The sequence below is a fragment of the Leminorella grimontii ATCC 33999 = DSM 5078 genome, assembly GCF_000439085.1.
Classification (GTDB): Bacteria; Pseudomonadota; Gammaproteobacteria; order Enterobacterales; family Enterobacteriaceae; genus Leminorella; species Leminorella grimontii.
The window spans coordinates 1-57,131 of the sequence record NZ_AUUA01000004.1; the positions used below are offsets into that span (position 1 = coordinate 1).

Consider the following 57,131-nt stretch of genomic DNA (forward strand, 5'->3'; position numbering starts at 1 on the left):
GGGCTTTATGGGATATCTGAAAGGTAAAAGCAGCCTGATGCTTTATGAGCAGTTTGGAGATCTAAAGTTCAAATATCGCAATCGAGAGTTTTGGTGCCGAGGGTACTATGTAGATACGGTGGGGAAAAATACATCCCGAATACAAGAGTACATAAAGCATCAATTGAAAGAGGATAAAATGGGGGAACAGTTATCGATCCCATATCCAGGCAGCCCGTTTACGGGCCGTAAGTAACCCATAGATGCAAATGTCAGATCGCGATGCGCCTGTTAGGGCGCGGCTGGTAGGAGAGCCTTATAGGCGCATATGAAAAACCTCCGGCTATGCCGGAGGATATTTATTATTATTCTATTTCGTCGTATTGCGCATGCCTGAATAAAAAGCGCGCTACTCTTTTTTCCCGCTATTTAGTAAAATTACCTCAATATACAGCGCGTTTCGCTACCCGACACCTTACGCTTGGTTTCCCATGACGATGATAACGAAAACAAAAGCAAAGACGATTTACTTCGATTTGAAGCATAAGATTTTATCCGGTGAGCTGAAGGCCGACGCCCGTTTGGTTATCCACCAGCTGGCGGGGATGTATGACAGCAGCGATATTCCCGTGAGGGAAGCGCTCAAGGAGCTGGCGGCGGAAGATCTCATCGAGATGAGCCCGCACAAGGGTTCCAGAGTGAAGAAGCTCTCGGTTAAAGACATGCAGGACATGCTGGAAATCCGCAAAACGCTGGAGCCGCTGGCGGCGCGCTTAGCGGCGGAAAACGCCACGCCGGAGCTGGTGGCCGAGTTGGAAGCGGTGTATGAGAAATGCGTAAAAATGGCGGAAGAGCAAAACTACAGCGACTACTCTACCGCTAACCGCGAATTCCATCAGCTTATCGTCGAAGCCAGCGACAACACCTATCTGAAAAAGCTGCTCAGCGAGCTGTTGCGCAACGAGCGGCGCACCAAAACTATCTTTGACCTGTTTCCCGAAGTCGTCAGCGTTTCTCTGGAAGAACACCGTGAGATGATTCGCCTGATTGAGCAAAAGAAGGGAAAAGAGATGGCGGAGCTGATGCTTAAGCACAAGGCCCGTTCTTACGACAAGCTGCACGCCTATTTTTCTAACCTGCTTAAAGAGCAGGAGAACGAGCAGGAAAAGTAAAAGAAAAGGCGGCCAGGCCGCCTTTCTAACCGAACAAACTCAACCTTTCTCTTTCATGATTTCGTCCGCTTTTTCCCTGGCGTTCGCCTTCACGTCGTCATAGCGGCTGTTGCCCTTGCAGTCCATGGTGACGATAAACGGACCGAAGCGCTTGACGTCCATCACCCACATGGCTTCGGGCATGCCGTTTTCCAGCCAGTGCACGGCCTTAACGCGCTTAACGCCTTCGGCTAGCACCACCGCGCAGCCCGGTGCGGCCTGCAAATAGGCCTGCTTGTATTTTTTAAACGCCGCCAGGCTATCGGCCGCCATGCCGCCTTTACCAATGATGAGCTTAACGCCCTGTTGGCCGACAAAGTCGGCGTGCGGCTCCATGCGGATCGAGGTGGTTGGGCCGATGACGCGAAGCTGCCAGCGGCCTTGGTCGTCTTTCACCATCACCGGGCCGGCGTGAAAAATAGCGCCTCCTTGAAGGTTTTCCGGCAGCGGCCGCTGGCTGTCCGCCAGTTCGCGCATGTTAAGGTGGGCCATGTCTCGAGCGGTGCAGACGGTGCCGGTCAGGTAGACCGCGTCGCCGACGCTCAACTGCTCTATCGCCTCATCTGCCAAAGGGAGCGTGAGTTCATAAATAGCCATGATTATTCCTCCACCTGAAAGAGTGATTCACGACGGCCGTCCGGATAAATGCGAACGCCGAAACGCCGGGCGACCCAGCAGTGGAAATTGATGGTGACCGGACAGATAGCGGTGTGAGTTGCCGCATAGGCCATTTTGACCGCCAGCGTCGTGGTTTTTCCTCCGATCCCCGCCGGGCCTACGCCCAGCCTGTTGATATCCTCCAACAGCTCGGTTTCCAGCTGGTCGAGCAGAGGATCGGGATTGTGGTCCAGCCAGTTGCGGGTACTGATGGCTTCGCGGCTCAGCTTGGCGCTGACGTCCATTTGTCCGCCCAGACCGATGCCAATAGCGGACGGAGGGCAGGGGAAGCCGCCTGCGTTAATCACGGTGTCCAATACCAGCCGCTTTAATCCTTCGTAGTTTTTCCCAAGCGTCGCCGGGGTCAGAATTTTTGACACGTTGCCAAGCTCGGCGCCGCATCCTTTCGCGCTCATGATGATTTCTACATATTCCTGATTGGGAACGTGCTGCAGCTCAACGTTAGGGACGCCGAGGCCCGTGCTGTCGCCGGGGTTATGGCGCGTCAGCGGGTGGACGATGCTAGGGCGAATCAATCCCGCTTTAGTGGCTTCGGTCAGCGCTCGGGGGAGATAGCTTAGCAGCGGGTCCATATTAAACGCCTGTCCGAAGCGGATCCAAACGGTAGGAAAACCGGGCGACTGGCAAACCGGCTTATCTTTTTGGGTCGCTTGAGCGACGTTATCGATCATTGTTTCCAGAAAAACCCTGGCTTCCTGATGCGTTTCTTCTCGAGCGGCATTTTTCATCAGGTGGAGCACATCGGGGGAAATCGTCGTACAGGCGCGGTGAAGAAGGTCGTAAACCTCTTCGTAGGTAATGCCCAGTTCTCTCATTTTATTATCCTCTGATTGGCATTGGTTAATCATATATTATATATAATATATAAAATCGCAATGACTTTTCAAACGGGAGAAAGAAGGGGGCAGGTGGTGAAGCCATATGCTTTTTGATTATGAAATATGCCTAACCATTCTTTATTGCCGGACATTCGGATGGATATTCTTACGTAAAACAACCATTCAGGAATCCGTACCGTTATGTTTGACAAGGCAACGTCCGTACCGCTTCTCCCTATACCGCAAGAGCAGCTGACTCAGCTTTCTTCAGCCATCTCGGGCATGACGTCGCAGCAGCTGGCGTGGGTGTCCGGCTATCTTTGGGGAATTGCGGCACAGGGGCAGGAAAGCGCGCAGATTTTACCGTTAACTTCCGCCGTCGGCGCATCGCCACAGGTGACGGTAACCGTGCTTTCCGCTTCGCAGACGGGCAACGCCCGCAGGCTGGCGGCACAGTTGAAAGACGACCTGCAGCAGGCGGGGCTTGCCGTAACGCTGGTTAACGCCGCGGACTACAAGTTTAAGCAGATAGACAAAGAGCGCTTTCTGGTGGTGGTCGCTTCCACTCAGGGGGAGGGGGAACCGCCGGAAGAAGCGATAGCGCTGCACAAGTTTCTGTTCTCTAAAAAAGCGCCGACGCTTGCGAACACCGCGTTCGCCGTTTTTGGCCTGGGCGATCGCAGCTATGAAAACTTTTGCCAGACGGGAAAAGACGTTGACGCGCGCCTTGCCGAACTGGGGGCCGACCGCCTGCTGGAGAGAGTGGACGCCGACGTTGACTATCAGGCGCTGGCGCAGGCGTGGCGCGAAAAGGTGGTTGAACGGCTGAAGCAAGAACTGGGCAACGTTAAATCAACGGCGGCCGTTTCTGCCGTTGCCGCAAGCGGCGTTGAAGAGGCCGAACGCTATAGCCGCGAGCAGCCGCTGGTGGCTTCTCTGAGCGTAAACCAAAAAATCACCGGTCGGGATTCCGAAAAGGACGTCCGCCATATCGAAATTGACCTCGGCGACTCCGGCCTGAGCTACCGCCCCGGCGACGCGCTGGGCGTTTGGTTTCAAAATGACCCTAAGCTGATTGATGCGCTTTTGCAGCCCCTGTCCCTTACCGGAGAAGAGTCTGTTGAGGTCCAGGGGAAAGTGCAGCGGCTTCGGGACGCGCTGACCTATCACTATGAGCTGACGCAAAACGCGCCGTCCGTTGTTGAACGCTATGCCCGACATGCCGACAGCGAGGCGCTCAGCGCCCTGATTAACGATAAGGCGGCGCTTGCGGCCTATGTAGAAACCACGCCGATTGTCGATATGGTAAAGCGAACGCCTGTGCGCATCGCTGCCGCCGATCTGTTGGCGATGCTGCGCCCTCTGACGCCGAGGCTCTATTCCATCGCCTCTTCGCAGGAAGAGGTAGGCAGCGAAGTCCATCTAACGGTCGGCGTAGTGCGCTATCGCGTTGATGATGAAGAGCGCACCGGCGGCGCGTCCGGCTATCTGGCAGACAGGCTGCAGGAAGAGGGCGATATCGCGGTGTTCGTTGAGAAAAACGACAACTTCCGCCTGCCGGACGACCCCAACACGCCGGTGGTAATGATTGGCCCCGGCACCGGCATTGCCCCGTTTCGCGCCTTTATGCAGGAGCGCGAGGCAACCGGCGCCGCGGGCAAAAATTGGCTGCTGTTTGGCAACCCGCACTTTACCTCCGACTTCCTTTATCAGGTGGAGTGGCAGCGCTACGCAAAGAGCGGCCTGCTGACGCGCATTGATCTTGCATGGTCGCGGGACGCCGAGCAAAAGGTTTACGTACAGGACAGGCTGCGCGAGAACGGCGCAGAGCTTTGGCGCTGGCTTCAGGACGGCGCGCACCTTTACGTCTGCGGCGATGCCGGCCGTATGGCGAAGGACGTAGAACAGGCCTTACTGGATATCGCTTCAACCCACGGCAGCCTGACGTCAGAGCAGGCCGACGATTTTTTAACCGAATTGCGCCTTGAGAAGCGCTACCAGCGGGACGTTTACTAATGAGCAATGAACAACGACAGCCCGGCGAGCCTTTGGGGCCGCCATCCGACAACGAACGCCTTAAGCGCGACAGCAACTTGCTGCGCGGCACGATTGCCGAAGATTTAAAGGACGGCCTGACCGGCGGCTTTCGTGGCGACAACTTTCAGCTTATTCGCTTTCACGGCATGTACCAACAGGACGATCGCGACATTCGGGCCGAACGGGCCGAACAGAAGCTTGAGCCGCTGCTAAACGTGATGCTGCGCTGTCGGCTGCCCGGCGGCATCATTACGCCTCAGCAGTGGCTGGGCATCGACCGCTTTGCCGGGGAGGAGACGCTCTACGGCAGTATCCGGCTGACGACGCGGCAAACCTTCCAGTTTCACGGCGTGCTGAAGGGCAAAATTAAGTCCGCGCACCGGATGTTGAGCCAGCTGGGGCTGGACTCTATCGCCACCGCGGGTGACGTAAACCGCAACGTGCTCTGCACCTCTAACCCGGTGCAGTCGGCGCTGCATCAGGAGGCTTACGAGTGGGCGAAGAAAATTTCGGAACACCTGCTGCCGAAAACGCGCGCCTATGCGGAAATCTGGCTGGACGGCGAAAAGCTGGCTACCGAAGAGGAGGAGCCGATACTCGGAGAGACCTACCTGCCGCGCAAGTTTAAAACCAGCGTTGTGATCCCGCCGGATAACGACGTCGACCTGCACGCCAACGATCTCAACTTCGTTGCCGTAGGGGAAAACGGCCGCCTGACAGGGTTTAACGTTCTGGTGGGGGGCGGTCTGGCGATGACCCATGGCGATAAGCAAACTTATCCGCGCAAGGCGTCCGAGTTTGGCTTCATCGCTCTGGAGCATACGTTGGCGATAGCCGAAGCGGTGGTCACTACCCAGCGCGACTGGGGCAATCGCTCCGAACGTAAAAACGCCAAGACCAAATACACCCTTGAGCGCTTCGGCGTTGAGGCGTTTAAGGCCGAAGTGGAGAAGCGTGCGGGCGTGAACTTTGAGCCAACGGTTCCCTACGTCTTCACCCACCGCGGCGATCGCATCGGCTGGATCGAGGGTATCGACGGGCGATGGCATCTGACGCTGTTTATTGAAAACGGCCGCCTGTTGGACTATCCCGGCAAACCGCTAAAAAGCGGCGTAGCCCAAATCGCTAAAGTGCATAAAGGCGACTTCCGCCTGACGGCCAACCAGAACCTGATTGTGGCCGGCGTCGCGCCCGAAGACAAGGCGCTGATTGAAGGAATTGCGCGAGAGCACGGCCTGATTGACGACGGCGTGAGCGAGCAGCGTAAAAACTCCATGGCCTGCGTCGCGTTTCCCACCTGCCCGCTGGCGATGGCGGAGGCGGAGCGCTTTTTGCCGGAGTTTGTTACCCAAATCGAAGCGCTGATGGCAAAGCGCGGGCTTGCCGATGAGCACATCATCCTGCGCGTGACCGGATGCCCCAACGGCTGTGGGCGGGCGATGCTGGCGGAGGTAGGGCTGGTGGGCAAAGCGTTGGATCGCTATAACCTGCATATCGGCGGTAACCGCGAAGGCACGCGCATTCCGCGCATGTACCGCGAGAACCTGACGTCGACGCAGATCCTGGCCGAACTCGACGAGCTGATTGCCCTGTGGGCCAATGGGCGAGAGGCGCAGGAAGGCTTTGGCGACTTTGTCGTTCGCACCGGCGTCGTTAAGCCGGTGATAGATTCTGCTCGCGATTTTTATGACTAAAAGCGTTAGGTGGAGGGCGAAACGATGTTGAATTTAGACTTGGCCTGGTTGAATACCCTCGACCGGGAGCAGCAGCGGGCCGCACTGGCGCAGACTAACCGTCATCTTGAGGGGCTTAGCGCGGAGGCGCGGGTGGCCTGGGCTTTGGAGAATCTTCCCGAGAACAAGGTGCTGTCGTCAAGCTTCGGCATACAGGCGGCGGTCAGCCTGCATCTGGTCACTCGCCTGCGGCCGGATATCCCGGTGATCCTCACCGACACCGGATATCTGTTCCCTGAAACCTATCGCTTTATTGACGAGCTCACTGAACGGCTGGGCCTGAACCTTAAAATCTATCGCGCCGCGACGTCGCCCGCCTGGCAGGAGGAGCGCTACGGCAAGCTGTGGGAGCAGGGCGTTGAGGGCATCGAGCGTTACAACCAGTTAAACAAGGTCGAGCCGATGAACCGGGCGCTGTCCGAGCTGAACGCGTCGGTATGGTTTTCCGGCCTGAGGCGCGAGCAGTCCGGCAGCCGAAGCAGGCTTCCGGTGCTGGCGATTTCCCGCGGCATCTTTAAGCTGCTGCCGATTATTGACTGGGACAATCGGCAGGTTTACCGCTATTTGCAAGAGCACGGCCTGAGCTATCACCCGCTGTGGGAGCAGGGCTATCTGTCGGTCGGCGATACCCACACCAGCCGCAGGTGGGAGCCGGGCATGAGTGAAGAAGAAACGCGCTTTTTCGGCCTGAAGCGGGAGTGCGGGCTGCATGAGGAGTAAGGTCGCTATTTGCCTGTCGGCCTGAGCGTAATGCGTATTTTATCGGGCAGCGAAGGCGCATCTATCGTTACCTGCTGCGATTTAGTAAAAAATTTATAGCTCATATACGCGTCAGGATCGGTGCTGTACAGCGCTCTTTCATAGTCCCGCGCAGAAACAAGCAGCGTGTTGTTTCCCGCATCCGAGCAGGGAGAGATAAACGGGAAAAGTAAAGACAGGTCATATACGGCGGAAAACCTGAATTCGCCCTCTTTGTTCGTTGTGGCCGACGCAGAACAGCTGTTGCTTTCAGTTGAGGTATGTCGGCTAATAACTACGCCGCTAATGGGCCGTTCGGTCACGCTATCTACGACTTTGCCTTCTATTGGGGCTGCGACGTTCGTGAAAAGGCGCCCCGCAAAAATCAGGATGCCAAAAACGGCAAGTAGGTAGAAAAAGCCTTTCTTTTTTATTTTCATCTAGTAGTAATCATCCTCTCGCTGGTGCCGCACGGCCAGAACGGTGACGGCAGCTTCGCTGTCAATCTCAAACAGGGCGACGTAGCCGAATGAGCCAAAGGAAATCAGCTGCTCGCGCAGGAAGGGGGAGCCGTCTGGAGAAACCTTGCGGCAGGTAAAGGGGAAGTCCTGCAATAAGGCTAGCCCTTTGGCTATGGCTTCCTTTGCGCGCTCTGCGGCTTGAGCGTCCCGCTCTGCCAGAAACGCATACAGCCGAAGCAGGTCGTCTCTGGCCTCTTGAGTAAAGCGAACGCGGTAGCTCATTGGCGATGATTATCCCGCGCCTGCTTTAAGATGTCGTCCAGGTCTGTCATGACGGACTCGGCATCGTAGTAAGTTCCGCTGGCCTTAGCGTCGTTTCTAGATGCCATCCCGCGGGCGATAAAGGCGTCCTGCGCTCGCCTTCTGGCGACGTTAAGCTCAATGGACTGTTCGATAAACGCCGACAGGCTTTCGCCTTCGTAAAGTACTTCTTCAACGGCGCGTCGCGCATCGGCGGTGACGCGTACGGGGGGCAAAACGGCGGTTTTGGCGGATGACATAGCGTGCCTCGGCAATGTATTACAAACGTAATGCATTATGTCGCTTTGCTCGATGCTTGTCAAAATGCCGCTGCCGGATTTTAGCTCAAGACGGACGTGCTTTTTGTGTTCATGACGCGGTGCGTATTTGTCCATTTCCCTTGTTCCTGTTCTGCTGGTGTTTAAGCCATAGCGGCGTCAGGCCTGCGCCGTCGCCGTTTTTATGTGGGGAGACGGTAGGGCATAACAAAGGAAAAGTGGACGGGCAGATTTAAAATTTGCGAGACGTCTCCAGAGCGTTTTACCTATGTCGACGTTTTGTTTCATCCCTGTTTTACGTTACGTCGTAGAACGTAAACTTCAGGTTCTCGGTAAAGTCGGTAAATGACAGGAGGCGTTCGTCGGTTTGCCCGTGGGTCCGAATCAGGTTTTCCAACTGACCGATTATTGAAAAGTATTGGGCGTCCTTGTCGTCCATTGCGTCATACGCATGCTGGCTGCATAGCCCTAGCATAAGCGATAAAGCCTGATTGAGGGTGCTGTCGTCGATGCCGTCGCGATAGCCTGGAATATGCTTTGTTGCGTTGGTTAACGCAAAGCCGCAGTAGTTTAGGTCTTCGTCCAGCAGGAAATAGAGGTCGCCTAAAACTTGGGCTTTATAACAACAGCGCGACAAGTCGGTGGCTACGGTCAGCTGATTTGAGTTAAAAGAGAAAAAGGCGCTGTCCTGAAGCTCTACGCTGAACATAAAGTTTTTTATGCTGCGCGAAAGCGCCACGTCGCGCAGGCTGCTAACGTCGATGCATTGGTCTGAAATAGTGATGATGGAAGGGACGGTCAAGCATAGAAAGGCAAGCTTTCCGCTGTCCTTATCGACTAAAAACCAGTCTAACGTATCCAGTTCGCTGAAGTTGGCGCTGCCCGACAGGGTTTGGATGTCTTCTTCCAGTTCGTAGAGAGAGTTGTACTTGCCCCTCATAGAAACATCGAACCCGCTGGGATCCCATAGTGCAGCTTTCATTGGCAAATATCCCGAAACACAACGCGAGCAAGGGTTCCCGCCATCCCCCCTATGCCAATTGAAACGGCGCTAAAGAAAAGGTAGATCCATCCGACAACCTTCAGCCCCTCTACTCCCGAAAAATCGACCGCGACGCCCATTTCTCCCTGAATCAAATGTATTAACGACAGCAGTCCGCTTAGCAGAAGGATATATCCCAGGCTGATTAATAGCGGCGCGTGGGCGCGTCGAAAGTAGGCTAAAAACGACGCGCTGGCCGGGAGGAGCCAAAAAAGGGTTAAGAGTATGTTGCGGCTAATGTGGACTCGGTTATACACATAGTCTTGAAAAAGGGATGAGGACCAAAGCAGGAAGCCGCTTATTACGATTATCGTAACGCCGAAGGCAACGTTTTTTCGCGTTGTCATGGTGACAGTCCTTGTCGCTAATTTGTTTCTTTGGATTCTATCTTACACACCTTCCACATCTCTTTATAAGGAACCAGCGTTACCTTCAGGCGCTTTGCGGGATACTCAACGCCGCCGAGCGTGATGTCGACCTGCGCCTTTTCCGGCGTTTGGTTTATCGGCGCGCTTTTAACGTGCTGCCAGTCGTCAAGCACGTCCTGAGATTTGGTAAAGTAGTTTCCTTCATCGTCGCCCAGATATTGAATGCGGTAGAGCTGATCCCAAAAGTTGGCCGTGACGTAGTTAAGGATGTCCTCGCCGCCCTCCGCCTCTTTTTCGGCGAGCTCCATCGACATATACCAGCGGTAGAATGCTTCGGCCGCTTCCTGCGGCGACTGCTTGACGGTTTTCTCCGGGCGGGTATCGTTTTCCGTACTGCACGGATCTTTAGCGCCAATGAGGGCGACGTCGGAGATTTTCCACCGCTGTTCCTGCTGCCTGAGCGTAACGGCCAGCGTTTCTATTGGGGTAGATACGCCCTGAAAGCCGATCTCCACCGTAAGCAGGGCGCTATCGCCGTCAATTGTTTCTGATTTGACGTCAACCCGGTTCCAGCTGTCGTCCCAGTATCCGACCTTAAGAAAGTAGTCGATATCGGTTGATTGATGAGGCTTATCCAGACTCTTTTGCTGTTGTTCTATCAACGAAGGAGCAAGCAGCCCATCGAGCGTGCTGCGATTCTCCGGCTTAAACACCGTCTCTCCGTCGTAGAGATACCAGCTGTAGAAGTTTTGGACTATCTGCGCAGGCGGTAGCGCGGGGGAACTTTGGGCTGAGGTAGTAAATAACCAGAACGCGCCAGCAAAAAAAAGGCGGGAAATAAAGGCGGAAAAATGAAGTTTCATGGTGTGCTCTTTAGCTATACGGCGTAAGCCTGACGCCATTCTAATAAAATAATGTGACTATTTCCCTCGTTTTGTTGTGTATGATTTCTTCAATTCAAATGATAACGATGACGGAGTTCGTCAATGAATCAGCGGCTGCTTTCTCTTTTCGTTGGCGGCGCCTTTTGGGCGCTTGCCGCGTTTGCTTCGGCCCAACCTACGCTCGCCGAGCTGGAAAAGCAGGCTGCCGAAGGAAGCGTCGAAGCGATGTTTCGCCTCGGGCAAGCCTATGATGAGGGGCAAGGCGTTTTACAGGACTACCCTCGAGCGCTTGACTGGTATTACAAGGCGGCAGACAGAGGAAACGTTGACGCGCTTTATCGGCTAGGCGTTATGTTTGAGAAGGGCCTGGGCGTGCCCCAAAACTATCCGCAGGCGATGATGTGGTACGAACAGGCTGCGAAGCTCGGCAGCGCCGACGCGCAGTTTACGCTCGGCATGATGTACGACTTTGGCCGCGGGCTGCCGAAAAACTACCGTAAGGCGCGGGAGTTCTACCAGCAGGCGGCCGAGCAGGGGCATGCGATGGCGCAGTTCAACCTGGCGTCTATCTACGATAACGCTCAGGGCGTTCCGCAGGATTTTGCCGTCGCCGCAAAGTGGTACCAAAAGGCCGCTGAACAGGGCGTTTGGGAAGCCCAGTTTAACCTGGCCGGGCTCTATTTTTACGGCGAGGGCGTAGCGCAGGATTACGTTCAGTCCTACGCCTGGTACTCGGCAGCGGAAGCGGTTATCGGCTATAGCGAAGCGAAGGTGAAGCAGTTGGAGATAGCGCAAAAGCTGAGCCCGCAGGACGTCGAACGAGCAAAAGCGCGGGCGAGCGACTATGTGGAAAAATATGCAAGGGTGAGAAAGTAGCAATACGCGCGGGGAATTACCCGCGCGTATTCTTCCTCACTTCCAAAATGTCCACGCAAACATCGTAATCACCGCAATACTCACCAAATTTAACCAGAAGCCGACCTTGATCATGTCCATCTGCCGGAAAAAGCCGGAGCCGAACACGATAGCGTTAGGCGGCGTCGCTACCGGCAGCATGAAGGCACAGGATGCGCCAAAGCCAATGATGAGCGTCAGCGCGGCCGGGGGCATACCCAGCGCTTCGGCGACGGTGGCAAATACCGGTACCAGCAGCGCGGCGCTGGCAGTGTTGCTGGTAAACTCGGTCAGAAAGATAATCAGCGTCGCCACGGCCAGCATGATGATAAACCAGTGGCTGGCGCCAAACAGATCGGCAATGCCGTTCGCCATCACCACGCTTGCGCCGGAGTCTTTCAGAATGGCGCTCAGCGTTAGCCCGCCGCCGAACAGAATCAGCACGCCCCATTCCGTATTTTCCTGGATCTGCTTCCAGTTCGCCACGCCGCTGACGCTGATAAGCACCGCAGCGCCAACGGCGATAAGCGAATCGAACTGAGAAACGCCGCCGAGCGCCTTGCTGATTTGGGCGCTGAATATCCAGCATACGACCGTCAGAGCAAAGATCGCCATCGCTAACAGGCGAGGCTGCGTCCATTCGATTTCCTCACGCTTTATTTCAACTTTATGCGACAGGTTGGGGCGAAGGATAAGCCACAGCAGGCCGATCATCACCGGCATCAGTATCAGCATGATGGGAATGCCGTATTTCATCCAGGTGAAGAAGTCCAGGCCGAGCGCCGCAGCCGCTATCGCGTTTGGCGGGCTGCCGACGATGGTGCCGAAGCCGCCGATGCTGGCGCTGTAGGCAATACCCAGCAGGAGGAAAATAAAGGTCCGGCGATCTTTTTCCGGGTCAAGGCTGGTCAGAATGCCCAGCGCCAGCGGCAGCATCATGGCGGCGGTGGCGGTGTTGCTTATCCACATCGACAGCAGTGCAGTGACGCCAAACAGCATCAGCACCGCGACGTTAAGCCTCCCTTTAGCCAGCATCAGTACGCGGTTGGCAATCAGCCGGTCGATGCCCTGAATGTGGAGCGCGGTGGCCAACGCAAAGCCGCCGAAGAAAAGAAAGATGATGGGGTTAGAAAAAGACTTCAGCGCGCCGTCCGCGTTAAGCAGGCCGAAGGCGACCGCCATTAGCGGGATAAGCAGCGCGGTAATGGTGATGTGGATAGCTTCCGTCAGCCACAGCACGCCGATAAAGCACATCAGCGCCAATCCGAGATTGGCCTTTTCGTTAAAGGGAAGGGTATTGAGCAAAATAATCAACAGCACAATATCCACGGCGAGAATCGCCAGGCCGCGGGCAGACGGCGGCGTCGTAATGGCGGGGGTTAGCGGTGTCGTCTCCATAGCGTCCTCCTGTGTATACAAAATGTTTCATTTGTTAACTCCAAGTAAAATTAAGCACGGAAAAGCGTTGGAGGAAATGTTTAAGGTATAAAAGTGAGAGGTGACACCATTCAATAAGTCAGATTTATTGTTTAAATGCTGGTCATGTATCTGTTTTAAATTTTGGAAAAAATTAATTTATTTTGTGTTTATTCCATTTTGATTGTTTTTTGATCTCTTTGCATATTTCAGTTAATGCGTGTGCGCCCCTGTGGGGCTAAAGGCAAAAAGCGCTCTGAGCAAAATTTCTTATCCCCCTTCATTCCATCCCGCTATATCAAATTCCTTTTCATCATTTCATTCCTTTTTCCCCTCTCTCTATAGTCGAGCTATCGCTTTGTTAATGAACGGAAGGTCAACGTGGACTATTTACCCCTGTTTGCCGATTTGCACCACCGCCCCGTGCTGGTGGTGGGCGCAGGCGAGGTGGCGGCGCGCAAGGTCAGCCTGCTGCTTGACGCCGGCGCTGAAGTCGCCGTGGTTGCCCAAAGGCTGGGGAAAGAGATTGCTCAGCGGCTGGATGAAGGGCAGATACGCTGGCTGGCCGTTGAATTTGAGGCCGAGCAGCTTGACGACGTGTTTCTCGTCATCGCGGCGACCGACGACGCGCTTTTAAACGCCCGCGTGTTTCAGGCTGCCAACCAGCGCCGCAGGCTGGTTAACGTGGTGGACGACCCCAACCGCTGCTCGTTTATTTTTCCTTCTATTATCGACCGTTCGCCGCTGGTGGTGGCGGTGTCTTCCGGCGGCAAAGCGCCGGTGCTGGCGCGGCTTCTGCGCGAAAAATTAGAGGCATTGCTTCCGGAAAGCCTGGGGCTTTGCGCTGACATTGCGGGCCGCTGGCGCGATCGGGTGAAAAAACGGCTGTCGTCAGTCTCTGAACGCCGCCGCTTTTGGGAGCGCCTGTTCAACGGGCGTTTTACCTCGCTGGTGGAAGCGCATCGCTTGGAAGAAGCCGAAGCCGAGCTTGCCGACACCCTTGCCGGGCACGTTTCTTCGGGGGGCGAAGTCACGCTGGTCGGCGCCGGGCCGGGCGATGCCGGGCTTTTGACGCTAAACGGCCTGCGGGCGATACAGCAGGCGGACGTCGTACTGTACGACTCGCTGGTGACGGAGGACATCCTCAATTTAATACGCCGTGACGCCGAACGCATCAGCGTCGGCAAGCGTGCTGGTGCGCACAGCGTGGCTCAAGAAGAAACCAATCGGCTGTTGGTGGAATTGGCGAAGAAGGGTAAGCGAGTCGTCAGGTTGAAGGGCGGCGATCCATTTATTTTTGGCCGCGGCGGCGAAGAGCTTGAAACGCTGGTCGAGGCAGGTATTCCCTATCGGGTCGTTCCTGGGGTAACGGCGGCCGCTGGCGCCGCTGCTTATGCCGGGATCCCTCTGACCCATCGAGAGCACGCGCAGAGCGTCACCCTGATTACTGGCCACGCTCAGGCGGGCGCTCAGGGGCTGGACTGGGGACAGCTGGCGCAGGGGAAACAAACCCTGGCGGTGTATATGGGCACGCTGAAGGCGGGAGATATACAGAAGCGGCTGATAGAAAACGGGCGCGAGCCATCGACGCCGGTAGCGGTGATTGGCCGTGGCACGCGCGCCGATCAGCAGGTGCTGAGCGGTAGCCTGGGGGATCTTGAGATGCTGGCGAAGCGCGCCCCGACGCCGGCGCTGCTGGTGATTGGCGAAGTGGCGGCCCTGCACGCGAAGCTTGGCTGGTTTGGCGAACGGTCAGCGGGTGAGGATATTCAACGCCCCGCGCTCGCGGCCGTCGGCAGTAAATAACAGAGGATAGATAAGGTGAACGAAAAACGGTTGACCCACCTGCGCCAGCTTGAGGCGGAGAGTATTCACATCATTCGCGAAGTCGCGGCCGAGTTTTCCAATCCGGTCATGCTTTATTCCATCGGCAAAGACTCTTCGGTGATGCTGCATTTAGCGCGCAAGGCCTTTTATCCCGGTCGGCTGCCGTTTCCTCTGCTGCACGTCGACACCGGCTGGAAGTTTCGGGAGATGTATCGGTTTCGCGATGAAACGGCCAAGAAGTTCGGCTTGGAGCTGCTGGTTCACCGCAACCCGGACGGCGTGGCGATGGGGATTAATCCCTTCGTGCACGGCAGCAGTAAGCATACCGACATCATGAAAACCGAAGGGCTCAAGCAGGCGCTGAATAAATACGGCTTTGACGCCGCGTTCGGCGGGGCCAGGCGTGATGAAGAGGCCTCCCGCGCGAAGGAGCGGATCTATTCGTTTCGCGACGGCCACCACAGGTGGGACCCCAAAAACCAGCGGCCCGAGCTTTGGCGCAACTATAACGGCCAGATAGACAAAGGCGAAAGCATCCGCGTATTTCCCCTTTCCAACTGGACCGAGCTGGACATTTGGCAGTACATCTTTTTAGAAAATATCGACATCGTGCCGCTGTATCTGGCCAAAGAGCGGCCGATTCTGGAGCGAGACGGCATGCTGATGATGGTGGACGACGACCGGATCGACCTTAAGCCGGGCGAGGTGATTGCTCAGCGCAAAGTCCGCTTCAGAACGCTGGGCTGTTGGCCTCTGACCGGCGCCGTGGAGTCCGAGGCGACAACGCTGCCTTCGATCATCGAAGAGATGCTAGTGTCGACCACCAGCGAGCGTCAGGGGCGAGTGATCGACCGCGACAAGGCGGGATCGATGGAGCTGAAAAAACGCCAGGGCTATTTCTAAGGGGAACCCATGAGCACGACAACATCTTCTATTAACGACGCGGTAGCGAAGCAGATTGCCGCGCAGGGCGGCGTGGAAGCCTATCTCTATGCGCAACAGCACAAGGGGCTGCTGCGTTTTTTGACCTGCGGCAGCGTCGACGACGGTAAAAGCACGCTGATTGGCCGACTGCTGCATGATACCCGGCAGATCTATCAAGATCAGCTAAATACGCTGCACAGCGACAGTCGCCGCATCGGTACCGCCGGGGAAAAGCTGGATCTGGCGCTGCTGGTGGACGGCCTGCAGGCCGAGCGCGAGCAGGGCATCACCATTGACGTGGCCTACCGCTATTTTTCCACCGAAAGGCGAAAGTTCATCATCGCCGACACGCCGGGGCACGAGCAGTACACCCGCAATATGGCGACCGGCGCGTCGACCTGCGACGTGGCTATCGTGCTGATTGACGCCCGCAAAGGCGTATTGGATCAGACCCGTCGTCACAGCTTTATCGCTACGCTGTTGGGCATTCGCCACCTGATTGTGGCGGTCAATAAAATGGATCTGGTGGACTACCGGCAGTCGAGGTTTGAGGAAATTTGCAGCCAGTATCTGAGCTTCGCCGAACGCCTGCCGGGTGCGGCGACCTTTAGCTTTGTCCCGATCTCCGCGTTGGACGGCGATAACGTGGTTGAGGCCGGGGAACATATGCCCTGGTATGAGGGCGACACCCTGCTGGCGCAGCTGGAAACCGTAGACGTTGAGCGCGACGGGGCCGACGCGCCGCTGCGCTTTCCCGTGCAGTACGTTAACCGGCCTAACCTGGACTTTCGCGGCTACGCCGGCACTATTGCGTCCGGCACGGTGCAGGTAGGGCAGGCGGTTCGAGCGCTGCCGTCCGGCGTGGTGAGCCGCATCAAGTCTATCGTCACCTTTGACGGCGAGCTGGCGAAAGCCTCCGCCGGGGAGGCGGTGACGCTGGTGCTGGAAGACGAAGTGGACGTGAGCCGAGGCGATCTGCTGGTTGCCGAAGACGACGCTGCCCTACAGGCCGTTTGGGGCGCGGAGGTCGACGTCGTCTGGATGACGGAAGCGCCGCTGACGCCGGGCCATCGTTACGACATCAAGCTGGCCGGTAAAAAAAGCCGGGCGCACGTCGAGCGCATCGCCTATCAGTACGACATCAATACCCTTGAGCAGCGAGACTCGCGGGCTCTGGCGCTAAACGCCATCGGTACCGTCAGCGTCGCGTTTGACGAGCCGCTTTTATTAGACCGCTATGAAACCTGCCGGGAAACCGGAAGCTTTATCTTTATCGATCCGCTGACCAACGTCACCGTCGGCGCGGGGCTGGTGCGCACGCCGGGGATCGCTTCCGCCCCTTCGTTGGTTGAGTCGTCTAACGACCGAGAGTTTGAAAAGGCGCTCAACGCCCTGATCCGTCGCCACTACCCGCACTGGCACGCGCGCGACATCAGCGGGGAAGGGTAGCGAAATGGCCGATAACATCGTCTGGCACGCTTACGCCGTATCTAGGCAGGACCGCGAGGGGCTTAACGGCCACCTCGGCGCGCTGGTCTGGCTGACCGGGCTGTCTGGCTCGGGCAAGTCGACTATTGCCGGGGCGCTTGAACAGGCGCTGCACCAGCTGAGGGTGAGAACCTACCTGCTGGACGGCGACAACCTGCGCCACGGCCTGTGTCGTGATTTAGGGTTTTCCGAGCGGGACCGGCAGGAGAACATTCGCCGCGTCGGCGAAGCTGCAGCACTGATGGTCGACGCCGGGCTGGTGGCGATCGCGGCCTTTATTTCGCCCTACCGTCAGGATCGGGCGGAGATTGCCGAAAGGCTGCCGGAAGGGCGGTTTATTGAAGTGTTTGTCGATACGCCCTTGGAAGAGTGCGAGCGCCGCGACCCGAAGGGCCTCTACCAAAGGGCGCGCCGGGGCGAAATCCCTCAGTTTACCGGCATCGATCTGCCGTACGAACCGCCGCTAGAGCCAGCTGTGCGTCTCGACGGCCAAAGGCCGGTGGAAGAACTGGTGGCGCAGCTGGTGGCTGCGCTGCGGGAGCGGGGGATTGTTGGAGCGAATAGGTAAGAAAGTAGAAAGCAGGCTGACGCGCAGCGGCTTTTGTCAGCATGTTGGCAGTAAGCGGAGAGGATGAACCGCTGCTGTCGGACTGAGTGCCAGCAGTTATCTCACTATTTATTTGATTATTAATGATAAAGATGAAATTTTTCCACCGGAATGTTTGACCCTATGGCTAAAATAAAACCGTTCCGGTAGATTAAGGGAGAACGTTAGGCGTGATATTTTTTTCTATAGTGATTAATGGGTTAGCGTTCTTTAAAAATAGGGATATGCTGGTGGACTTTATTGGTGGATAAAACATTTTTAAAATCAATTGGATAGTTTTAGAGAGTTCCCCGCGCCAGCGGGGATAAACCGTAACGCGATACAGCAGAGATCGAGCCAAACGCGAGTTCCCCGCGCCAGCGGGGATAAACCGTCAGCCACCCAGGCATAAGCATCTTCGCCTGGGAGTTCCCCGCGCCAGCGGGGATAAACCGTAGATCCGGGTTGATAATGCTTCAGTGCTGGAGAGTTCCCCGCGCCAGCGGGGATAAACCGGGATGCAATGGATTGCAGAACGCTACGCCTCTGAGTTCCCCGCGCCAGCGGGGATAAACCGGACTGATAACCACTCTACAGAAGCGTAGAAATGAGTTCCCCGCGCCAGCGGGGATAAACCGAAACCGGGTATACTAAGTTCACGTTCATGCGCGAGTTCCCCGCGCCAGCGGGGATAAACCGTGTTCACATCAGTAACGCTGTGTTTCGCGGTAGAGTTCCCCGCGCCAGCGGGGATAAACCGCTGAACGTCGAAGCCGGCCTCTGTGGCCGCATGAGTTCCCCGCGCCAGCGGGGATAAACCGAATGTATATATATTATTTATAGGCAGAAGTCAGAGTTCCCCGCGCCAGCGGGGATAAACCGCCAGGATCATGCGACAATTCCAGCGCAGTTGCGAGTTCCCCGCGCCAGCGGGGATAAACCGGGCAAAAAGCCGGTGAAGATGTTCCGCCGCCTGAGTTCCCCGCGCCAGCGGGGATAAACCGTCCGTTAACGATCAAGACCCGGTGATGTCAATGAGTTCCCCGCGCCAGCGGGGATAAACCGGTCACGCGGTAGCCGCGATCGGCGGTCCATAAGAGTTCCCCGCGTTAGCGGGGATAAACCGCGGCCTTCCGCTTTCCAATAGGGATATTATACGAGTTCCCCGCGCTAGCGGGGATAAACCGGCAGAACGTCGCGAATTGATGCGTCGGCATGGCGAGTTCCCCGCGTCAGCGGGGATAATAAACCCCAAATTATTTTTCTGACTCAATACCGCGCCGATCCAGCTCTCTGCGTAGTAACCGTTTAATCCAGCCAGCCTTATTGTCATCGCCATCTTCTTTCATGGCGATAGTCAGCCTTTCCGATAAATCAGCATCTAGGCGAAGTTGCACGACGTATCGCTCTTTTTGATGTTCGTTGGTTGACATTGGTTATCACTCATGTATATTTTGTTTGCTGGTTTTAAATGTACATCAATGTATAGCAATCAGTAAAGCAACGCCTCGGAGTGCTGGAACACATCCGAGGCGTCTAACCACAACATTAATAGGAGTAATGCTATGGCTACCGCCAATGGTATCACGCACGCACATCCAAATCTCTACACTTTCCTGAACGTCCGTTCCAACTGCCCGCTCTGTGAAATTCAGCAGCTGATTTCCATATCGGCCACAACGGAGGCCGAAGCTCGTCGCCTGTTGGCCAGTCTCCCTCTGGTGTCCGTCTCCTGTAAACCGCAGGAGGTGCATCATGCTGCCTGAAGCTAACCTGCTTTCTTCTGAGCTGGCGGACGTCATTCGCAAACTGGATCTTTCGCACCTAAGCGCTGAGGACGTTCTACAGCTGGCGGACAGCAGTGAAGAGTGCTGCGCCGGGCTGTGTCACGGCCTGTCTTTTCTGGGGAACGCGCTCGTTTCTTTTGCCGATAAAAACGTGCTGGAGTTTTCGGCACAAAGCCTGTGCCAGCTGGGGCATGGCCTGTCGGCCTCAGCGATGCTGATCCCGGCGCTGTTGCAGCTTCAAAAGAGCGCTGAACTGCAAATGAGCAAGGCGGATTGCGAAGAAGGGTAATCTTTGGGCTTCCCCGCGAGAGTGGGGAATATGTGAGCGAGAATGTTCAGGCCGGAGGGCGTTTACGACGCATCCGGCACTAACCGAATCACATCCGCATCCCGACCGCCAGCCGGTTAAAGCAGTTCATCAGGCCGACAGCGAAAGTTAAATCGCTGATTTCTCGGGCGCTGAAATGCTCGAGCAGCGGCAGGTAAACCTCATCTTCGGCATGCGTTCTGGCAATATCCGTCACCGATTCCGCCCACGCCAGTGCGGCCTGCTCTTGCGCGCTAAAGTGATGGCTAACCCGCCAGCCTGCCAGGGCGTCCAGTTTGCTCTGCTCAACGCCGGATTTACGCAGCGCTTTGCTGTGCATCTCCAGACAAAACGCGCAGCCGTTGATTTGCGAGATGCGCAGAAAAATCAGTTCCATCAGCGTGGTATCCAGGGCGCCATTCTCCAGTGCTTTCTTTGCCTGCCCAAGGGCGCTGTAGACTTCAGGGCTGAGTTCATAATAGGGCTGACGTAACGTAGTCATAGTGTTCCTCCTAATTTGGATGCCCCGCAGTGTAGCGCTATAATGGACTGCAAAAGAGAACCATATTTTGACTAAAAAAGCAGACCATATGCCGCACTATCAGCAAATCGCCCGTCAGCTAAAAACGGCCATTGAACAAGGCGAACTCAAGCCCGGCGCCAGGCTGCCTTCCAGCCGCACCTGGTCGCAGGAGCTGGGCGTCTCGCGCTCGACGGTTGAAAATGCCTACGCCGAGCTGGTGGCGCAAGGCTGGTTGGAACGACGCGGTCAGGCCGGAACCTTTGTCAGCGGGCAACTGCATCCGCAGCAAACGCCAACTATCCCCGTCGCTTTCGCCGGGGAAAGCCAGACGCCGCAGCCGTTCCAGATGGGGCTACCGGCGCTGGATCTCTTCCCGCGCGAGATCTGGGCGCGGGTGATGGGGCGGCGCTTACGCACCCAGACGCGATTCGAACTGGCGCTGGGCGACGTCTGCGGTGAAGCCGCGCTGCGCGAGGCTATTGTGAGCTACCTGCGGGTGTCGCGCAGCATCGAGTGCTTGCCGGAGCAGGTGTTTATTACCTCCGGATACGCTTCTTCAATGATGCTAATCTTACGCTCGCTGGCGCAGGCGGGTGATGGAATGTGGATGGAGGATCCCGGCTTCCCGCTTATCCGGCCCGTTATCGAGCGGGAAGGCATTCACCTGCTGCCGGTGGCGGTTGACAGGGATGGGCTGAACGTCTCCGCTGGAATACGCGATTACTCGGATGCCCGCTTTGCGCTCCTCACGCCAGCGCACCAAAGCCCGCTTGGGACGGCGCTGTCGTTAACCCGACGGCATCAGTTGCTGGAGTGGGCTGATAACGCCAAGGCATGGATTGTCGAAGATGATTACGACAGCGAATTCCGCTATCGAGGCAAGCCGTTGCCGCCGCTGAAAAGCCTGGATGCCCCACAGCGGGTGATTTATGCCGGAACGTTCAGCAAATCACTCTTTCCTGCATTACGTACCGCATGGCTAGTGGTGCCGGTGAATCAGGTTGCTCGTTTTCGAGAGCAGGCCGCGTTGAGCGCCTGTACCGTGCCGGTGCTATGGCAGCTGACGCTGGCTGACTTTATTCGCGACGGCCATTTCTGGCGGCATCTGAAAAAGATGCGTCAGCATTATGCCGAGCGCAGGCAGTGGATTGCGCAGGCGCTAACGGAGCAAGGGTTTCAGGTAGCGCCACAGGACGGCGGCATACAGCTGGTTATTATGGTGGAAGGGGATGATACCGCTATGGTGAGCAAAGCCAATCACGCAGGGCTGGCGGTACAAGCGCTCAGCCGCTGGCGAATGGAGCCAACGGGGCAGGGGGGAATGTTGCTCTCCTTCACTAACATCATTAGTGCAGAGATGGCGCAGCAGGTTGCTCGACGGCTTCGGCAGGCCGTCATATAGGAGCCGCGCGTTTATGGACTTTTCTGGACGCGTTGTTAATACTGAATCAGGTACGAGAAGCCTGCTGTAAAAGATAACGAGGACAGACTATGTATTTACGACCTGACGAGGTGGCGCGCGTTCTTGAAAAAGTGGGATTTACCGTAGATATGGTGACACAGAAAGCCTATGGCTATCGGCGTGGTGAAGACTATGTCTACGTTAATCGCGAAGCGCGCATGGGGCGTACCGCTCTGGTGATCCACCCGACGCTGAAAGAGCGCAGTTTATTGCTGGCAGAACCGTCCTCCGAAATTAAAACCTGCGATCATTATCAACATTTCCCGCGCTGTTTGGCCGGACTGACTCACGAACATTACGGTATTCCGCACGGATTTAGCTCGCGCATGGCGCTTGAGCGTTATTTATACGGACTTTTTGGCGCAGCGTAAGAGGCTATTTGCGATGTCATTAATGTGAGAAAAAGGCTGAAATGAGTTTCAGCCTTTTTGTGTAATAAAAACAGAGCGCCATTTCACCGCTTTGTTACCTGCATCAATATTTTCCGCGCCTTTTTGCCCATAATGCTTCAATCTTATTTTTAGGCCCCAAAAGGAACGTCCATGGCCGACTGGAACCCTTCGCTTTACCTGCAGTTTGAATCCGAAAGAACCCGCCCCGCCGAAGAGCTGCTGGCGCGCATTTTTCATCCGTCCCCTCGCTACATCAGCGACTTAGGCTGCGGGCCGGGCAACAGCACCGAGCTGCTGCACCGCCGCTACCCGACGGCGCAGACCACCGGCGTCGACAGCTCCAAAGCGATGCTGGAAAAAGCGGCAAAGCGCCTGCCCGGCTGTCATTTTGTCGAGGCGGATATCGGCGCCTGGCGGCCCGACGTCCCGCAGGACGTCATCTACGCTAACGCCTCCTTGCAGTGGGTGCCGCACCATGAGGTTTTGATGCCTCATCTGTTGGACCAGCTTGCCGACGGCGGCGTGCTGGCGTTCCAGGTACCGGACAACCTGCTGCAGCCTTCCCACGCGCTGATGTGCAAAGTGGCGCTAGAAGGGGAGTGGAAGGGGAGGTACGGAGAAGACGCGCTGAGCCGCAAAAAGTTGTTAACCACGGAAGAGTACTACGACCTGATGGCCAGCCGCGGCTGCCGAGTGGACGTCTGGCGAACGACGTTCTACCACGTGATGCCTTCGGTTGCGGCCATCGTCGAGTGGGTTAAATCGACCGGCCTAAGGCCTTTCCTTAATCCGCTGAACGAAGAAGAGCAGGCGCTTTTCATTCAGCGCTATTTGGCCGAACTAACTCAAGCCTACGGCGTGCGCAGCGACGGCAGCGTGCTGCTGGCGTTCCCTCGTTTGTTTGTGGTGGCGAGTAAGGTGGCTTAGAAATGGCGGATACGGCGTACTTGCGGTAGTGAGAAGTGGATCGCTGTGAGTGGGGATGAACCGTCCGATAACGTCGAGGCTACGTCGCAAACAGGAATTCCCCGCGCTGGCGGGGATAAACCGCAGTGGAAAGAGCTGGGAGCGATGGCCGGTGTCTGTTCCCCGCGTCAGCGGGGATAAACCGGTGTCTTTGTGTAAACAAAAGTCTTCCATCAGGAGTTCCCCGCGCTAGCGGGGATAAACCGTGGCAGATAGACAACGACGAGCAGGTTTACGTGCGTATGCGGCCTCAAAATCAGCTCATCGTTAAAGCGTTAAAAGATGGCCGTTGACCGCCGGATAGTCGGCCCCCAGATTCCCAACAGCGTCACTCACTTAGGCTTGAACAAACAACAATCTCAATCGGCGGGCGGGGCCCTTCAGGCCCCACTCACAAAGCTAATACCGCCGCTCTCCCGGCCGAGCACCATGGTGATATAAGCACGGCGCCTTTTCGGCCGGAATATTCTCCGAAGCCGATTTAACCGGCCCGTCGTCAATCCCCATGCCTTCAGCGTTTACTTATCTGATCAAACACCCCATCAGTAGCAAAGTGCGTCTTCTGAGCCTTCTGCCAGCCGCCAAACACCCGGTCAACGGTAAACAGCGTCAGCGACGGGAAAGTCGCGGCGTACTTTTTCAACACCTCAGGATCGCGAGGCCGGTAGTAGTTTTTGGCGGCGATTTCCTGCCCCTCTTTTGAATACAGATACTTCAAATAGGCGGTCGCCACCTCGCGGTTGCCGTTTTTATCCACCACGCTGTCGACCACGGAGACGGTCGGCTCCGCCAGAATAGAAACGCTGGGCGTAATGATTTCAAACTGATCTTTTCCCAACTGCTCGACGGCTAGCAGCGCTTCGTTTTCCCATGCGATCAGTACGTCGCCGATGCCGCGCTCAACGAAGGTGGTGGTAGAGCCGCGCGCGCCGGTATCGAGCACCTGCACGTTGTCATACAGCGCTTTGACGAACTGCTGCGCCTTTTGCTCATCGTTGTTGTTGTGCTGTAGCGCGTATCCCCAAGCGGCCAAGTAGTTCCAGCGCGCACCGCCGGAAGTTTTCGGGTTAGGGGTGACGACGTTAAGGCCGGGCTTAATGAGATCGTTCCAGTCGTGGATCTGCTTAGGGTTGCCCTTACGGACTAAAAAGACGATGGTGGACGTATAGGGCGCGGAGTTGTCCGGCAGGCGGGTAATCCAGTCTTTGGCAAGCTTGTCGCGCTCGGCGATGGCGTCTACATCGTAAGCCAGCGCCAGCGTGACGACGTCGGCAGAAATACCGTTAATCACTGAAGAGGCCTGCTTGCCCGAGCCGCCGTGAGACTGCCTGACGGTAACGACGTCGCCGGTTTTGTCTTTCCAATAGCTGGCGAAAGCCTGGTTATACTGCTGGTAGAATTCGCGAGTGGGATCGTAAGATACGTTAAGAAGCTGAACGTCTTTTGCCAGAACGCTTGTGCTGGCCAGCAGAAACAGAGCGCCGAGTTGCCATTTTTGCATGGGTGTAGCCTCACGGTAGTTAGTTATAAATATAAAGCGACGGTAAGTGAAAGAATGATGAACAACACGTTGAGACTGCCAGAAAGTGGGCTTTGGTAATAAAGAATAAAAAGAGATTTTTTATACAAATAGAGAATATAAACGGGCGCGATTTTTGCCTACGCTTTAATGAGACAAGCATTGAAAAGGAACTATTTTGATGAAATTCATGTTATTGCCCGCAGCGGTATTGCTGTGCTTTTCCGCTTCAATCCAGGCAGAAACGCAGCCCGAAGTAGACTGTAATAATGCGATGACCACGCCAGAGCTTAACGCCTGCGCGGAAAAAACGTTTAACGAAGCGGATAAAAAGCTGAATCAGGCCTATCAGGCGCTGATGAAGACGCTAAGCCAGCCGGATGAAGACGGACTTCCCTATTCCAAGGTAAAAAGCAACCTGCGTGAAGGGCAGCGGGCGTGGGTAACCTTCCGCCAAAAGGACTGCGATGCGGTGTTTGCGCTTCATTCCGGCGGTACGATACGCAGCGTGATGTACTGGGGCTGCATGACGGACAGAACGAGCAAGCGTACGGAGGAGCTAACGTCCTATATTTATAATGAGTAATGAAATTGCGAGGTTTGCCGTACGGGCATTGTCGTTTTTAATTGCTTCGCTAGAACCTTTGCGAGTTATCTCTGATGTGCGAAACATCCGGATTGACGTATCTTTGCTCAATAACCTCATAATAGGCGCAAACGGGCAGTGAGAAGGTTATACCACGATTGACGCTTATGACCGCGACCAGCGTTGAACGCTGGCTGGACTCCCCTGAATATGCCAACGCAATATGGGCCTTAGTCGACGTCAACGTAGCTCCCTGATGGGGGCGTTGAAAAGATTAGCCAGGTAGTTTTTAATCAATCCATACGAAGTGCACTTGTTAACCGCACAGAGGCAACCATGAATATAAGCCAAGTTGCAGAAAAAACAGGCTTAACCAGCAAAACGATCCGCTTCTATGAAGAGAAGGGGCTGATTACGCCGCCGAACCGTTCGCTGAACGGCTATCGGACCTACAACGCCCGCAGCGTTGAAGAACTGACGCTGCTTCGTCAGGCTCGCCAGGTGGGCTTTACGCTTGAGGAGTGTAAAGAGCTGCTGGCGCTGTTTCACAACGCCGAGCGGCGCAGCGCCGACGTTAAGGCGCGCACGCTGAAAAAGGTGGAGGATATCGATAAACACATTCGCGAACTGACCGAGATGCGCGAACGGCTAATGTCGCTGGCGAACCTCTGCCCCGGCGACGACGGCGCGGACTGCCCGATTATTGATAGTTTTACCGGCTGTTGCCACCATATAAAAGAAAAGTAGCCCACTTTCTATGTGGGCGCTATTCGATTCATTTATTTGTTAAGAGAGAGAATTTAATAATAAATTATCTCTCTCTTAAAGGTGCTGGAAAACATATCGTTTATGGTTAATGTTCCCGTTGTCCACAGGCCATTTTTGTCAAAGTTGTCGTATTCATATACATATCTGTCATCGCTGCTCCATCGGTATTCTTTAGATAAATAGCCTTCCTGAGTGTATTTCCATTTTCTTGTATATTTATAAATATCTCTTTCAGTTGGCTGATAGCCTTCTACAAAATATTCCTTGGGGTCTTTAACCATCAAATCGTTTCTGGATATACGCCCCTGAGCGTCGTAATGATACCGTAGGAAAAAGGGGATATTGGCGGGGTATTTTTCTATAAGTCTCCCGTTAGCGTCTAAGATACAGTCGTGCTTTGTGTTTTTTCTCAACTGCTCGCAATCTATTGTGTTTTCGTCAGTTAACGGTGCTGTCTCTATCTTATTTTTGAAATCAATAAGATTTTCATTGATCTTCAGACAGAAGCCATCATTGTCGTATTGCAGGCAGTCTCCTTTCTTTTCGAGTGAAATTAGGTGGGCCTCTTTCGCCAGAACCTGGTCTTTTTCTTTGCTGACTATAATGTAAGCATGAACGGTGACAAACTCTGGACTAAATAAAATCATTTGGCTGTTAACTTTTACGAGTAGTCCTTGCTTATCATAATCGACGATTTCTTTAGCTCTGATTTTATTATCTTTGTCAAAGTAAGTCGTGATGGTCTGTTTTACGCCATGACCGGCAGAGACAGACATTGGTTGAACCCTGAAAATTAAATCTGATATGTATATATTTATATTATCAATTTTATCGTTGAGCTCTTCGGCAGGGCCATTATTTTGAGCATAGGCCGGACATGTTATTAATCCGATGCAGAGAACTGTGGGCAGCCATTTTTTGGATATAAAATTAAACATCTCTTATTTTCCTTAACGTTTATCCTTCCCGTCTGACTGTATAGTAATCTACGATCCCTTATTTGAACATAGATATGCTCTGCTTGGTGACAGGAACCGTTCACGTGCGGAAGCGGCAAGATTCAACTCATGGTGCGTTAGGCATAGTTCTTTACGGGCGCCAGATGAGATGGGAGGGCCGAAATTTTTAGAAAAAACGCTACCCAAAAAAAATCCCGCTGTTATAATCATAAGGTTTGACCACAATCCTAGTAAATTTCATCACTCTGCTGACTTGTTGTACGCCCTTGGTCGTTTTACCAACGGGTGCGCGTTTTTCTGCGCCTGAAATAAAGCGTAGGATGATTAAAAGCGCAATAAATTCAAAGTGATGATGTTTACGCAACGTATTTATAATTAAATGCGGCCAGGTGGAATAACGAACAAACGGTTTTGCCGATAACTGACGATAAGTAAATACATACGGGGAAAAAGCAGTGACTAACCAATCGATAAGCCTTACGGAAAGTCAAAAAGTTCTGGTCGTCGAGGAGGCAAAAAGAAGAAAGTACGCCTATAAGGCCGTAATTGCATCCACGGTAGGGTACGCCATGGACGGGTTCGACCTTCTTATCCTTGGGTTTATCTTGAACGCCGTCGCACTGGGGCTGGGGCTGACCACCAGCGAAGCCGGTTCGCTGGTGACCTGGACGCTGGTCGGCGCGGTGATCGGCGGGCTGATATTCGGCGTTCTGAGCGACTACTTTGGCCGCGTGAAGGTGTTGACCTGGTCTATCGTCCTGTTTGCCGGCTTTACCGGCCTGTGCGCGCTGGCACAGGGGTACTGGGACCTGCTGATTTACCGCACCATCGCCGGTATCGGCCTTGGCGGCGAGTTCGGCATTGGTATGGCGCTGGCGGCTGAAGCCTGCCGCCCTAACGAGCGCGCCAGAATGTCCTCCTACGTCGGGCTTGGCTGGCAACTGGGCGTTCTCGCCGCTGCGCTGCTGACCCCGCTTTTGCTGCCGGTTATCGGCTGGCGCGGCATGTTCGCCGTCGGCGTGGTTCCCGCGTTGGCCTCTTTCGTTATTCGCCACTACATCGGCGAGCCGGAAATTTTCGTTAAAAAGCGCAAAGAGAAGCGCAAGAGTAATCCCTTTAAGGCGCTGGTCGCTGACGGGGAAGCTATTCGCGCCAGCATCGGCATCTCCATCCTGACGTCGGTTCAAAACTTCGGTTACTACGGCATCATGATCTGGATGCCTTCCTACCTGAGCAAGCAGTTCAACTATTCGCTGACCAAGTCCGCCATGTGGACCGCCGTCACCGTGGTCGGCATGGGCTTCGGCATCTGGCTGTTCGGCCAGCTGGCGGACCGCTTCGGGCGTCGTCCCATTTTCCTGCTGTACCAGGTCGGTGCGGCGCTGATGGTGCTTGCTTACTCACAGCTGACGGACCCGATGACGCTGCTGGTCGGCGGCGCGGTGATGGGCATGTTCGTTAACGGCATGATGGGCGGCTACGGCGCGCTGATATCAGAGGTGTACCCGACCGAGGCGCGCGCTACGGCGCAGAACGTTCTGTTCAACATTGGGCGCGGCATCGGCGGCCTGGGGCCCTTGGCGGTCGGCATGGTGGTATCGCTGTACTCTTTCCAAGTGGCGATTGCCATGCTGGCCTCGCTGTACGTGCTAGATATCCTGGCCACGCTGTTCCTTATCCCTGAGAAGGCGGGCAAGCCGCTGGAATAACGCAGGCTTTGCGCTAAGCTGTGGAATGCCGACCGAGGAATATTCGGTCGGCATTTTTGTATTCAGCAAAAAAAGTGGCTTCAGGCGAGGAAAAAGATCGGGGCGAAATAGATAAATTCTTTCATGACGGCGTTAAAACCGATCCTAGCCGGTCAAAGTTGACGTTTTGTGCGAAATTTTATCAGAATTTCCCGCTGACTCGTGTTAAAAGCCTTCGTTTATCATTGATATAAACCGGTCAATGTGTTTTGATGAAGGAATGGCGTTAATGGTTTTTTCCAGTCTTTAAGTGGAAAACAACTCTATAACGCTAAATTTTAATAAGAAAGCGGTCGAAACCGTCGTTTACGGACAGGGAAAGGTCATTTAGGAGCAGGTCGTATACTCGTCATACTTCAAGTTGCAGGTGCGTTGGCTGCGTTCGTTCACCCCAGTCACTTACTTATGTAAGCTCCTGGGGATTCTCTCACTTGCCGCGTGATTCGCCCCTACGGGACTCACCCTTGCAGGGCCAGCGCAAGCGCTGTTCAAAACGCCATAGGCGTTTTGTCCTGCAACTCGAATTATTTAGAGTATAGAACTTAAAACGTAGGGAGTAGCCGTGACAGAACGATTATTCGCCACAGTGGAGACGCTTGCCGGTAGTCAGCTCTTTTGGGTTGTCTTTTTTCTTCTCGTCGCGATTGGCCTGTTTATTTCCAATAAAGTCCGCATGGACGTCGTAGCGCTTCTTCTTATCGTCGTTTTCGTTATTAGCGATATTCTTACCGTACCCGAGGCCGTTTCAGGCTTCAGCGATCCCAACGTGATTCTGATTGCGCTGCTCTTCGTCATAGGCGAAGGGCTGGTGCGAACCGGCATTGCCTATCAGGTCGGCGACTGGCTGGTCAGAGTGGCCGGCAACAGCGAGGCTAAGCTGCTTATTTTGCTTATGCTGGCGGTGGCGAGCCTGGGCTCTGTGATGAGTTCTACCGGCGTGGTGGCGATTTTTATTCCCGTCGTAATGAGCGTGTCGTCGCGATTAAACCGAGCTCCCGGCAGATTGATGATGCCGCTGGCGTTTGCCGGGCTTATCAGCGGCATGATGACGCTGGTGGCGACGCCGCCCAACCTGGTGGTAAACAGCGAGATGGTGCGCTATGGCGTCGGCCAGTTCGACTTTTTCAGCTTTACGCCGATTGGCGTAGTCATCCTGCTGTTGGGTATCGGCTATATGCTTTTGGTACGGCGCTTTCTGGTCAAGCCCTCTCTGGATAAGCCCAAAGGGAGCGCCCGCCGCGCCATGCGCGATCTGATTCGCGAATATAAGCTCAGCGGCCGCGCCCGCCGCTTCTCCATTCGACCCGGTTCCCCGTTGATAGGCCGTACGCTGGACGAACTGCATCTTCGCTCCCGCTACAGCGCTAACGTGGTCGGCATCGAGCGGTGGCGCAAGTTCCGCCGCGTGATGATAAGCGCTTTCGCCTCAACCGAGCTGCGGGTTCACGATATCCTGCTGGTGGATATGCATGACCCCGACGTCGACGTTCGCCACTTCTGTACCGAAGAGCAGCTTGAACCGATGATACTGCGCGGCGAATACTTCTCCGAGCAGGCCCGCGAGGTCGGCATGGCGGAAGTGTCGCTTATTCCCGAGTCGGAATATATCGGCAAAACCCTGCGGCAGATGGCGTTTCGCACCCGCTACAGCCTGAACGTGATCGGCATTCGGCGGGGCGATAAGCTTATCGACAGCAATCAGCAGATAGATATCGAGCTCAAGATGGGCGATATGATGCTGGTCATCGGCGACTGGCGCCAGATTCGGATGCTGCAAAGCAACACCCGCGACTTTTTGGTGATGAACCTGCCGGCAGAAGTTGATGAGGTCGCGCCGTCCATCAGTCAAGCGCCTCATGCCGTGCTTTGCCTGTTCTTGATGATTTTCCTGATGGTGACGGATTTAGTGCCCAACGTGATTGCCGCGCTGCTGGCCTGCCTGCTGATGGGCAAATTTCGCTGTATCGACATGGAAAGCGCCTATAAGTCCATCCACTGGCCGACGCTGGTACTGATCGTCGGCATGCTACCCTTTGCGCACGCGCTGCAGAAAACCGGCGGTATTGACCTGGTCGTTCAGGGGCTGATGGAGGCCGTCGGCGACAGGGGGCCGCACGTGGTGCTAGCCAGCCTGTTTATCCTGAGCGCCGTTATCGGACTGTTTATTTCCAACACCGCCACGGCGGTGTTGATGGCGCCCATCGCCATCGGCGCCGCCAATCAAATGGGCGTTTCGGCGCTGCCGTTCGCCATGGTGGTAGCCGTCGCGGCCTCGGCGGCGTTTATGACGCCGGTCTCCTCCCCGGTTAACACCATGGTGCTGGGACCGGGGGGCTATAAGTTCAGCGACTTCATGCGTATAGGCATCCCGTTTACGCTGCTGGTGATGGTGGTAAGCGTGGTGATTATTCCAATTTTGTTTCCGTTTTGAGCCTTGACACCTAACCGACACACGTTGGTCATAAAACTGTCATTTCCTCCCTCTAAGCTTCTCCTGAGAATAAAAACATCAGGAGAAGATCATGAAAGTACGTTGGTTTGTTCCCGTTACGCTGGCAGTGGCGCCGCTGTTGTTACCGATAGCGGCGTCCGCGCTGACCGTTTATCCGCTCGATCGCGCGACGATGCTGGCCGGGGGCAAGTTTGACTTTAAGGTGGAGTTCGATGCTCAGGTGAAGCCTGAGCAGGTCCACATCCAGATTAACGGCAAGGACTACCGCGACGTATGGAAGCAGGACGGTGAGTTTATCGCTAATGAAGACGGCCTGAATGCCTCTTCTTTGGTGATAAAAGACGTCTCGCTGCCGACGGCGGGAGACTACCGCATTGACGTCAGCGCGGGCGATGACAAGGGTGCAGTGAGTTGGAGCATCTACCAAACGCCGACCACCCGTCAGGCTAAAAACGTCATTCTGTTTATCGGCGACGGCCTCTCCGTTGCGCACCGCACCGGCGCCCGAGTGCTTTCCAAAGGGATCACCGAAGGAAAGGCTAACGGGCGCTTGGCGATAGACGACTTGCCCAACATGGCCTTTATCGGCACCTCCAGCACCGACTCCATCGCGGCGGACAGCGCCAACACCATGAGCGCCTACATGACGGGCCACAAGTCCGGCGTCAACGCGCTGGGGGTGTACGTCAGCCGCGCGAAGGATTCGCTGAACCATCCGAAGCAGGAGACGCTGGGCGAGCTGATTAAGCGGACCACCAAGATGTCCGTCGGCATCGTTAGCGACGCCGAGCTTGAAGACGCCACGCCCGCGGCGGTGGTTGCCCACACGCGCCGCCGCGCCGATAAGGCCGAAATCGTGAAGATGTTCTACGACGTGAAGCCGGACGTTATGCTGGGCGGCGGCTCCGCCTACTTCCTGCCGTCCTCTACGCCGGGCTCAAAGCGTAAGGATGACGTGAACTACGTCGAACGCTTCAAGCAGGACGGCTATACGCTCGTGACCGATGCAGAATCGCTGAAAGCGCAGGGGCCAAGCGCAGATAAGCTCCTGGGACTGTTCCACACCGGCAATATGGACGACGTGCTGGACCGGCGCTTTTTGAAAAACGACGTCACCAAGAAATTCCCCAACCAGCCGGACCTGACCGACATGACCCAGACGGCGCTGGACGTGCTGTCTAAAAACGAGGATGGCTTTTTCCTGATGGTGGAGTCAGCGCTGATTGACAAGGCGTCCCACCCGCTGGACTGGGAGCGCGCCATCTATAACACCATCATGCTCGACCAGTCGGTTGAGATTGCCAAGAAGTTTGCCGAAAAGCACCCCGATACGCTGATTATCGTCACCGGCGACCACACACACGGCATTTCGATTATCGGCACGGTAGATGACGACAAGCCGGGTACGGACATGCGCGAGAAGGTGGGCGTATATGAAACGGCGGGCTACCCCAACTACGAGGATAAAAACGGCGACGGCTATCCGGATAAGGTGGACGTTTCCAGACGCTTAGCGGTGTTCTTCAACAACTATCCCGATCACTATGAAACTTTCCGACCCAAGCTGGACGGTCGCTTCGTGCCCGCTATTCAGAACGAGAAGGGCGAGTATATCGCTAACGCCGCCTACAAGGATATACCGGGCGCCGTGCTGCGCGTCGGCAACCTGCCGCGCAATGCCGACACCGGGGTTCACTCCGTTGACGACATGATAGTTCAGGCTGCGGGGCCGGGCGCAGAACGCATTCGCGGCTATATGGACAACACGGAACTGTTCCGGGTGATTGCGGAGTCGCTGTCTCTGGGGCACGGCCAGGGGGCCGGTCAAGGGAGTGCTCAGTAATGTTTAGTCTTGTTCAAAGCCGGATACGTTCCGGCTTTTTTTCTTACCAAACTGCCGCTAGGGCACTCTGTGTGCTGCTGCTTTTCGGCAGCTCGACGGTCAGCGCGGATTCACGTCAAACCCTAACGTTCGACGAGTTTTACAGCAAGGTCGGCGTTCTGGGGTTGGAGTTCTCCGATAGGGTGAAGTCGCTGGCAGGGAAGGAAATCGAGATTACCGGATTTATGGCGCCGCCGCTGAAGGCCGAGTCGCAGTTTTTCGTACTGACCAAAATGCCGATGGCCATGTGCCCGTTCTGTTCGTCAGACGCAGACTGGCCGGAAGACATTCTGGTGGTGTATCTAAGCCAAAGGCAAACCTTCGTGCAGAACAACGCCATGATCAAAGTGACCGGCGTTTTGGAGTACGGCTCGTGGCGAGATCCGCAAACGGGATTCGTCAGCCAGCTCCGCCTGCGCGAGGCGGGATTTAGTTCGCTTTAAGGGAGGGAACGGTGTCGGAACTGATAGTTAAAGGCTTAAAAGTGCATTTCAACGGCAGCGCCCAGCCAGCGCTGCATATCCCCTCGCTGACGGTGACTTCCGGTTCGCATATCGCCGTGACCGGCGCCTCAGGCAGCGGTAAAACCACGCTGGTTAACGCCGTTAGTGGCCTTGAGCGCAGCCCGGTAGGGCAGATTTTTTGGGATGGTCAAGACATTGGCGGCCTGTCTGAAAGCGTCAGAGACGACTGGCGGGCGCGGCACGTCGGCCTGATTATGCAGGACTTCCATCTGTACCCCGGCCTGAGCGCGATGGATAACGTCCTGCTGCCCACGCGCTTTCGCGCCTGGCGTACGCCTATTGGCCTAAAGGCACGGGCCAGCGCGCTGTTGGACCGGGTCGGGATATACAGAGAGAATCAGCCGGTAGATACGCTGTCCCGCGGAGAAAAGCAAAGGGTCGCTATCGCCAGAGCGCTGCTTTCCTCTCCGTCGATTCTTATTGCGGATGAACCCACCGCAAGTCTGGATGAGGAAAACGGCAGGCGCGTTATTCAGTTGCTCACCCAGTTTGCCAAAGAGGGGCGCTCTACGCTGATTTGCGTCACCCATGACGCGAGGCTTTCTTCTCGCATGCAGCGTGCCATCGTTTTGGAAAACGGCCGAGTGCAAAGCGATGTCAAAATGGAAAAAGCGACATGATACCTTTGAACATTATTTTTGCTGACTTAAAGCGCCTGTGGGGCGGCGCTCTGCTGCTGGTGCTGCTTATCGCCGCCGCCGTGGCGTTTAGCGTGGTGGTTAACCTTCAGGAGCGAGCGCTTAGAGAGGGTTCGGCCAGAGCGGCGGACAGGTTCGATCTGCTCGTCGGCGCGGCGGGTAGCGAAGCCCAACTGGTGCTGTCGAGCGTGTTCCTACAGCCTTCGCCGCTTCCCCTGCTGGACGGCCGCTATCTGGATGAAATTAAAAACAACCCTCTGGTCGAGTGGGCGGCTCCGCTGGCCTTTGGCGACACGTTCAAAGGCATGCCGATAGTCGGCACCGACGATGCGCTGTTTACCGGCCGCCGCATTAGCTACGCGCCGCGCCCGCTGCCGGACGATACGCTGGTTTTTCAGGGACAGCGCGACGCTATCGTCGGCGCTGCGACGGGGCTCGCCTTAGGCGATAAGATCGTGCCGCTGCACGGGCAGCAGGGCAGCGAGGGCGCGCACGTCCACGAAGAGGCGGGATATACGGTAACCGGCATTCTCGACCCTTCCAACGACGCCTGGGATAAAGCCATTATGGTGCCGATCGGCGCAGTGTGGGATATCCACCACGAGCACCATGATGATGAACACGAGCATGAGCATGCGGACGAGCCGGAGCATGAACATGAGCACCAAGCGTCGGGCCGGGTTTCCGCCGTAGTGGTCAAGCCCAAGAGCATTGCGGGCGCTTACCAGCTTCGGTCGCAGTACCGCAGCGGAGAAACGCTGGGCGTATTTCCCGGCGAAGTGCTGGCTCGCCTGTACGGCACGCTGGGAGACGCCCGTCAGGTTTTGGCCTGGGCTGCCGTTGGCACGCAGGCGCTGACTATTATCGCAATTTTAATGGTGATCGTTATTCATCTTGAGCAGCGCAAGCGTCAGCTGGGCGCGTTGAGAGCGTTCGGCGCGCCGCGTCGAGGCATCGTCGGCGTTGTCTGGGCGGGGCTGATGATTATCATGAGCGCAGGCATTGCGCTGGGCGTTGTGGTCGGCTATTTGGCCACGCTGTGGATTTCAGCGCGCTTTACCTCCCACTATGGCATGGCGCTGCCGGTAACGCTGCGGGTGGAAGACGGGATAAGGGCGCTGACGCTGTGGGGCGCGCTGGCGGTGATTCTGCTGCTCCCATCGCTTGTGACCTATCGCTATTCGCCGGCGCAGGCGCTGCGGGGCTGACTATCTGCGCGACCGGGAAGGGATTTCCGGCCGCGTGGCGATCACATCGGGCTGTCGCCGCTGATTTCATCAAGAGAAAGCTTAAAGCTCGGTACGAAGACCTTCATAAAGTAGTCCATCTCCGGGCTGTGGCGCAGCTTGAGGGTCTTTTCCAGTCGCTGCTTGGCCAGCTTGAACTCGTTATTGCCCGCCGACAGCTCCTCCAGGCTTTTCAGATAGGCGCACAGCGCGTCCGCCTGCTTGACGACCATCTTTTCGTCTTCGGTGTAGTAGCTGTCGTCCAGAATGGAGCGGAAGTCCTGTTGGAGCTCTTCTGGCAGCATCTCAATCAGCTTGAGCTGGGCGGTCTTCTCAATCTTTTTGTATTCGTGAGCAATCTGCGGGTTGTAATACTTGATGGGGGTCGGCATGTCGCCGGTCAGCACTTCGCTGGCGTCGTGATACATCGCCAACAGGGCCACCCGGTCAGGGCTGACGTTGCCGTTGAACCTGCGGTTTTTAATCACCGCCAGCGCGTGGGCGACGAAGGCCACCTGCAGGCTGTGTTCAGAGACGTTTTCAGTACGGACGTTGCGCATCAGCGGCCAGCGGCTTATCAACTTCAAGCGGGAGAGATAGGCGAAAAAATGGCTTTGGGGATGGCTCATGGCGACGTTACCTTTGACTGAAAGCGTGATGCGAAAAACAGGGATAGATTGTGGGCGGTTATGGCGCGCAGTGCAAATGGAATCGCCGCTTGAGATAAAAGAAAAGCCAGCAGGGCTAAACGTGATTGCCTAACGTATTGGCGGATTGATAGCTTCGATTTCCAAAAAGGCTGCGCCACTCTCTTTTTAGCTGTTCCAAACTTTGCGTAAATACGGGAAAAGATGCCTGAGAATTATCGTGCCAAAGCCGCTGTTTATCTTTGGTTGATAATGGAGCGTCAATGATTTCCATCAGCGCGTCAGACGAGAACTGGCCGTGCCGCTTTCGAAAAGCGATGAAGTTCGCCAGATCTTCCATTTCTTGCTTCAGGTAGCGCAGGCCCGTCGCCGTTTCGTGCGTGGCGGCAGTAAAGAGGTTTTCCATTCTTACAGCACAGCTCGCCTGTTCGGCGAAGGCGTTTCCTTCGAATAAGGCGGGTACGTTCTGGAATGTCCTCTCTATGTCGTCCAACGCCTTGATGGCTTGCGTTAGTCGTTCTTGAAGCCTTATCCATTCACGGCTTTGTTCGGGTGAACTCATACTGATATTTCCTATCCTTTTAACGACGCGCCAGCGGCCAACGGTGATTTTACTGGCGAAAGCAGATGAATGAAATGAATAAAGGGCGGCCTAAGCCGCCCTCTGAACCGGAACGATATTTCTTATTATTGTCAGGCTTGCTTATAGGTTTCGAGAAACTTCGCCAATCGACCGATGGCCATGTCCAGCTCGTCGACGCGCGGTAAGGTCACTATACGGACGTGGTCGGGGTAGGGCCAGTTAAAGCCGGTGCCCTGAACCAGCAGAACCTTTTGCTGTAGCAGCAGGTCGTGAACCATCTTCTGGTCGTTTGTGATGTTAAAGCGCTTGGCGTCGATTTTCGGGAACATGTACAGCGCGCCTTTGGGCTTAACGCAGGAGACGCCGGGAATGTCGTTGATCATCTCCCACGCGCGGTTGCGCTGTTCATACAGACGACCGCCGGGCTGGATAAATTCGTTGATGCTCTGATAGCCGCCGATCGCGGTTTGAATGGCGTGCTGCATCGGCACGTTGGCGCACAGGCGCATCGAGGCCAGCATTTCTAGCCCTTCAATGTAGCCCTTGGCGTGCTCTTTCGGCCCGCTCAGCACCATCCAGCCCTGACGGAAGCCGGCAACCCGATAAGTTTTGGACAGTCCGTTAAACGTGACGGTCAGCAGATCTGGCGCCAGTGCGGCGATGGAGTGGTGTTTGGCGTCATCGTACAGGATCTTGTCGTAGATCTCGTCGGCGAAAATAATCAGGTTGTGCTCGCGGGCGATTTCAACAATTTCCAGCAGCAGCTCTTTGCTGTAGACCGCGCCGGTCGGGTTGTTCGGGTTAATGATGACGATGCCGCGAGTGCGGGGCGTGATCTTTTTACGAATGTCGTTTAAGTCCGGGAACCAGTCAGACTCTTCGTCGCACATGTAGTGCACGGCGTTGCCGCCGGAAAGGGAAACGGCGGCAGTCCACAGCGGATAGTCGGGCGCCGGGATCAGCATTTCGTCACCCATGTTTAACAGCGCCTGCATGGCCTGAACGATAAGCTCCGACACGCCGTTGCCGATGTAGATATCCTCAACGGTGATGTCCATGATGCCCTGAGCCTGATAGTGCTGCATGATGGCCTTGCGAGCGGAATAAAGCCCCTTGGAGTCGCTATAGCCCTGGGCGGTAGGCAGATTGCGAATGACGTCGACCAGAATTTCGTCCGGCGCTTCAAAGCCGAAGGGGGCCGGGTTGCCGATGTTGAGCTTGAGGATCTTGTTGCCTTCTTCTTCCAGACGCTTGGCCTCTTTCAGTACCGGGCCGCGGATGTCATAGCAGACGTTTTCCAGCTTGCGGGACTTTTCAATCGTGCCGGTGCGCTGCTGAGTCTCGGCTGCGCTGGTTGTGGGAAGAAGGTGGCCGTTTGCTGCGGCGTCCAGCATAGCGTCAACCAACGGATTGCGTTCTTTTTCCTCAGACGGATTGTCGTTCGCTGCGACGATAATGCCGGCGTTTTCCGACACCAGGCGCATGGTCGCGCCGGTAGAAAAGGCGGGCGCCGCGTCCAGCAGCTCTTTCTTTAAACGCAGGGCCTGAGAATTGCCGCTTTTAAACGACGTCAGATCGATCCATTCGTTAGTTGAGTCTGTCATGCTATACCGCCTCTTTTTTGTATATCCATGCTGGGTTAATTTGTATATCGCGTGATGCTACTCTTGGATATACCCATTGGCAAGCTAATTCTTGTTCGCTATGCGCTATTTTTCATCAGGCCGGGCCGCAGGCGAGGGGAACCATTTGGCCAGCGATAGAACCGCATCCGCCTTCGGAGGCTTGATTACAGCCGGTAAGGAGTAGAACGCAGATAAACAGCGTTGAAGCCGTAAGGCGTTTCAGATTTGGCATGATTGTCTTCCCTGTACGTGGTGAATGAGGGAAAACGATGCGTCAGGAGCGTGAAGGCAGGATGAAGCGTTTAAAAATAAATCCCCGCCGGCGAGAACCGCCGACGGGACTTGCAGAGGGCATCAGGCTTTAGAAAGGACGCCCTCTTCAGGCTTTTTTGCCGGAATGAGGAACGCCAGCGCCAGAATAATCGCCGTTGGCAGCACCCACGCCATGCCCTGATCGGACAGCGGCATATACGCCGTTTGCTTATCCAACAGCCACTTGATGGCGTCAACCTTTTGCAGCGGTGCGATGCTGCGCATGCCGTCCAGCAGGCTGAAGATGAGCGCTACGCCCATTACGGTGCGGAAAGCGGCTTTGGGGTTCGGCAGCCAGGGGCGAATAAAGGTGAGCGCCACCAGCGCGATAGCCAGAGGGTACAGCGCCAGAAGCACCGGTATCGACAGTGCGATAAGCTGGCTTAGGCCGACGTTGGCGACCAGCGCGCAGATAATGCTCAGAACTACCACCCACTGGCGATAGCGCAGCGGCGTCAGGGTTGAGAAGTAGTCGGCGCAGGCGCTGATAAGGCCGACGGCGGTCGTCAGACAGGCAAGCAGAACCACGCCCGACAGGATCCACTGCCCCGGCTGGCCAAACAGCGCCTGAACGTAGGCTGCCAGTACGACGCCGCCGTTGTCCGCGCCCGCGGCGACGGTCGAAGAAGTGGCGCCTAACCAGAAGAGGGAAACGTAGACAAAGGCCAGGCCGGCGGCCGCAATGAGGCCTGCAATGACCAAATACTTGTAGGTGGCTTTCGGATCGGTAACGCCTTTGCCGCGAAGTACGTCAACCAGAAGCATGCCGAACATCAGCGCGGCAAACGTATCCATCGTGTTATAGCCGCCGATGAAACCTTTGGTGAACGCGGTGTCTCTGTAGCTTTCCACCGGTGCGGTCAGGGCGCCCTGAGGGGCGACGAGAACGCCAATCGCCAGGCAGATAAGCAAAAAAAACAGCGCGGGGGTCAGTATTTTGCCGATATTGTCGATAAGCTTGCCGCGGCTCCAGGAGAAAATCAGCGCTGCGGCGAAAAACAGCGTCGTGACCAGCGCCTGAGTTTTGTCCAGCGCGATACCTGAAAACAGTTCCAGGCTATTGTCGCCTTCGAACGTACCGACCAGCGGCTTGATAGCCATTTCATAAGCGACCAGGCCGGTACGCGGCGTGGCGAAAGCAGGGCCGATGATAATAAACAGCAGAACGGCGGCGAAGGTGCCGGTTCCTTTGGGCAGATCGGTGGTCATTGACGGCAGGCCGCCGCCGACGCGGGCAACGGCGATGATGGAGATAAGCGGCAGGCCTACGGCGGTCAGCAGAAAGCCCGACATGGCGGACAGCACGTTAGTGCCGGCCAGCTGTCCTTCCAGCGGAGGGAAGATAATGTTCCCTGCGCCCAAAAAGAAAGCGAAGGTCATCAAGCCCAGGCCAATCGTATCGGCTCGGCTTAAACGCTGGTTCATATGTAGTTCCTTGTTTTTAATTCGGCAGGCCGAGCGCAGAGGCAAAATCGCCGTCGAACCTACTTGGCCTTTTAATTATTTCTTTCGGCCGTTCGCTGGTTGGAAATGCGCTTCAAATAAACGATAACCATTATCGTTATAAATACAGAAAGCGAACGAAGACCGCACGAGGGGGATAGTCCACGATTGGCGCGCATTACGCAAGGGTTGTAGCATAAAATATGAAGATATTCGGTGCTGAATCCAAAAAACTGGTTTTAGTCACTATATATTTCTATATCACTGGTGTTTATATCTAAAGAAACCGTTTTTTTCTCTTCAGGCCTCCGGGTTTTTTCTTAAAAAGCCTTGTGAGCCTTAGCTAAACGGCGCTTTTATGAGCGTTTTAAGATTTGAGTATTGCATGATCTACTCCTATATAGGTAGCGGGAAATCAGCGTATTATCGACCGCTTCAACCATGCTCTATTGCGACGCTGTTTCACGTGAGAATAAGAAAGCAGCCCACAATAAATGCGATATAGCCTCATTTCAGCACTAGGCTTTTGCGCTTAGCCTGACGGTAGGATATATATGGTAGTCTTAAGCGTAGCCTATGGGCGCCGTTGTTAAGTTACTTGGTTAAGTTATTGATAGATAGCCGCTGAAGAAGGCCATGGAGAAATAAAGAGCCAGACTATGGTACACATAAAACGTTCTATTCCTAATCTTGAGCTGGACTTACTGCGGACCTTCGTCGCCGTTGCAGAGGGTAACAGCTTTGCCGCTGCCGCTGAATCCGTACATCGCACTCAGTCCGCCGTCAGCCAGCAGATGCAGCGGCTGGAACTGTTGATTGGCAAAGAGTTGTTTAGCCGCAGCGGCCGTAATAAGGCGCTGACTGAACACGGTGTGAAGATGCTCGGCTATGCGCGGCGCATTCTGCGCCTGAATGACGAAGCCTGCCTTTCCCTCATGTATGACGACGTGGACGGCGTGTTGCGCATAGGCTCGCCCGACGACACCGCGGATACGATCCTCCCCGAGCTGCTTTCCCGTTTTTCAAAAGCCTATCCCAGGCTCGCCATCGAAATTGTCGTTAAGCGCAGCCCTTTCCTGATGGACATGCTGAAAAACGACGACGTCGATATGGCCATTTCTACCGTTGAAAGCGTCGACTATCCCAGTCTGGTGCTGAGGGCTTCTCCGTCGCTGTGGTTTTGCGGCCTGAACTATGAATTTAATCTCGATGAGCCTCTGCCGCTAGTGTCGTTGGATGAGCCCAGTACCTACCGCAATATGGCGATTAATCATCTTGACCAAGCGGGGATCCCCTGGCGGATTGCCTACGTGGCGACGACGCTTTCCGGCGCGAGAGCGGCGGTCGTGGCGGGGCTTGGCGTCATGGCGCGTTCGATTGAGCTTCTGGGCGACGATTTGCGCGTGCTGGGGGAGGCGGAAGGGCTGCCGAGGCTGCCGGATATCAAGTTCAATTTGTACATGCGGCGCAACAGCCCGCAGAAGGCTGCGAAGGTGCTGTTTGAATCGCTATTAGGGGAAAATAATCAGGTAGGGACGCCGCGCAGATAGGTTTTATCAAATCGGAGGCGTGTAATGACAAATTTTTCAGGCATTTTTCCTTATCTCGTTTCGCCTGTAGACAACCAAAGCGGCAAGGTTCTTGAGCGTTCGCTGCGCAGATTGGTCGAGCACCTTATCAACAGCGGCGTGCACGGGCTTAGCCCGCTGGGAAGCACCGGTGAGTTCGCCTACCTCTCCACCGCACAGCGCGAAGAGATTGTCCGCATCGTGTTGGATCAAACCGCCGGTCGAGTACCCGTGCTTGCCGGCGTTGCGGCATTTTCCACCCGAGAAGCGCAGGAGCAGGCCGAACGCTACGCGCGCTTGGGCGTAGACGGCTTGGTATTAATTATGCAGAAGATGTTTCCGGTCTCTCCCCAAGGCCAAACGCGCTTTTTTGCTGACGTGGCCGAAGCGCTGCCGGACGTCTCAATGACGCTCTATACCAACCCTGGCCTGCTGGGTGGGGATATACCGATGGACGTGCTGGACGACCTTAGTCACGTTAAGAATATTGAATATATAAAAGATGCATCCGGCAATACCGGCCGTATTCTGACCATGATTAACCGCTTTGGGGATCGCATGAGAGTGTTTAGCGCCTCAGCGCATATTCCTCTGATGGTGTTTAAGCTTGGCGGCGTCGGCTGGATGGCGGGCCCCGCCTGCGTAATGCCAAAGCAGTGCGTAGAGCTCTACAACCTGGCTCAGGTCGACGACTGGGACAGGGCGCTGGAGAAGCAAAAAAGCATGTGGCGGATTAATGAAGCGTTTACCAAATATGCGCTGGCCGCCTGCATTAAGGGCGCATTGAATATCCAGGGCTTTGAGGTGGGCTCACCCATCGCGCCCCAGCAGCCCTTAAGCGCTGAGGCGATGAATGAGCTTAGGGCCATTTTGGCTGACCTGTAGCGCAATACCTACATCCCGTGTTCTATCTCAACCCGTGCAGCGGGTTTACGTTGCCGTCTATGACGGCAACGCTTTCATCAATTGTACGGTCGTTGCTTGAGGAAAACGTTCCGACAGTAAGGTCGTGCAATCTCCTTTTGCATTCACTGTTATCTTAATCTTTTTGGTATTGATGTATTAAATACGCGTTTTTATTCGGTGGCGTTTAGCAAAACCGTTGGGTTTAAGATTCAATATAAGAGGTGAGATGTTATTGTTTAAAAATAGTTTTTATTTGTTTGGTTCTTTTCTCGAGATTTTTATTTTTATTCTTGTTGATTTTTCTTGTGTTTTATATAGTTGACTAATTAATTATTTTTTCTATATTACGGTTATCATTCAATATGATTACTTGAATGAAAATTATAGTTCATAAATTAAATGCGTGTTATTATATTAAGAATTTAATATATTGTTATGTTTTAAATAGGTTTTATTTTTCATTTTTTGCAGTGGGGATGCTGTTATAACAAGGAAAATTGCCACTTTTATTGTGTTGTTATTCGCGTTTTTATCTTCTTCGTTTGCTTATGCGGAATGTATTTACGTCAGCCAAAGCATTGGGGGGTGGAGCCCGGCGCAGAACAGTCCTATCGGCCCTCCGGCGGGATCGTTAAAGATTTATCCTCAGACCTTTCAGCCTGCGGGAACGGTCCTGTTCGATCAAACCTACCCAATGAGCGCTATTTTAGGCGGAAACCCTGAAGCCGTGCTTTATAAGTGCAGAACGTTGGATGAGGTCAATAACGCTAATGCAATATTAAGGCTGGACGACACTTTCGCTATTTACGGTACCTACATGTATAACGGCGTCGCCTATCACTACATGAATTATTACGCGTCTGCGGCAAATAACTACGGCACGGTCGCTTATAAAATGGCGGCAGTGATGCACGACGGGACTGAACGCGATTTGGTGTTTAATGACGGGCGTTATAACAACACCGACGTGACCTTTTTAAAGTCGGGCTATGAGGCGTCACAGCTGTCGGATAGCACAACCTATCCATGGGTTGTAAAGGTAAAACACTATCCCTCCGTGCGCTTAACGATGATCCGAACGTCCTATGACACCAACAGATCGACCACTTATTGGGAAGGCTACTATGGCCGTATTGCCTATGATAACCCGGTTGACGGATATAACTACGATGCAACCTATGGCTATATCAAACTTTATAACCATATTGCCGCGCCCGTTTCATCATGCGGCGTCACTCAGGTGCCGAGAACGGTTAATTTGGGGACGTATTCAATTGCAGATATTCGTTCAGGGCGAACGGGTTGGTCGCCTTTTACCGTTACCTACCAGTGTAATAACGACAGCTCGCCGGTAAATTCGCTGCGTCTCGGCATACAGCCGCAGATAACGTCGAATTTATTATCAAGCGACTACCGCTACCTTAAGCCGGACGAGGGCGGCGCTTCAGGCGTGGGCATCGTTTATCGCCGTCAGGGTCAGAGCGCGTACCGCAACTGGATTCAGAATTCAGGCTGTATCGGCATTAGTACCGATGCAGAGAATCATTCAAACTGCTTTGCGGCCAGCGGGCAGGGAGAAAGTGAGGGCTGGTATTCGGTAAACCCGGAAGGGTCTTCCGCATCGGCCATATCGGGGAATACGGATTACTACGAAACGTTTGAAGCCAGCATCCAACCGCTGCCTGACGGCGGCGCGATTTCGCCGGGAACGGTCGTGAGCACCGTAAACGTTTTGGTTAATCTGCCCTAACTATATATATCGAAGGAACAAAGGAGTTAAGGAACAATGAAGACGTCAACGCTAATGATTTTTCTGGGCGCATTTCTCGCAGGGACCAGCGCTACCCAGGCCGCCAACACCATCACGTTTAACGGCGAGGTGTTGGATACAACCTGTGAGCCTGCGGTAACCGACGGTGACTATACGGTAAGGTTAGATCAGGTCGTTAAAAGCGCATTAACATCAAACGGCATGTATTCGGCCATTAACGCGCCGTTTTCGCTGCAGTTTATTAACTGCCCGGCAACGTCTACTCGAGTCGGCGTCGTGCTGGACTCGAGCAACTACGATGCGGCGACGGGAAATATGACCGACGTAGCCGGTTATGGAAACGATTCCTTGCAGATTCGGATTATGGACGGTACGTCGACCAGCACTCAGGTCGTGATTGGCGACATTACGCCCGTGACTTACGTCACCATCGACGGCAGCCACTCGGCGTCGATACCGATGACCGCCTACTATTACGTGAAAGACGTATCGAGCCTGGCGGTTGGTACCATTTCCACGACGGCAACGTACACCATCCGCACGCAATAAACGGTAAGGCGGGTCGTTTGAGTGCGGCCCTTCCTTATTTTCTGTAAGCCCTGTCAGAGTTAAATGAAATGATACGTGTTTATGCCTGCCTGCTGCTTTTGCTCAGTGCCATCGTCACCTCTGCGCATGCCGGTGTCGTTATGCTGGGTACGCGGGTTATTTATCCGGAAAACAGCGCATTCGCCCAGGTCAGATTCGACAATAAAGACGCGCAGAGCCACTTAATGCAGGTATGGGTGGACGACGGCAAGGGCGTGCCGCCCGCCGACGGCGCTCGCGTGCCTTTTGTCGTCACACCGCCCATTTTTAAAATCAACGGTAAAAGCCAGCAGACGGTCAGAATCGTGATGGGGAAAGGCCAGTCGCTTCCTTCTGACAGAGAGACGCTTTACTGGTTTAACTTTTTGCAAATCCCGCCCGCGCCGCAAAGCGGGGAAGATTCATCATCCAAAGTCAGCCTGGCGTTTTTAAATCAGGTCAAGCTGATTTATCGCCCCAATGGCATTGCTGGGCGGGTAGAAAACCTGCCTAACAACCTGACGTTTAGCCTGAAGCGAACCGGCCGCGGCTGGCGGTTAACGGCGACAAACCCTACCGGATATTACGCGACCTTTATGAATAAAGCGCAGATTAGCGCCGCCGGAAAGAGCCATTCCGTCACGCTGCAGCCTGAAGTGACGCTGGCGCCGTTTTCGTCGCTGTCTTGGGATATCGGGCTGAAGGCGAGTTCGCTTAGTAACGCCCGGATTAGCTACGCGCTAATTAACGATAAGGGCGCTCAGACAGACGCCGTTCAGACGATAGGCCAATCTCAGTAAGCGCGAAAGCGAGAACAAAACGGAATGATTACGGTGAAGCAACGGCAAATGCGGTGCGTCGCCTGAAATAATGGAAATATAGCGATCTCATGATAAATAAGAGTAGGCACCCAAAGCGAAAGAAGCGCTACGTTTTCCTTTTCTTACCCCTATTTTTTCTTGGCTCATCTTCCATTTATGCCGCAGAGTCAACCGACATTACGTTTAATGCCAGCTTCCTGAAAGGCGTTTCTCTGTCACAGGAAGACCTGTCCTCTTTGCTTAAAGATGACGGCGGTCCCGCCGTCAGCGGCAGCTATTTCGTTGAGATTTACGTTAACGGCTCGTTTTTTACCAACGACAGCGTCGAGTTTCAGCCGAATGAAAAGGGCGAGGTGCGCCCGTGTATTCCCCTACCGCTGTTGCTACAGGCCGGCGTGTTTAAATCAAAAATAGCGCCCGAGCAGGCCTCCCGCGAGTGCCTTTTCCTGGAGCAGGGGTTGGAGGGCGCAACCACTTCGTTTAATCAGGAAAACCTGCGCCTGGAGCTGTCCATCCCGCAGGCGTCTCTTGCCGGAACGGTCAGGGGCTACGTTTCCCCCGACGACTGGAATGAGGGAAACAGCGCCCTGTTTGTCAGCTATTCCGGCAACTACTTTAACAGCCAAAACCGACAAGGGGGCCCGCGCAACGAGTCTGTCTATTTTTACCTGCGCGACGGCGTCAATCTCGGCGCCTGGCAAATCCGAAACAGCAGCAACGTTCGCTATACCCCGGACGACGGCGCCAAATTCAACTCGGCGGGTACCTATCTGCAGCGCGCGCTGCCGGGCATTCAGTCGCAGCTGATTGCCGGTGAAACCTCAACCACCAATACCATTTTCAGCCCCTTTAGCTTTAAGGGCGCGACGTTGAAAAGCGACGAGCGAATGCTCTCGCCGAACCAGCAGGGCTACGCGCCGGAGGTTCGCGGCATGGCTAATACCAACGCCCGGGTGTCGATCAAACAAAGCGGCAGAATTATCTATGAAACTACGGTGGCGCCGGGGCCGTTTGTTATCAACGACCTTTACCCAACGCTGAACTCGGGCGACCTGACGGTAGAAGTGACGGAGTCGGACGGCCAGATCTACTCGTTTATTGTACCGTTCTCGTCGGTCACTAACTCCCTGCGCCCCGGCCTGTCGAAGTATTCCGTCACGCTGGGGAAAACGGACTCGGCGTACGTTAACGCCGAAAATACCAACTTTGCCGAAGTGACGTATGAACGGGGCATCAATAACGCCCTGACGGTTAACGGCGGGCTACAGGCCGCGGATAACCACTATTATTCTGCCGCGACCGGCGCGGTGGTGGCGACGTCATGGGGCGCCTTCGGCGTTGGCGGTTCGTTTTCTCAAGCAAAGACGGCCGACGGCAGCCGACAGGGCTGGCAGTTGGATACGCAGTACAGCAAGACCTTCTCTGCAACGGAAACGACGGTCTCCATGGCTGGCTACCGCTACTCCAGCGATGGCTACCGCACCCTTAGCGACAGCCTGTCCTACGGCTCGACGCCGTATTACGTCGATGACGATCGCGTCACAACGCGCTCTACGTCCTATCAGCAGCGCCAGCGCCTGGAAGTTTCGCTCAGCCAGAACCTTTCCGGCTACGGCTCCGTGTTTGCCAACGCCCTGTGGCAGGACTATTACGACAGCAGGTCAAGCAATAGGCAGTATCAGGTGGGCTATCAGAACTCGCTGGGCAAGGTGTCTTACAGCATTACCGCCGCCCGGCAGATGTCTACCGCCGACAGCGGCAGGAAAGAGTACGACGACGTGGTGACGCTGTCGTTTCGGGTGCCGCTCGGGACGCGAACGTCGCTCTCTTCCCACGTGAGCCATTACGGAAAGGGCGGCACCAATGCGACAGCCGGCGTCAGCGGCACGCTGGGGGAAGGAAACGACTATTCTTACGGTGTTAACGTCGCCTATGACGCCAATAATTCGGCCAACAGCATCTCCGGCAACCTCAATCACCAGAACTCGTTTGGCAACTGGGGCGTCGGCTACAGCCATTCCGACGTCAGCCGCACCTATTCGGCAACTGCCCAAGGCGCGGTGGTGGTCCACGGCGGCGGAGTGACGCTGGGGCCTTATCTGGGCGATACGTTTGGCATTATTGAAGTGCCGAACGGTAAAGGCGTGCAGGTGACCAACGTGTCCGGCCTTGAGCTTAACGGCTCGGGCTATGCCATTATTCCGTCTCTGGTGCCCTATCGTTACAACCATATTACGCTTGACCCGAAAGGGATAGGAAACAGCGTGGAGCTGGAGGAGACCCAAAAGCGCGTGGCTCCCTATGCGGGGGCTATTCCGATGATGACCTTCAAGACGCGGACCGGCTATTCGGTGCTGATTGAAAGCCTGACGGACGACGGCAGGCCGTTGCCGATTGGCCTTGACGTCTATGACGAATCCGATGCGTCTATTGGCATCATCGGCCCCGGCAGTCGGGTTTATGGCCGAGTGGCCAGGCTGGCGGGCGAGCTGTACGTCAAGCCTTACGGCAAGAGTGAAAAATGCACTATACGCTATGAGATTGATGAAAAAGAAAAGGATGAGATCTTGATTCAGCTTTTGTCCCCCTGTGTTGCGGTGAGATGAGGATAGTCACTATGTTGAACGGCGAGCTGGCTTTTTTAGTCGTGCGCTTCCTGCGGCTTTTCCTCGTACTGACGCTTATCGGCTACGGCGCTTCGGTTAGGGCCGACGCTGGGCTGCTGATAGATAAAACCCGGCTGGTTTTTCCCGCCACTTCAAAAGAAGAGACGCTGTATATACACAACGTAAACAGCTATCCGGTGATGGTGCAGAACTGGATTGACGACGGCGACATCGATGCCGATCTGGGTACGCTGAAAACGCCACTGCTGGTCGTTCCTCCACTGTTTAAGCTACAGCCGAACGAAAGTAAGTCGGTCAGGGTTATCCTCGGCCGCCACCGTCTCCCCGCCGAGCGAGAGAGCGTTTTTTGGCTTAACGTACAGATGATCCCGCCGGTTGACCCCAACAAAACGAACGGCCTGGCCGTGTCGGTACGCACCAGAATGAAGGTGTTCTATCGGCCCGAATCCCTTATTAAAGGCGGTTCAACCGCTTGGATCCAGAAGGTGACGTGTTCAGCCGGGCAGGGTAGCGCTGCGTATATAGAGTGCGTTAATCCGACGCCGTACTATGCGACGGTGGACGCGCTGACGCTGAGCTTTAGCCGTTCGGCGTCAGTCAAGACGATGGATGGATTTATGCTCGCGCCGTATGACAGGCAGCGCTATGCCGTCTCTACGGTAAAAGGGCTTAGCGTGATAACGCTCTCGCTGGTAAATGATGACGGTTATGTAGAAAAGAAAACGGTCAACGTCCGCGAGCGTTAGCGTTTTTAACGCAAGGCGAATTGGCCAAAAAAGAGCCCCTGTTCCGGTTAGAGGGGGGAGCAGGGGCAAGGGGTATACAAGGAAATAATTATAGTTATTGGTATTCGGCGAGCGCCCCGCAGGCCTTCAGCGGGCGCTGAAAAACGCTAGATGACCGTTTTCGTCAACCACTGGGCCAGTTCGGCGACCGAGTGGTTCTCTATATTCGCCACCAGTTCAATCACCTTTTCAGTCGCCTGTGGCGTCAGGATGCCGCTGACGTTGTCGCGAAACTTTTGTTCAACGTCGCAGCTACGCATCGGATTCTCCGGGTTGCCATAGTTGACGTTCAGGCGCTTCGTCACTTCGCGGCCGTCTTTAAGCGTCACGGTAATGAAGCCGGGGAAGTAGGTTGGGAAGGGAATTTCGCCCTTCTCGCAGTAACGGTAGGACACCTTCTTCGACAGTTCCAGCACGTCGGCGCGGGTAAGCTGCTCGGGGCGGAACGACTTCAGGCTTAATCCATCGTCAATCATGCCTGAAGCGACCAGATAGGGCAGGCTGAACTTGGCGGCGTAGGGCGTTTTTGGCTCGAACTTGGTGTCCAGCGGCTCACAAATCAGCGCAGAGGCGATCGGGTCGACGACGCAGTGAATGCGTTCGACGTCTTCAGGCCTGATGCCGTCCTTCAGCAGCATGCGGGCGCAGTCGACGGTCGCATGGGCGAAGTGGCAGCACGGATAGGGCTTAATGGATACGCGCAGCATTTCCCAACGGTCGTCCAGCTCGCTGCACACCTCGGCGGGATCCGCTTCGTTTTGAATACCGTGAGTGACGTACAGGCCAAAGCGGCCTTCAAAGATAGTGAGGGGGCCTGTCATACCCGCATCGGCCAGATAGGCGGACAGTATGCCTGAGTGGGCCGCCCAGCCCGCATGGAAGCACTTGGCCGAGGAGCTGTTGGTCAGGTATTCCGCAACGCCGGACGCCTGGCTGCCCGCCAGGCCAATGGCGTGGGCGCAGGCTTCGGGCGAGAGCTTCAGCAGGCGTGCGGCGCTGCTGACGGCGCCGAAAATGCCGGCGATAGCGGTAGAGTGGAAACCGCGCTTGTGAAAACTGCCCTTGGAGGCAAGGCCGACGCGAGCCGCCACTTCCCAGCCGATGACGTAGGCGGCGAGCATGTCTTTGCTGCTAAGGTTGAGGTCTTCCGCCAGCGCGATGACCAGCGGCACCAGCACGGCGCTGCCGTGAGCGATGGAGTCGGTATGGGTATCGTCGAAGTCCAGCACGTGCGAAGCGATGCCGTTGGCCAGCGCGGCGTAAGCCGGAGACAGTTTGAATTCGCTTCCCCACACGTGGCACTTGCCCTGAGTATTCGGCATGGCGTTCAAACCGTTGCGTCCGTTGATGCCGTTGGCCTGTACGGTGCCCGCCAGCGCTACGCCGAGCGTGTCCAACAGGTGGAGCTTGGCGCGCTCGATAACGTGGGGGGGAATAGTGTCAAAGCTTTTGCTGGTAATAAACTGACTAAGTTGTTCGCTGTAAGTCATGGTATCAATTCCAAAATAGGGGCAGGGCTTATTTCATCTGGCCGTATGCCGTTTGACGCTAACGGTGTGCACACCGCGTTTGCTACGACCCGATGAAATAAACGCTGTATTGTGCTTGAAAAATTAGACTGCTTATAAACCGTCCTAATAAGCCCCAGAGGATATTCCGGCCGAAAATACAACCTGCTTATATCACCACGGTGCTCGGCCGGAAGAGCGCCTGTATTAGCTTTGGGAGCGCGGCGGGCCTAGCCCTCCTACGGGCACTTCGTTGGCTTACGCCAAGTCGACCCCAACGGAGGCCTCTCCCGCCGTTTGACCCTGTAAGTTTTATCCAAAACTGTTGTCAACAATCTCAAATACGGGGCCGCGAGGCCCCGAAGTCGAGAGGGATCAGTTAAGCCAGCCGCTGGCTTTGACCTCAGCCACGACGCGGTCGACCTGATCCGGCGCGTTGCCGACGTAGGTGGTAGGATCCAGAACGGCGTCAAGCTCTTCTTTGGTCATCGCCGCCTTGATGCGCGGATCGTCAGACAGCGCCTGAGCGAAGGTGCCGCCGTCTTCCAGGCCGTGCATGGCCGCTTCGTACACCAGTTCATGAGCGGTTTGCTTACCGACTTTTTCCGACAGTACGAACATCACGCGCTCTGCCAGCATAAAGCCGCCGAGGATATCGAGATTGCTGCGCATTTTGTCTTTCTTCACGTGCAGGCCGGACAGAGTGAACTTCATGTTGTCCAGAATAACTGAAAGCATCAGGCAGATTTCCGGCAGAACTTTCCATTCCATTTTCCAGATGGCGCCGTCGCGCTCGTGCTGGTGCTTCATCAGGTCGAGCAGGATAGAGACGTTGCCTTTCAGCGTATTGCTGACGCAGGAAGCGTTTTCGGTGATAGCCGGGTTGCGCTTGTGGGGCATGGTGGAAGAACCGACCTGGCCTTTGCCGAACGGCTCGGCCACTTCGTCAAACTCGTTGTGCGCCAGCAGCAGGATTTCGTTGGCGATTTTACCCAGCGTCGCGCTGACCATGCCAAGCACCATGCCGTACTCGCAGAAGCGATCGCGGGCAGGCTGCCAGGAGATTTCCGGTACGCCCAGCTCCAGGCGCGCCAGTACGCGTTTTTCCAGCTCGTCGGCGCGCTCGCCGAAGGAGGCTTTGGTACCGACGGCGCCGACGACGCTGCCGACGAACAGGCGAGGCTCCAGCTGAACCAGACGCTCATGATGGCGCATCAATTCAGCAAGCCAAATAGCGGTTTTATGGCCGAAGGTGATAGGAATGGCCTGAAGGGCCAGGGTGCGGCCGGCCATCGGCGTATTGCGATGCTCTTCAGACAGTTTCAGCAGTGAACGGCCGATGTCCTGCAGGTCGCGCAGGATGATTTTGTGGGCCATTTTGAATTGCAGCACCATGCCGGTATCCATGACGTCCTGGGTGGTCGGGCCGAAGTGCACGTATTCGCCGAAGCCGTTTGCACAGGCGTGCTCAAGGCCGCGGATGGTGGGAACCAGCGGGTGCTTGGTCAGGCGAACCTGTTCAAGAATGAAGTCCATGTCCAGACGTTCAAGCTTGGCGCAGGCGACGATTTCGTCTGCGGCTTCCTGCGGAATGATACCCATTTTGGCCTGTTCGATAGCCAGGGCCGCTTCATAGTCCAACCACATTTGCATGCGGACGTTGTCGGAAAATACTTGACGCATCTCTTCGGTGGACCAGAGATTTTTTAGCAGTACTGAGTCAAAAACGCTGGTAGACATACATTTATCTCCTGATAATTGATTTATTCTAAATAGACGAAAGCCAGACACTTTAAATATGTGAATGCAATTAAAGATATTGTGATTTTTTTGTGACAATAATCTTCGGATTGAATTAAGTGTCCAATAATGCCAAAAGATAAACAAGGTGTTTTATACCGATATTGCATTAGTAATATTTAACCGTTCTTAAATATTACTAATGTTTTGCTAAAATGGCTTTTTTCTCCGTTTTCTCATTTTTTATTTTTTGCGAGGTATCTTCCTGTTATTGGTATAACTTGTTGTTTTGTTTTTGTATTTTTCTTATATTAGTTCGGCTTTAACAATCTTCAATATAATTAATGTATTAAAGTGAGATCGGGATCAATGTTTGACTAGCTACGGATTTTTTACTTGATCCTTCGGTGGTAGTTTCGAAAAAGAAGGTAAGAAATATAGGCGCATTTACTTAGCAAAATAATTATAGACACATCTTGGATACATAACGATTGTTTCAGTGTTTATTGATGGTTTATTTATTATTACACATCAGTGAATGGTCAATATTTCGGCAAATATTCTATATGAGGAGCAAATAATAATGACTCAAACGCGTAAAACTCGGCTAATTCATGGTGGTAGAGGACAGGCTCGCGATATTGGTCCGGTAAACCCGCCGGTCATGAGAGCCAGCACCATTCTTTTCGACTCCATCACGACCTGGCGCGACGCCCGTAAGCGCAGAGAGACTGAACGTCTTCTCAGCTACGGCGCACGCGGAACGGAAACCGCATTTGCTCTGGAAGAGCTGGTCACCGAACTGGAAGGTGGATATCGCGCACAGCTGTTCCCGACCGGGCTTGCCGCTATCGCGATGACTATCATGGGCTATGCTCATGCCGGTGGACACGTACTGTTTGCCGACTCTGTCTATGCGCCGGTACGTAATATTGCCAAGAGCTTCCTTACGCCGAACAACATCAGCTTCGACTTTTTCAAAACCGACGGCAGTGACTTTGAAGCCAAACTCCGCCCGAATACTCAACTAGTGTTTGCCGAGTCTCCCGGCTCCTTGCTTTATGAAATGCTGGATCTGCCCGAAATCTGCCGTATCGCTCACGAACGCAACATTCCGGTCGCGGTGGACAATACCTGGGGCTCTGCATGGCTCTATAACCCTCTGAAATTGGGCGCAGACGTGTCCGTTATCGCAGCGACCAAGTACCTGTGCGGCCACTCCGACGTGATGATGGGCATCATGGTGGCTAACGAGGAAGCCTGGAAAAAAATTGGCGATCTGCCGGAGGCATTAGGGCAGGTGAGCAGCCCGGACGACGTGTCGCTGGTGCTGCGCGGCGTGAGAACGCTGAGCACTCGCCTGGCGGTTCACGGCCAGAGCGCGCTGACGGTGGCAAAGTGGCTGCAGCAGCGTCCCGAAGTTCTGAAAGTTTACTTCCCGGCACTGGAAGATCATCCGCGTCACGACCTGTACAAGCGCGACTGTAAGGGCGCCAACGGCCTGTTGACCATCGAGCTGAAGCCAGAATATACGCTGGAAAAAGCGGAAGCGCTCATCGATGCGCTGGAACTTTTCGGCATTGGCGCATCCTGGGGCGGCTTTGAAAGTCTGGTTCTACCGGCCAACGTGAAAGATGCTCGCTCCGCGATAGATTGGAGCCAGCACGGACAGTGCATCCGTTTCCATATCGGCCTTGAAGACGTAAACGATCTGCTGGCCGATCTGGAGCAGGGATTTAAGGCGTTGAACGCCTGACGTTAACCGGCGGGCAGGTGTCTCTGCCCGCCAGTCATAGACGGCGGAGCGCCGTTGATACGAGGAAAAATTATGCTTGGCGTTATTCTCGCATTATTAGTGACCGCGCTGGTCATTTTTATGCTGGCGAAAGGCTATAAGCCTCAGCCGGTACTGCTGTTAGGGGGCCTGTTGCTGATGGGGCTGACGGTGGCGTTTGACCTCGGCACGCTGCTGCCGGAGAAAAAAACCACCAACTTTGAGTTTTTTGATATTTTTAAAGTCTTCAGCGACATTTTAAGTTCTCGGATGGCCGGGCTAGGTCTGACGCTGATGGCCATTGCCGGTTTTTCCCGCTATATGGACCATGTCGGCGCCAGCAAGTCGCTGTTCGCGCTGTTTGAAAAGCCGCTGAAGTCCGTTCGTTCGCCGTACCTGCTGCTGGTCGTCGCTTTTCTGGTGACTCAGGTGCTGGTTATCTTCATTCCCAGCCACGCTGGCCTGGGGATGCTATTGATGGTAACCATGTATCCGATTCTGATCCGTACCGGCGTTAGCCCGCTGTCCGCGCTGGCGGTTATCGGTACCTGTCAGTTTATCGACCACGGGCCGGGGTCCGGCAACGTTATCATGGCGGCGAAAACCGCAGGCATCGATCCGGCCGTCTACTTCGTGCATCACCAGCTGCCGGTCACTATTCCTATTATTATCGCCGTTGCTGTTGCCCACTTTTTCGCACAGCGCTGGTGGGATAAGCGCGAAGGCTTCGTGTTTAATCAGGATGCGCTGGACAAAATCGACCATAACGACCACAGCCGTCCACCGCTGATCTACGCGCTGTTGCCGGTGGTGCCGCTGGTGTTGATTATCGGCTTTAGCCCGATCTTCAAGTCAGTCATCAAGATGGACGTCACTACCGCGATGATCATCAGTACCATCGTGGCGCTAATATTCGAATATTTCCGCCTGAAAAGCGCCAAGGCCGTTATGGACAGCTTCATGCTGTTCTTCGAAGGCATGGGCAAACAGTTTGTGCTGGTTGTTTCGCTGATTGTCTGTGGTGAAGTGTTCGCAAATGGCCTGCTGGCCGTTGGCGCGGTTGACACTATGATCACTGCGGCTCAAAACGCGGGCTTCGGCGTCGGCGCCATGATTATCGTTATGAGCTTCATTCTGGCGCTGGCCGCCTTCCTGATGGGCTCCGGCAACGCGGCGTTCTTCTCCTTCGCTGCCCTGACGCCGAAAATCGCCGCCTTCCTGAAGGTTGACGTAGTAACGCTGATCCTGCCGATGCAGATCATGACCAGCTTTGGCCGCACGGTGTCGCCGATTACGGCGGCGATCGTTGCCATCGCGGGCATCGCCGGCGTGTCTCCGTTCCAAATCGTTAAGCGTACGGCAATACCGATGGCGGTGGCCGCCATCGTGAACCTGGTGATGACGTTTGTCTATCTGGGATAATTGGTTGTAAACAGTGGTATAAAAAACAGGCTCCGTTGAGAGCCGCCCAGCCCCGGAGGTTCACCGCTTTCGGGGCTTCATTACATAATCAGTCTTTCACCCCGTAAGCGCTGCGCTTACGGGGTGTTTGTCTTTTTAAGAGGCTAAATATGATGGCGTGAATCCTTTTGCGATCTTTCGTCCTCTGGTTAAGAGAACGCGCAATTATATGAGGAGTTCATCATGCTGGGTTTAAAACGAAATCTGTGTGTTGGGAGGCGTCTTAGCCGTTTGGGATTCGCCGTTTTGATTGGTTTGGGGGCATATTATTTTCTGGAAATGAGGGGATTACAGGTGCTAGCGTTTGTTATCGCCGCGACGCTAGCGGCGTCTGGGCTTCTTGGATTTTGCCCCCTCAGGTTTGTTCTGAACAGAAGATCGGGAGACTTGTAGCGATGATTCAGGCAAACGAAGCGTTGATTGAGGCCGCCTGTGCCGGCAGTGAACAGGCGCTGTCACACCTGCTTATCGTCTGTCAGCCGGACTTGAAACGATTTGCTCGTCGTACCTGCTCAACCAGTGAGGACGCTGAAGACGCGGTACAGATCGCGCTATGGCAACTGTATAAAAAGGTCGGCACGCTGAGAACCGTGGCGGCCTTTAGCGGCTGGCTGTTTCGCATCGTCGAGCGAGAATGCTACCGGCTGTTTCGAAGGACGTACACCGAGTCCATTTCCGAAAGGTTTGACGATGCCGTCGAACGCTTGACTGACGATGAGCTGTGTATCGACCTGGCTCGCTCGATTGCCGAACTGCCGCAGGCTTACCGTATCGTCTTTATTTTGCGTGATATTGAAGGATGGACTACGCCGGAGGCCGCGGAAAAGCTTGGGCTTAGTCCTGAAGCGGTGAAAAGTCGGCTTCATCGCGCACGGGCCGCCGTTCGGGACAATCTAAGTCGAAGTGGGTATCGGCAGTCCAGTACTGCTTTGTATACCAATGCCGAATCAGACGACTGAAACGCATAGTCAGACTTTTTCATACACCACATTGAGAAATGCTAATCATGAACAATTACCAATCACCGGATGATTTTCAACAAACGGCATCATTGCTTAATTTGGCTCCGCAAGAAGGCGCTGCGTTTATGGCGTTTGACCATGTGGTCAGGCGTGAGGATGGACACATCCCGCCGAAAGTTCGTGAATTTATTGCATTGGCCGTGGCGTTGACCACGCAATGCGCATACTGCCTGGATGTTCATACAAAAAGAGCGAAGCGGGCGGGAGCGACGGGGGAGGAGCTGGCCGAACTGGTGACGATTGCCGCTGCGGTACGCTCTGGAGCGACGATGGGGCACGGCCTGATGGCTTTGCGCCTGTTTGAAGCAGGCCTCAAAACTGACTGAGAGGACGGCACATTAAAAAAGAAAGCCTCACTCACCGTTTAGCGGGTGAGGCTTGCCTTGAGGGAAGGAGGTAAACGTTACCTACGATACTTGAAATATTCTCGTCGTTGCTAAGCTGTTGGGCAATGTTGCTCTCAAACGCAGAGATAAGGCAAACGTCTTCAGAAAATAAGTGCGGTAAGCGCCTTCTTAACCCTCTTCTATATACCTTTTTATAATGTAAAAACGCATGTACGTCGGTTAG

The 57,131-nt window shown here is 54.9% G+C and carries 54 protein-coding genes and 1 CRISPR repeat array; of the genes, 34 read left to right on the forward strand and 20 right to left on the reverse strand.

Annotation, left to right across the window (positions count from 1 at the left end; translation table 11 throughout):
* Together G544_RS0109135 and G544_RS20275 are read left to right on the forward strand one after the other, a co-directional pair.
* Window positions 1-235 (forward strand): IS200/IS605 family transposase (locus tag G544_RS0109135; protein ID WP_027273464.1); only part of this gene is annotated, 235 nt, incomplete at its 5' end.
* 235 nt (window positions 236-470) lie between these two features.
* Window positions 471-1,151, forward strand: coding sequence for a GntR family transcriptional regulator (locus G544_RS20275; protein WP_051155666.1), 681 nt, complete (start codon window positions 471-473; stop codon window positions 1,149-1,151).
* A 39-nt stretch (window positions 1,152-1,190) separates the two neighbouring features.
* Here the strand turns inward: G544_RS20275 and G544_RS0109145 are convergent, their stop codons facing one another.
* Complete coding sequence (locus G544_RS0109145) at window positions 1,191-1,787, reverse strand: FumA C-terminus/TtdB family hydratase beta subunit (RefSeq protein ID WP_027274317.1); 597 nt, start codon at window positions 1,785-1,787, stop codon at window positions 1,191-1,193.
* A gap of 2 nt (window positions 1,788-1,789) precedes the next feature.
* Window positions 1,790-2,683, reverse strand: a complete 894-nt coding sequence (locus tag G544_RS0109150) for a fumarate hydratase (protein WP_027274318.1) — start codon at window positions 2,681-2,683, stop codon at window positions 1,790-1,792.
* A gap of 204 nt (window positions 2,684-2,887) precedes the next feature.
* On the opposite strand from G544_RS0109150, the gene cysJ reads away from it, so the two are divergent.
* Genes cysJ through G544_RS0109165 form a run of 3 tightly spaced genes read left to right on the forward strand, consistent with a single transcriptional unit; the run spans window position 2,888 to window position 7,176 of the window.
* Entirely contained in the window at window positions 2,888-4,702 is a 1,815-nt protein-coding gene (gene cysJ / locus G544_RS0109155) for an NADPH-dependent assimilatory sulfite reductase flavoprotein subunit (RefSeq protein ID WP_027274319.1), read from the forward strand.
* The gene (gene cysI, locus G544_RS0109160; protein ID WP_027274320.1) at window positions 4,702-6,417 is read left to right on the forward strand and encodes an assimilatory sulfite reductase (NADPH) hemoprotein subunit; all 1,716 of its coding nucleotides are present in this window, start codon (window positions 4,702-4,704) and stop codon (window positions 6,415-6,417) included. Before cysJ ends, cysI begins: the two co-directional genes overlap by 1 nt.
* Before the next feature lie 24 nt (window positions 6,418-6,441).
* Window positions 6,442-7,176 (forward strand): phosphoadenylyl-sulfate reductase, encoded by a 735-nt coding sequence (locus tag G544_RS0109165; protein ID WP_027274321.1) that lies wholly within the window; start codon window positions 6,442-6,444, stop codon window positions 7,174-7,176.
* A gap of 5 nt (window positions 7,177-7,181) precedes the next feature.
* On the opposite strand, the gene G544_RS0109170 is transcribed toward G544_RS0109165, so the two are convergent.
* The 6 genes from G544_RS0109170 to G544_RS0109195 form a co-directional block, all read right to left on the reverse strand.
* The gene (locus tag G544_RS0109170; protein WP_027274322.1) at window positions 7,182-7,634 is read right to left on the reverse strand and encodes a peptidase associated/transthyretin-like domain-containing protein; all 453 of its coding nucleotides are present in this window, start codon (window positions 7,632-7,634) and stop codon (window positions 7,182-7,184) included.
* Window positions 7,635-7,937: a type II toxin-antitoxin system RelE/ParE family toxin gene (locus tag G544_RS0109175; RefSeq protein WP_027274323.1), complete on the reverse strand. Its 303-nt coding sequence runs from the start codon at window positions 7,935-7,937 to the stop codon at window positions 7,635-7,637.
* Window positions 7,934-8,215: a YlcI/YnfO family protein gene (locus tag G544_RS0109180; RefSeq protein WP_036023800.1), complete on the reverse strand. Its 282-nt coding sequence runs from the start codon at window positions 8,213-8,215 to the stop codon at window positions 7,934-7,936. Before G544_RS0109180 ends, G544_RS0109175 begins: the two co-directional genes overlap by 4 nt.
* A 313-nt stretch (window positions 8,216-8,528) precedes the next feature.
* Entirely contained in the window at window positions 8,529-9,215 is a 687-nt protein-coding gene (locus tag G544_RS0109185) for a hypothetical protein (protein WP_027274325.1), read from the reverse strand.
* A complete protein-coding gene (locus G544_RS0109190) occupies window positions 9,212-9,622 on the reverse strand; it encodes a hypothetical protein (RefSeq protein WP_027274326.1) in 411 nt (136 codons plus the stop codon). Before G544_RS0109190 ends, G544_RS0109185 begins: the two co-directional genes overlap by 4 nt.
* A gap of 17 nt (window positions 9,623-9,639) precedes the next feature.
* Entirely contained in the window at window positions 9,640-10,506 is an 867-nt protein-coding gene (locus G544_RS0109195) for a DUF3828 domain-containing protein (protein ID WP_027274327.1), read from the reverse strand.
* Window positions 10,507-10,629: 123 nt separating this feature from the next.
* Here G544_RS0109195 and G544_RS20280 point away from each other — a divergent pair, with 123 nt between their 5' ends.
* The gene (locus G544_RS20280) at window positions 10,630-11,403 is read left to right on the forward strand and encodes a tetratricopeptide repeat protein (RefSeq protein ID WP_036023754.1); all 774 of its coding nucleotides are present in this window, start codon (window positions 10,630-10,632) and stop codon (window positions 11,401-11,403) included.
* Between the two features lie 36 nt (window positions 11,404-11,439).
* Here the strand turns inward: G544_RS20280 and G544_RS0109205 are convergent, their stop codons facing one another.
* Entirely contained in the window at window positions 11,440-12,819 is a 1,380-nt protein-coding gene (locus tag G544_RS0109205) for an SLC13 family permease (protein WP_027274328.1), read from the reverse strand.
* Between the two features lie 399 nt (window positions 12,820-13,218).
* Between G544_RS0109205 and cysG the strand changes: the two genes are divergently transcribed.
* From cysG to cysC, 4 genes are read left to right on the forward strand one after another with little or no spacing between them, the layout of a single operon-like run.
* Window positions 13,219-14,643, forward strand: a complete 1,425-nt coding sequence (gene cysG, locus G544_RS0109210; RefSeq protein WP_027274329.1) for a siroheme synthase CysG — start codon at window positions 13,219-13,221, stop codon at window positions 14,641-14,643.
* 15 nt (window positions 14,644-14,658) lie between these two features.
* Entirely contained in the window at window positions 14,659-15,567 is a 909-nt protein-coding gene (gene cysD, locus G544_RS0109215) for a sulfate adenylyltransferase subunit CysD (RefSeq protein WP_027274330.1), read from the forward strand.
* Between the two features lie 30 nt (window positions 15,568-15,597).
* Entirely contained in the window at window positions 15,598-17,037 is a 1,440-nt protein-coding gene (gene cysN / locus G544_RS0109220) for a sulfate adenylyltransferase subunit CysN (RefSeq protein WP_027274331.1), read from the forward strand.
* A 4-nt stretch (window positions 17,038-17,041) separates the two neighbouring features.
* Window positions 17,042-17,644 carry an adenylyl-sulfate kinase gene (gene cysC, locus G544_RS0109225; protein WP_027274332.1) on the forward strand — a complete coding sequence of 201 codons (603 nt, stop codon included), beginning with the start codon at window positions 17,042-17,044 and terminating at the stop codon, window positions 17,642-17,644.
* Window positions 17,645-17,966: 322 nt separating this feature from the next.
* Window positions 17,967-18,911: a CRISPR direct-repeat array (repeat unit 29 nt; unit sequence GAGTTCCCCGCGCCAGCGGGGATAAACCG).
* Between the two features lie 7 nt (window positions 18,912-18,918).
* On the opposite strand, the gene G544_RS22360 is transcribed toward cysC, so the two are convergent.
* The gene (locus G544_RS22360) at window positions 18,919-19,095 is read right to left on the reverse strand and encodes a hypothetical protein (RefSeq protein ID WP_166792012.1); all 177 of its coding nucleotides are present in this window, start codon (window positions 19,093-19,095) and stop codon (window positions 18,919-18,921) included.
* Window positions 19,096-19,227: 132 nt separating this feature from the next.
* On the opposite strand from G544_RS22360, the gene G544_RS0109235 reads away from it, so the two are divergent.
* Window positions 19,228-19,428 (forward strand): hypothetical protein, encoded by a 201-nt coding sequence (locus G544_RS0109235; protein WP_027274333.1) that lies wholly within the window; start codon window positions 19,228-19,230, stop codon window positions 19,426-19,428.
* Entirely contained in the window at window positions 19,418-19,738 is a 321-nt protein-coding gene (locus tag G544_RS0109240) for a hypothetical protein (protein WP_027274334.1), read from the forward strand. The genes G544_RS0109235 and G544_RS0109240 overlap by 11 nt, the downstream gene beginning before the upstream one ends.
* Before the next feature lie 88 nt (window positions 19,739-19,826).
* Here the strand turns inward: G544_RS0109240 and G544_RS0109245 are convergent, their stop codons facing one another.
* A complete protein-coding gene (locus G544_RS0109245) occupies window positions 19,827-20,258 on the reverse strand; it encodes a carboxymuconolactone decarboxylase family protein (RefSeq protein WP_027274335.1) in 432 nt (143 codons plus the stop codon).
* An 88-nt stretch (window positions 20,259-20,346) separates the two neighbouring features.
* Between G544_RS0109245 and pdxR the strand changes: the two genes are divergently transcribed.
* The 3 genes from pdxR to tam all read left to right on the forward strand — a co-directional run bounded on the left by pdxR (window position 20,347) and on the right by tam (window position 23,060).
* Window positions 20,347-21,681, forward strand: a complete 1,335-nt coding sequence (gene pdxR, locus G544_RS0109250; protein WP_027274336.1) for a MocR-like pyridoxine biosynthesis transcription factor PdxR — start codon at window positions 20,347-20,349, stop codon at window positions 21,679-21,681.
* Window positions 21,682-21,770: 89 nt separating this feature from the next.
* A complete protein-coding gene (locus G544_RS0109255; protein ID WP_027274337.1) occupies window positions 21,771-22,112 on the forward strand; it encodes a DUF2002 family protein in 342 nt (113 codons plus the stop codon).
* Between the two features lie 171 nt (window positions 22,113-22,283).
* Window positions 22,284-23,060 (forward strand): trans-aconitate 2-methyltransferase, encoded by a 777-nt coding sequence (gene tam / locus G544_RS0109260; protein ID WP_027274338.1) that lies wholly within the window; start codon window positions 22,284-22,286, stop codon window positions 23,058-23,060.
* Window positions 23,061-23,610: 550 nt separating this feature from the next.
* Here the strand turns inward: tam and G544_RS0109270 are convergent.
* Complete coding sequence (locus G544_RS0109270) at window positions 23,611-24,600, reverse strand: sulfate ABC transporter substrate-binding protein (RefSeq protein WP_027274339.1); 990 nt, start codon at window positions 24,598-24,600, stop codon at window positions 23,611-23,613.
* Window positions 24,601-24,799: 199 nt separating this feature from the next.
* On the opposite strand from G544_RS0109270, the gene G544_RS0109275 reads away from it, so the two are divergent.
* Both G544_RS0109275 and cueR read left to right on the forward strand, forming a co-directional pair.
* Complete coding sequence (locus G544_RS0109275; protein ID WP_027274340.1) at window positions 24,800-25,204, forward strand: lysozyme inhibitor LprI family protein; 405 nt, start codon at window positions 24,800-24,802, stop codon at window positions 25,202-25,204.
* A gap of 336 nt (window positions 25,205-25,540) precedes the next feature.
* Window positions 25,541-25,951 (forward strand): Cu(I)-responsive transcriptional regulator, encoded by a 411-nt coding sequence (gene cueR, locus G544_RS0109280; protein WP_027274341.1) that lies wholly within the window; start codon window positions 25,541-25,543, stop codon window positions 25,949-25,951.
* Window positions 25,952-26,004: 53 nt separating this feature from the next.
* Here the strand turns inward: cueR and G544_RS0109285 are convergent, their stop codons facing one another.
* Window positions 26,005-26,910: a hypothetical protein gene (locus tag G544_RS0109285; protein ID WP_027274342.1), complete on the reverse strand. Its 906-nt coding sequence runs from the start codon at window positions 26,908-26,910 to the stop codon at window positions 26,005-26,007.
* Between the two features lie 590 nt (window positions 26,911-27,500).
* Here G544_RS0109285 and G544_RS0109290 point away from each other — a divergent pair.
* The 6 genes from G544_RS0109290 to G544_RS0109320 all read left to right on the forward strand — a co-directional run bounded on the left by G544_RS0109290 (window position 27,501) and on the right by G544_RS0109320 (window position 35,383).
* A complete protein-coding gene (locus G544_RS0109290) occupies window positions 27,501-28,640 on the forward strand; it encodes an MFS transporter (RefSeq protein WP_051155687.1) in 1,140 nt (379 codons plus the stop codon).
* Between the two features lie 625 nt (window positions 28,641-29,265).
* On the forward strand, window positions 29,266-31,110 hold the full coding sequence (locus G544_RS0109300) for an SLC13 family permease (RefSeq protein WP_036023761.1): 1,845 nt from the start codon (window positions 29,266-29,268) through the stop codon (window positions 31,108-31,110).
* Between the two features lie 91 nt (window positions 31,111-31,201).
* Window positions 31,202-32,974, forward strand: coding sequence for an alkaline phosphatase (locus G544_RS0109305; protein WP_027274345.1), 1,773 nt, complete (start codon window positions 31,202-31,204; stop codon window positions 32,972-32,974).
* Window positions 32,975-33,045: 71 nt separating this feature from the next.
* Window positions 33,046-33,456 carry a hypothetical protein gene (locus G544_RS0109310; RefSeq protein ID WP_245614564.1) on the forward strand — a complete coding sequence of 137 codons (411 nt, stop codon included), beginning with the start codon at window positions 33,046-33,048 and terminating at the stop codon, window positions 33,454-33,456.
* Between the two features lie 11 nt (window positions 33,457-33,467).
* Window positions 33,468-34,157 carry an ABC transporter ATP-binding protein gene (locus G544_RS0109315; protein ID WP_027274347.1) on the forward strand — a complete coding sequence of 230 codons (690 nt, stop codon included), beginning with the start codon at window positions 33,468-33,470 and terminating at the stop codon, window positions 34,155-34,157.
* Window positions 34,154-35,383 (forward strand): ABC transporter permease, encoded by a 1,230-nt coding sequence (locus G544_RS0109320; RefSeq protein ID WP_027274348.1) that lies wholly within the window; start codon window positions 34,154-34,156, stop codon window positions 35,381-35,383. The genes G544_RS0109315 and G544_RS0109320 overlap by 4 nt, the downstream gene beginning before the upstream one ends.
* 41 nt (window positions 35,384-35,424) lie before the next feature.
* Here the strand turns inward: G544_RS0109320 and yfbR are convergent, their stop codons facing one another.
* The 5 genes from yfbR to brnQ form a co-directional block, all read right to left on the reverse strand.
* Window positions 35,425-36,030, reverse strand: coding sequence for a 5'-deoxynucleotidase (gene yfbR / locus G544_RS0109325; protein WP_027274349.1), 606 nt, complete (start codon window positions 36,028-36,030; stop codon window positions 35,425-35,427).
* A 115-nt stretch (window positions 36,031-36,145) separates the two neighbouring features.
* On the reverse strand, window positions 36,146-36,610 hold the full coding sequence (locus tag G544_RS0109330) for a hypothetical protein (RefSeq protein ID WP_134389007.1): 465 nt from the start codon (window positions 36,608-36,610) through the stop codon (window positions 36,146-36,148).
* 131 nt (window positions 36,611-36,741) lie between these two features.
* Window positions 36,742-38,235, reverse strand: a complete 1,494-nt coding sequence (locus tag G544_RS0109335) for a pyridoxal phosphate-dependent aminotransferase (RefSeq protein ID WP_245614565.1) — start codon at window positions 38,233-38,235, stop codon at window positions 36,742-36,744.
* Window positions 38,236-38,350: 115 nt separating this feature from the next.
* Complete coding sequence (locus G544_RS22160) at window positions 38,351-38,488, reverse strand: hypothetical protein (protein WP_154656328.1); 138 nt, start codon at window positions 38,486-38,488, stop codon at window positions 38,351-38,353.
* Window positions 38,489-38,610: 122 nt separating this feature from the next.
* Entirely contained in the window at window positions 38,611-39,993 is a 1,383-nt protein-coding gene (brnQ, locus tag G544_RS0109345) for a branched-chain amino acid transport system II carrier protein (protein ID WP_027274352.1), read from the reverse strand.
* A 677-nt stretch (window positions 39,994-40,670) separates the two neighbouring features.
* Between brnQ and G544_RS0109350 the strand changes: the two genes are divergently transcribed.
* From G544_RS0109350 to G544_RS20295, 7 genes are all read left to right on the forward strand, one after another.
* Window positions 40,671-41,561, forward strand: a complete 891-nt coding sequence (locus G544_RS0109350) for a LysR family transcriptional regulator (protein WP_027274353.1) — start codon at window positions 40,671-40,673, stop codon at window positions 41,559-41,561.
* A 24-nt stretch (window positions 41,562-41,585) separates the two neighbouring features.
* Complete coding sequence (locus tag G544_RS0109355) at window positions 41,586-42,464, forward strand: dihydrodipicolinate synthase family protein (RefSeq protein ID WP_027274354.1); 879 nt, start codon at window positions 41,586-41,588, stop codon at window positions 42,462-42,464.
* Window positions 42,465-43,179: 715 nt separating this feature from the next.
* Window positions 43,180-44,235, forward strand: a complete 1,056-nt coding sequence (locus G544_RS0109360) for a fimbrial protein (RefSeq protein WP_134389008.1) — start codon at window positions 43,180-43,182, stop codon at window positions 44,233-44,235.
* Between the two features lie 36 nt (window positions 44,236-44,271).
* A complete protein-coding gene (locus tag G544_RS0109365) occupies window positions 44,272-44,805 on the forward strand; it encodes a fimbrial protein (RefSeq protein WP_027274356.1) in 534 nt (177 codons plus the stop codon).
* A 68-nt stretch (window positions 44,806-44,873) separates the two neighbouring features.
* A complete protein-coding gene (locus G544_RS20285) occupies window positions 44,874-45,623 on the forward strand; it encodes a fimbrial biogenesis chaperone (RefSeq protein WP_051155668.1) in 750 nt (249 codons plus the stop codon).
* Window positions 45,624-45,712: 89 nt separating this feature from the next.
* On the forward strand, window positions 45,713-48,250 hold the full coding sequence (locus tag G544_RS20290) for a fimbria/pilus outer membrane usher protein (protein WP_051155669.1): 2,538 nt from the start codon (window positions 45,713-45,715) through the stop codon (window positions 48,248-48,250).
* Between the two features lie 11 nt (window positions 48,251-48,261).
* Window positions 48,262-49,017, forward strand: a complete 756-nt coding sequence (locus G544_RS20295; protein ID WP_051155670.1) for a fimbrial biogenesis chaperone — start codon at window positions 48,262-48,264, stop codon at window positions 49,015-49,017.
* Between the two features lie 146 nt (window positions 49,018-49,163).
* On the opposite strand, the gene G544_RS0109385 is transcribed toward G544_RS20295, so the two are convergent.
* Window positions 49,164-50,546 (reverse strand): MmgE/PrpD family protein, encoded by a 1,383-nt coding sequence (locus G544_RS0109385; protein WP_027274357.1) that lies wholly within the window; start codon window positions 50,544-50,546, stop codon window positions 49,164-49,166.
* 393 nt (window positions 50,547-50,939) lie between these two features.
* On the reverse strand, window positions 50,940-52,304 hold the full coding sequence (gene purB, locus G544_RS0109390; protein WP_027274358.1) for an adenylosuccinate lyase: 1,365 nt from the start codon (window positions 52,302-52,304) through the stop codon (window positions 50,940-50,942).
* A 583-nt stretch (window positions 52,305-52,887) separates the two neighbouring features.
* Here purB and metC point away from each other — a divergent pair.
* From metC to G544_RS0109415, 4 genes are all read left to right on the forward strand, one after another.
* Window positions 52,888-54,060, forward strand: a complete 1,173-nt coding sequence (gene metC, locus G544_RS0109395; protein ID WP_027274359.1) for a cystathionine beta-lyase — start codon at window positions 52,888-52,890, stop codon at window positions 54,058-54,060.
* Between the two features lie 72 nt (window positions 54,061-54,132).
* Window positions 54,133-55,500 carry a C4-dicarboxylate transporter DcuC gene (gene dcuC / locus G544_RS0109400; protein ID WP_027274360.1) on the forward strand — a complete coding sequence of 456 codons (1,368 nt, stop codon included), beginning with the start codon at window positions 54,133-54,135 and terminating at the stop codon, window positions 55,498-55,500.
* Window positions 55,501-55,934: 434 nt separating this feature from the next.
* Window positions 55,935-56,498: an RNA polymerase sigma factor gene (locus G544_RS20300; RefSeq protein ID WP_051155671.1), complete on the forward strand. Its 564-nt coding sequence runs from the start codon at window positions 55,935-55,937 to the stop codon at window positions 56,496-56,498.
* 47 nt (window positions 56,499-56,545) lie between these two features.
* Entirely contained in the window at window positions 56,546-56,887 is a 342-nt protein-coding gene (locus G544_RS0109415; RefSeq protein ID WP_027274362.1) for a carboxymuconolactone decarboxylase family protein, read from the forward strand.
* Window positions 56,888-57,131 lie beyond the last annotated feature (244 nt).

Bases quoted from the DNA above. Each gene is read 5' to 3' on its own strand.
- G544_RS0109235 (WP_027274333.1), top strand. From the start codon at position 19,228: ATGGCTACCGCCAATGGTATCACGCACGCACATCCAAATCTCTACACT.
- G544_RS20280 (WP_036023754.1), top strand. From the start codon at position 10,630: ATGAATCAGCGGCTGCTTTCTCTTTTCGTTGGCGGCGCCTTTTGGGCG.
- G544_RS0109365 (WP_027274356.1), top strand. From the start codon at position 44,272: ATGAAGACGTCAACGCTAATGATTTTTCTGGGCGCATTTCTCGCAGGG.
- G544_RS0109350 (WP_027274353.1), top strand. From the start codon at position 40,671: ATGGTACACATAAAACGTTCTATTCCTAATCTTGAGCTGGACTTACTG.
- G544_RS0109175 (WP_027274323.1), bottom strand. From the start codon at position 7,937: ATGAGCTACCGCGTTCGCTTTACTCAAGAGGCCAGAGACGACCTGCTT.
- G544_RS0109185 (WP_027274325.1), bottom strand. From the start codon at position 9,215: ATGAAAGCTGCACTATGGGATCCCAGCGGGTTCGATGTTTCTATGAGG.
- brnQ (WP_027274352.1), bottom strand. From the start codon at position 39,993: ATGAACCAGCGTTTAAGCCGAGCCGATACGATTGGCCTGGGCTTGATG.
- G544_RS0109205 (WP_027274328.1), bottom strand. From the start codon at position 12,819: ATGGAGACGACACCGCTAACCCCCGCCATTACGACGCCGCCGTCTGCC.
- G544_RS0109240 (WP_027274334.1), top strand. From the start codon at position 19,418: ATGCTGCCTGAAGCTAACCTGCTTTCTTCTGAGCTGGCGGACGTCATT.
- dcuC (WP_027274360.1), top strand. From the start codon at position 54,133: ATGCTTGGCGTTATTCTCGCATTATTAGTGACCGCGCTGGTCATTTTT.
- G544_RS0109330 (WP_134389007.1), bottom strand. From the start codon at position 36,610: ATGAGTTCACCCGAACAAAGCCGTGAATGGATAAGGCTTCAAGAACGA.
- G544_RS0109285 (WP_027274342.1), bottom strand. From the start codon at position 26,910: ATGTTTAATTTTATATCCAAAAAATGGCTGCCCACAGTTCTCTGCATC.
- G544_RS0109360 (WP_134389008.1), top strand. From the start codon at position 43,180: ATGAGCGCTATTTTAGGCGGAAACCCTGAAGCCGTGCTTTATAAGTGC.
- cysI (WP_027274320.1), top strand. From the start codon at position 4,702: ATGAGCAATGAACAACGACAGCCCGGCGAGCCTTTGGGGCCGCCATCC.
- cueR (WP_027274341.1), top strand. From the start codon at position 25,541: ATGAATATAAGCCAAGTTGCAGAAAAAACAGGCTTAACCAGCAAAACG.
- G544_RS0109195 (WP_027274327.1), bottom strand. From the start codon at position 10,506: ATGAAACTTCATTTTTCCGCCTTTATTTCCCGCCTTTTTTTTGCTGGC.
- G544_RS20285 (WP_051155668.1), top strand. From the start codon at position 44,874: ATGATACGTGTTTATGCCTGCCTGCTGCTTTTGCTCAGTGCCATCGTC.
- G544_RS0109385 (WP_027274357.1), bottom strand. From the start codon at position 50,546: ATGACTTACAGCGAACAACTTAGTCAGTTTATTACCAGCAAAAGCTTT.
- G544_RS20290 (WP_051155669.1), top strand. From the start codon at position 45,713: ATGATAAATAAGAGTAGGCACCCAAAGCGAAAGAAGCGCTACGTTTTC.
- G544_RS0109180 (WP_036023800.1), bottom strand. From the start codon at position 8,215: ATGTCATCCGCCAAAACCGCCGTTTTGCCCCCCGTACGCGTCACCGCC.
- G544_RS22160 (WP_154656328.1), bottom strand. From the start codon at position 38,488: ATGCCAAATCTGAAACGCCTTACGGCTTCAACGCTGTTTATCTGCGTT.
- yfbR (WP_027274349.1), bottom strand. From the start codon at position 36,030: ATGAGCCATCCCCAAAGCCATTTTTTCGCCTATCTCTCCCGCTTGAAG.
- G544_RS0109355 (WP_027274354.1), top strand. From the start codon at position 41,586: ATGACAAATTTTTCAGGCATTTTTCCTTATCTCGTTTCGCCTGTAGAC.
- G544_RS20300 (WP_051155671.1), top strand. From the start codon at position 55,935: ATGATTCAGGCAAACGAAGCGTTGATTGAGGCCGCCTGTGCCGGCAGT.
- metC (WP_027274359.1), top strand. From the start codon at position 52,888: ATGACTCAAACGCGTAAAACTCGGCTAATTCATGGTGGTAGAGGACAG.
- G544_RS0109335 (WP_245614565.1), bottom strand. From the start codon at position 38,235: ATGACAGACTCAACTAACGAATGGATCGATCTGACGTCGTTTAAAAGC.
- tam (WP_027274338.1), top strand. From the start codon at position 22,284: ATGGCCGACTGGAACCCTTCGCTTTACCTGCAGTTTGAATCCGAAAGA.
- G544_RS20275 (WP_051155666.1), top strand. From the start codon at position 471: ATGACGATGATAACGAAAACAAAAGCAAAGACGATTTACTTCGATTTG.
- G544_RS0109305 (WP_027274345.1), top strand. From the start codon at position 31,202: ATGAAAGTACGTTGGTTTGTTCCCGTTACGCTGGCAGTGGCGCCGCTG.
- G544_RS0109245 (WP_027274335.1), bottom strand. From the start codon at position 20,258: ATGACTACGTTACGTCAGCCCTATTATGAACTCAGCCCTGAAGTCTAC.
- G544_RS0109290 (WP_051155687.1), top strand. From the start codon at position 27,501: ATGGACGGGTTCGACCTTCTTATCCTTGGGTTTATCTTGAACGCCGTC.
- G544_RS0109165 (WP_027274321.1), top strand. From the start codon at position 6,442: ATGTTGAATTTAGACTTGGCCTGGTTGAATACCCTCGACCGGGAGCAG.
- G544_RS0109255 (WP_027274337.1), top strand. From the start codon at position 21,771: ATGTATTTACGACCTGACGAGGTGGCGCGCGTTCTTGAAAAAGTGGGA.
- cysC (WP_027274332.1), top strand. From the start codon at position 17,042: ATGGCCGATAACATCGTCTGGCACGCTTACGCCGTATCTAGGCAGGAC.
- G544_RS0109270 (WP_027274339.1), bottom strand. From the start codon at position 24,600: ATGCAAAAATGGCAACTCGGCGCTCTGTTTCTGCTGGCCAGCACAAGC.
- G544_RS22360 (WP_166792012.1), bottom strand. From the start codon at position 19,095: ATGTCAACCAACGAACATCAAAAAGAGCGATACGTCGTGCAACTTCGC.
- G544_RS0109150 (WP_027274318.1), bottom strand. From the start codon at position 2,683: ATGAGAGAACTGGGCATTACCTACGAAGAGGTTTACGACCTTCTTCAC.
- purB (WP_027274358.1), bottom strand. From the start codon at position 52,304: ATGTCTACCAGCGTTTTTGACTCAGTACTGCTAAAAAATCTCTGGTCC.
- pdxR (WP_027274336.1), top strand. From the start codon at position 20,347: ATGCCGCACTATCAGCAAATCGCCCGTCAGCTAAAAACGGCCATTGAA.
- G544_RS0109275 (WP_027274340.1), top strand. From the start codon at position 24,800: ATGAAATTCATGTTATTGCCCGCAGCGGTATTGCTGTGCTTTTCCGCT.
- G544_RS0109170 (WP_027274322.1), bottom strand. From the start codon at position 7,634: ATGAAAATAAAAAAGAAAGGCTTTTTCTACCTACTTGCCGTTTTTGGC.
- G544_RS20295 (WP_051155670.1), top strand. From the start codon at position 48,262: ATGTTGAACGGCGAGCTGGCTTTTTTAGTCGTGCGCTTCCTGCGGCTT.
- G544_RS0109415 (WP_027274362.1), top strand. From the start codon at position 56,546: ATGAACAATTACCAATCACCGGATGATTTTCAACAAACGGCATCATTG.
- cysJ (WP_027274319.1), top strand. From the start codon at position 2,888: ATGTTTGACAAGGCAACGTCCGTACCGCTTCTCCCTATACCGCAAGAG.
- G544_RS0109145 (WP_027274317.1), bottom strand. From the start codon at position 1,787: ATGGCTATTTATGAACTCACGCTCCCTTTGGCAGATGAGGCGATAGAG.
- G544_RS0109190 (WP_027274326.1), bottom strand. From the start codon at position 9,622: ATGACAACGCGAAAAAACGTTGCCTTCGGCGTTACGATAATCGTAATA.
- G544_RS0109320 (WP_027274348.1), top strand. From the start codon at position 34,154: ATGATACCTTTGAACATTATTTTTGCTGACTTAAAGCGCCTGTGGGGC.